The following is a 54,990-nucleotide window of genomic DNA, read 5'->3' as shown; positions in this document are numbered from 1 at the left end:
GTGGTCATCGAGCGTCCGCACAAGAAGTGCCGCGTCACGATCCACTCGGCTCGTCCGGGCCTGATCATCGGCAAGAAAGGCGCTGACATCGACAAGCTCCGCAAGAAGCTGTCGGACATGACGAATTCCGAAACGCACCTCAACATCGTTGAAGTTCGCAAGCCGGAAATCGACGCGACGCTGGTTGCCCAGTCGATCGCTCAGCAGCTCGAGCGTCGTGTTGCTTTCCGTCGCGCCATGAAGCGCGCCGTTCAGTCCGCGATGCGTCTTGGCGCTGAAGGCATCAAGATCACCTGCGCCGGCCGTCTCGGCGGTGCGGAAATCGCTCGTACGGAATGGTACCGTGAAGGTCGCGTGCCGCTGCATACGCTGCGCGCCGACATCGACTACGGTACGGCTGAAGCAGAAACCGCTTTCGGCATCTGCGGCATCAAGGTCTGGATCTTCAAGGGCGAAATCCTTGAGCACGATCCGATGGCCTCCGAACGCCGCGCGCTCGAGGGCGACGCCCAGGGTCCGGCTAGCCGCGATCGCGATAGAGACCGCCGCCGCGAAAACGCTTGATAGCGTTCGTGGCAGATAAGTTCGGAGAATAAGAAAATGTTGCAGCCAAAGCGTACTAAGTACCGCAAGCAATTTAAGGGCCGCATCAAGGGCGTTGCCAAGGGTGGTTCTGACCTCGCATTCGGCGAATTCGGTCTGAAGTCGCAGGAGCCTAACCGCGTCAACGCTCGTGAGATCGAAGCGGCTCGCCGCGCGATCACGCGCTACATGAAGCGCGCCGGCCGTGTATGGATCCGCGTGTTCCCGGATGTTCCGGTAACCGCAAAGCCAACCGAAGTCCGTATGGGTAAAGGTAAAGGCTCTGTCGAATACTGGGCATGCAAGGTCAAGCCCGGCCGTATGATGTTCGAGATCGATGGTGTGAGCGAAGAAATCGCTCGTGAGGCTCTGCGCCTCGGCGCCGCCAAGCTCTCGGTCAAGACGCGCTTCGTGCAGCGCATTGCAGAGTAAGGAAGAAGCTCATGAAAGCCGCAGATGTTCGCGCCCTGAGCGCCGACCAACTCAAGGATGAGCTTGCCAAGCTGAAGAAGGAGCAGTTCAATCTGCGCTTTCAGAAGGCGACCGGCCAGCTTGAAAAGTCCTCGCGCATCAACGAAGTTCGCAAGGACATCGCTCGCGTGAAAACCATTGCCCGCCAGAAGGCGGCAGAAGCAAAGGCCTAAAGGAAGAATAACATGCCGAAGCGCATTCTGCAGGGCGTCGTGGTCAGCGACAAGAACGAGAAGACGGTAGTTGTCCGCGTTGAGCGTCGTTTCGCTCACCCGCTGCTCCAGAAGACCGTTCGTCGTTCCAAGAAGTACAAGGCTCACGACGAAAACAATCAGTACAAGGTCGGCGACGTCGTTTCCATCGAGGAATGCGCGCCGATCTCCAAGGACAAGACCTGGACGGTCGTTTCCGCCCAGGCCAAGTAATAGAATTTCGCTCAGGCCCTTGCGCTTGGGCGAAATATCTGTATGAAGCACGAGCTTGGAAGCAGGACGCTCGAGAACGGGCGTTCTTTTGCTTTATTGATGACCGGTGAAGGTGACCCAGGTGGTCCCGAATGCCGGAGAAATCAGACAAGACACTAGTCCATAAGCCGGGGTAGGGGGCCGTTTGGCCCAACCATTCCGGTAACAACAAGAAGGCGACCTGACATGATTCAGATGCAAACAAACCTCGACGTGGCGGATAATTCCGGCGCACGTCGTGTCATGTGCATCAAGGTGCTGGGCGGCTCGAAGCGCAAGTATGCCTCGATCGGCGACGTTATCGTCGTTTCGATCAAGGAAGCCATTCCGCGCGGCCGTGTGAAGAAGGGTGACGTGATGAAGGCGGTTGTTGTTCGTACCGCCAAGGACATCCGTCGTCCGGATGGCAGCGTCATCCGCTTCGATACCAACGCAGCAGTCCTCATCGACAACAAGAAAGAGCCGATCGGCACCCGTATCTTCGGACCGGTTCCGCGCGAACTTCGCGCCAAGAACCACATGAAGATCATCTCGCTGGCTCCAGAAGTACTGTAAGGAGCGGAGCGATGCAAAAGATCCGTAAAGGCGACAAGGTCGTCGTATTGACCGGCAAGGACAAGGGCCGTACCGGCGAAGTTATTCAAGTGCTGCCGAAGGAAGACCGCGCGGTCGTCCGTGGCGTCAACGTCGTCAAGCGCCATCAGCGCCAGACGCAGACCCAGGAAGCCGGCATCATCAGCAAGGAAGCCCCGCTTCACCTGTCCAACATTGCGATCGTCGACAAGGACGGCAAGCCGACCCGCGTCGGTTTCAAGGTTGTAGACGGCAAGAAGGTCCGTGTGGCCAAGACCTCGGGAGAAGTGATCGATGGCTGAGGCAAAGTACGAGCCGCGGCTCAAGAAGGAATACGTTGCTCGCATCCGTGCAGCCATGCAGGAGAAGTTCTCCTACGCTAACGAGATGCAGATCCCGAAGCTGGACAAGATCGTGATCAACATGGGCGTTGGCGAAGCGACGGCTGATTCGAAGAAGCCGACCGTTGCTGCTGCCGACCTGGCGGCCATCGCTGGCCAAAAGCCGGTCATCACCCGTGCACGCAACTCCATCGCTGGCTTCAAGGTCCGCGAAAACATGCCGATCGGCGCCAAAGTGACGCTGCGCGGCGCCCGCATGTATGAGTTCCTGGATCGTCTGGTCAACATCGCGCTCCCGCGCGTTCGCGACTTCCGCGGCCTGAACCCGAAAAGCTTTGACGGTCGTGGCAACTTCGCCATGGGCATCAAGGAGCACATTGTGTTCCCTGAGATCAACTACGACAAGGTTGATCAGATGTGGGGCATGGACATCATCGTTTGCACGACGGCGACGACCGACGACGAAGCTCGGGCTCTTCTGAAAGAGTTCAACTTCCCGTTCCGTCAATAACCGTAACGACGAGCGTAGAAAAGGAACCCTGATATGGCGAAGACAAGCGCAGTCGAAAAGAACAAGCGCCGCCGCAATACGGTTGCCAACCAGTCCGCGAAGCGGGCTGCCCTGAAGGCAATCATCATGAACCAGTCTCTTCCGATCGAAGACCGGTTCAAGGCCACTCTGAAGCTGGCATCGCTCCCACGCGATGGATCGAAGACCCGTATTCGCAACCGTTGCGAAGTGTCGGGCCGCCCGCGTGCCTATTACCGCAAACTGCGCATGTCGCGTATCGCGCTGCGTGAACTCGGCAATCTCGGCAAGGTGCCGGGCATCGTCAAGTCGAGCTGGTAAGGAGCAGATTAGATGACTATGACTGATCCTTTGGGCGATATGCTCACCCGTATCCGCAACGGTGCTTCGCGCCGCAAGTCGTCGGTTTCGACGCCTTCGTCCAAGCTCCGTGCGCGTGTTCTCGATGTTCTGCAGGCTGAAGGCTACATCCGTGGCTACTCCGTCGTCGATTTCGGCAACGGCAAGTCTGAGATCAACATCGAACTCAAGTACTACGAAGGCGCATCGGTGATCCGTGAGATCGGCCGTGTGTCCAAGCCGGGCCGCCGAGTTTATGTCTCGGTCAAGTCCATTCCGCAGGTCGCGAACGGTCTCGGCATCATCATCCTTTCGACTCCGAAGGGTGTGATGGCCGATCACCAGGCTCGTGAACAGAATGTTGGTGGCGAGGTTCTCTGCTCGGTCTTCTAAGATCGAACAGAGATCTCCTTCGAAACAGACAGGTTTGAAAAATGTCTCGTATCGGTAAAAAGCCCGTTCAGGTGCCTGCAGGAATCACGGCCTCGATTGATGGCCAGAAGGTGACTGCTAAGGGCCCCAAGGGCGAGCTGGTTTTCGTCGCTAACGACGAAATCGGTCTCAAGCTGGAAGATAATGCAATCGTCGTAACGCCGCTCAGCGACTCCAAGGACGCTCGTGCAAAGTGGGGCATGTCCCGCACGATGATCGAGAACATCCTGAAGGGTGTCAAGGACGGCTACGAGCGCAAGCTCGAAATCAACGGCGTCGGCTACCGTGCCGCCATGCAGGGCAAGAACCTGCAGCTCGCGCTCGGCTTCAGCCACGACGTGATCTATGAGCCGCCGCAGGGCATCACGATCGCTGTGCCGAAGCCGACGGAAATCGTCGTCACCGGCATCAACAAGCAGCAGGTCGGCCAGGTTGCCGCTGAAATCCGCGAATACCGCGGTCCTGAGCCCTACAAGGGCAAGGGCGTTAAGTATGCCGGCGAGCGGATCGTCCGCAAAGAAGGCAAGAAGAAGTAAGGATCACGCGAAATGGCTAGCAGGAAAGAAGCACTTGCACGTCGTGCCAACCGCGTGCGTCGTCAACTCAAGTCGGTGGCCAATGGCCGTCCGCGCCTGTCGGTTCATCGCTCGTCGAAGAACATCTACGCCCAGGTCATCGATGATGTGGCCGGCAAGACGCTCGCGTCTGCCTCCACCCTCGACAAGGATCTGCGCGGTTCTCTGAAGACCGGTGCCGACACCGCAGCCGCTGCCCTCGTTGGCAAGCTCGTTGCTGAGCGCGCCTCCAAGGCCGGCGTCAAGGAAGTCGTGTTCGACCGCGGCGCCTTCATCTACCACGGCCGCATCAAGGCTCTGGCCGATGCAGCCCGCGAAGGCGGCCTGACCTTCTGATCAAGTTTCCGGCCGGTGGCTTTAGAGCGCCGGCCGGATATCACCGGACCGCTGATCTCCTTTGGGAGGTCGATGCGGTCTTCGTTTTGTTTGCCGATTGCACCCGGAAAAGAAAAAGGAAGAGGACAATGGCACAGGAAAAGAGGGCTCCGCGGGAAGACCGCCAGAGCCGTGAAGAGCGCGATAGCGAATTCGTCGACAAGCTGGTCGCGATCAATCGCGTCGCCAAGGTTGTTAAGGGTGGCCGCCGTTTCGGTTTCGCCGCTCTCGTCGTCGTCGGTGACCAGAAGGGCCGCGTAGGCTTCGGTCACGGCAAGGCACGCGAAGTGCCGGAAGCGATCCGTAAGGCCACTGAAAGCGCCAAGCGCGACATGATCTTCGTACCGCTGCGTGACGGCCGTACCCTGCATCACGACGTCCATGGCCGCCATGGCGCCGGTAAGGTTCTGCTGCGCTCGGCCAAGGTCGGTACCGGTATCATCGCCGGCGGCCCGATGCGCGCCGTTTTCGAAACGCTCGGCGTTCATGACGTCGTTGCCAAGTCGACCGGTTCGTCGAACCCGTACAACATGGTTCGCGCCACGTTCGACGCCCTGAAGCACCAGGTTCACCCGAAGGACATCGCAGCTCAGCGCGGCATCAAGTATGCCACCCTGCAGGCTCGCCGTACCTCCTCGGGCAACGCCTCCGAAGAATAAGGGAGTTTGACCTATGGCCAAGACGACCAAGAAGGCTGAAGCCAAGGCGACCGTTACGGTCGAGCAGATTGGCAGCCCGATCCGCCGTCCGGATGTTCAGCAGAAGACGCTGATCGGTCTCGGACTGAACAAGATGCACCGTCGCCGCACGCTGGAAGATACTCCGGCCGTTCGTGGCATGATCCGTGCTGTCCAGCATCTCGTTCGCGTTGTCGACGAGAAGTGAGCCGGAGGTATTCGCTATGAAACTGAATGAGATCAAGGATAACGAAGGCTCGACCCATAGCCGCAAGCGCCTCGGCCGCGGCATCGGCTCCGGCTCCGGCAAGACCGGCGGCCGTGGTGTGAAGGGTCAGAAGTCCCGTTCGGGCGTTGCCATCAACGGCTTCGAAGGCGGTCAGATGCCCATCTACCGTCGTCTGCCGAAGCGCGGCTTCACCAACATCTTCGCTGCCGATTATGTTGTCGTGTCGCTCGCTCGCATCCAGGCTGCCGTCGATGCCGGCAAGCTCGATGCCAAGGCAACCGTCGATGCTGCAGCTCTGAAGGCTGCAGGCGTGATTCGCCGCGTCAAGGACGGCGTTCGCGTTCTCTCGGACGGCGAACTGAAGGCGAAGCTTTCGCTGGAAGTTGCTGGTGCCTCCAAGTCGGCGGTCGAAAAGATCGAAAAGGCTGGCGGTTCCGTCAAGCTGCTCGCTTCTGTCGCAGAATAATCTTATCAATAAATCGCCCGGGGTGCTTCACACCGGGCGATTTTGCTCCCATATGTGAGCCTCACGAACCTGGACGATGCAGCAGTGTCTTTTCAGGAAATAACGGGAACCAAGGGTGAGGCATCCGATTGCAGTGCAATCCGTCCAAAGCCCGGCTTTTGAACAATTAAAGACTGATTCCGGACCCGGCCGATTATGCCGGAATTGGTAATGCGGAGATTTGCATGGCTTCTGCAGCGGAACAATTGGCATCCAATCTCAATTTTTCGACCTTTGCCAAAGCCGAGGATCTCAAGAAGCGACTGTGGTTCACGCTCGGCGCTCTCCTCGTCTACCGTCTGGGTACCCACATCCCGATTCCGGGCCTCAATCCGGGTGCCTATGCCCAAGCCTTTCACAATCAGTCCGGCGGCATCCTCGGCCTTTTCAACATGTTTTCCGGCGGCGCCGTGCAGCGCATGGCGATCTTCGCCCTCGGAATCATGCCCTATATTTCCGCTTCGATCATCGTGCAGCTCATGACCTCGGTCGTGCCGGCGCTCGAAAACCTGAAGAAGGAAGGCGAGCAGGGCCGCAAGATCATCAACCAGTACACCCGCTACGGCACGGTGCTGCTCGGCGCCTTGCAGGCCTACGGCATTGCGATCGGCCTAGAGCACGGGAATGGCGTGGTCCTCGACCCAGGCTGGTTCTTCCGCCTTTCGACGGTCGTTACGCTGCTCGGCGGCACGATGTTCCTGATGTGGCTTGGTGAACAGGTTACGTCGCGCGGCATCGGCAACGGTATTTCGCTGATCATCTTCGCAGGTATTGCAGCCGGTCTCCCGACCGCAGTTGGCGGTACGCTGGAACTTGGCCGCACGGGCGCTTTGTCGACCGGCCTCATTCTGGCCGTACTGGTCGTGGCTGTCCTGGTCATCGGGCTTATCGTCTTCGTGGAGCGCGCTCAGCGCCGCCTGTTGATCCAGTATCCGAAGCGCCAGGTTGGCACGCGGATGTTCCAGGGCGACACCTCGCACCTGCCGCTGAAGCTCAACACCTCTGGTGTTATTCCGGCCATCTTCGCATCGTCGCTGCTGCTGCTGCCGGCGACAGTCGCCGGCCTTGGCAACAACACCGCCCTGCCGACATGGGTCACCTCGATCATCGCGGCCCTTGGTCATGGCCAGCCGATCTACATGGTGCTCTACGCCGCCTTGATCGCCTTCTTCGCCTTCTTCTACACCGCGCTGGTCTTCAATCCGAAGGATACGGCCGACAATCTGAAGAAGCATGGCGGCTTCATTCCGGGCATCCGTCCGGGTGAGCGCACTGCCGAATATATCGATTATGTGCTGACCCGAATCACGGTGATTGGCGCGATCTATCTCGTCTTCGTCTGCATTCTCCCCGAAATTCTTGTGTCCCAGACCGGTATTCCGTTGTCCCTGGGTGGCACTTCGCTTCTGATCGTGGTTAGCGTAACGCTGGATACGGTGGCGCAGATTCAGGGTCACCTGATTGCACAGCAATATGAAGGCCTGATCAAGAAATCGAAGTTGCGTGGAGGAAAGAGGGGGCGATGAGATTGATACTTTTGGGGCCGCCGGGAGCAGGTAAGGGGACCCAGGCCCAGCGTATCGTGGAAAAGTACGGTATTCCCCAGCTTTCCACGGGCGATATGCTGAGAGCTGCGGTGGCGGCCGGGACTGAAGTAGGCAAGCGCGCAAAGGCAGTCATGGACTCCGGCAAGCTTGTTTCAGACGAAATCGTCAACGCCATCGTATCGGAGCGAATCGATCAACCGGATTGCGCCAGGGGTTTCATTCTTGACGGCTATCCGCGCACGCTCGTTCAGGCCGATGCGACCGAGGAGATGTTGAAGGCGAAGGGTATCAACCTTTCCGTCGTCATCGAGATCAAGGTCGATGATGCCGTGCTCGCCGATCGTATTTCGGGCCGTTATACCTGCGCCAACTGCGGCGCCGGCTATCACGACGAAAACCTGAAGCCGAAGGTGGAGGGGGTGTGTGACCGTTGCGGTTCCACGCATTTCAAGCGCCGCGCCGACGATAACAGAGAGACGGTCGTCGAGCGCCTGCAGGTCTACTACAAGGAAACGTCACCGCTCATCGGCTACTACTACGCCAAGGGCAAGCTGCAGTCGGTAGACGGCATGGCCGATATCGAGCATGTGACGGCCAATATCGAGGCCATCCTGTCCAAGCTCTAGGTGGTCTAAAATAAACTTGCCGGAGCGGTTGCTTTTTTGCGCTGATTCCGCTAAACACCGCGCCAACTCGCGACATGCCATGCGATCGGCGCGGATTTCCGTAGGGAAGTCCGGGTACGGTCGTTTTGACGTGTTGCGGACCCAAGTTTGAACAAGCAGCTCCAGGGCTGCATAACAAAGACCTTCGCTCAGGCGGGGGGAATGCAAGGAGAACAGGCGTGGCTCGTATCGCTGGCGTCAACATCCCGACTGCAAAGCGCGTAGTAATTGCGCTTCGTTACATTCACGGGATCGGACCGAAGTTTGCACAGGAAATCTGCGAGAAGGTCGGTATTCCGGCCGAGCGTCGCGTCAATCAGTTGACGGATGCTGAAGTTCTGCAGATCCGCGAAACCATCGACCGTGACTATCAGGTCGAAGGTGACCTTCGTCGCGAAACCGCGATGAACATCAAGCGTCTGATGGACCTCGGCAGCTACCGCGGCCTGCGTCATCGTCGCGGCCTACCGGTTCGCGGTCAGCGCACCCATACCAATGCTCGCACCCGCAAGGGTCCGGCAAAGGCTATTGCTGGTAAGAAGAAGTAATTTCCGGGAAGCCGGATGTGGGAGGCTGGCGGTCTGCGCCGGCCTCTTTTGAGTTTGGAGCGAGGCCGCATAGGCGTCGCTCCGGTGTAGCCGCTGGCATTACGGCGGTGAAGAGATCCAAGAAAGGACTACCATGGCCAAGGAAGCCGTCCGCGTTCGCCGTCGCGAGCGCAAGAATATCACTTCGGGCGTTGCGCACGTCAATTCGACCTTCAACAACACGATGATCACCATCACCGACGCACAGGGCAACGCTATTGCCTGGTCGTCCGCTGGTGCCAAGGGCTTCAAGGGTTCGCGCAAGTCGACCCCGTTCGCTGCTCAGATCGCTGCTGAAGACTGCGCCAAGAAGGCCCAGGAACATGGCATGAAGTCGCTGGAAGTTGAAGTTTGCGGTCCGGGCTCCGGCCGTGAATCTGCTCTGCGCGCGCTCCAGGCTGCCGGTTTCATGATCACGTCCATCCGCGACGTGACCCCGATCCCGCACAATGGTTGCCGCCCGCGCAAGAAGCGCCGCGTCTGATCATCGCCACTCACGACACCAGCCGGCGCGTTTGTGTCCGGCTCGGTGCTTCTCAAGCTCGGTTGCCACGATTGGATGGTGGCAACGAACGGAAGGCAAGAACATGATTCAGAAAAACTGGCAGGAACTGATCAAGCCGAACAAGGTCGAGTTCTCCTCGAGCGGCCGCACCAAGGCAACGCTCGTGGCCGAACCGCTGGAGCGTGGCTTCGGTCTCACCCTCGGCAACGCGCTGCGTCGCGTTCTGCTGTCCTCTCTGCGCGGCGCCGCTGTGACGGCCGTGCAGATCGACGGCGTGCTGCATGAGTTCTCCTCTATCCCGGGTGTGCGGGAAGACGTGACGGACATCGTGCTGAACATCAAGGAAATCGCCATCAAGATGGACGGCGATGACAGCAAGCGCATGGTCGTGCGTAAGCAGGGCCCAGGCGTAGTAACGGCTGGCGACATCCAGACGGTCGGCGATATCGAAATCCTCAACCCCGAGCATGTCATCTGCACGCTCGACGAGGGCGCCGAAATCCGCATGGAATTCACCGTCAACAACGGCAAGGGCTATGTCCCGGCCGAGCGCAATCGTGCGGAAGATGCTCCGATCGGCCTTATCCCGGTCGACAGCCTCTATTCGCCGGTCAAGAAGGTGTCCTACAAGGTTGAAAACACCCGCGAAGGACAGGTTCTCGACTACGACAAGCTGAGCATGTCGATCGAAACCGATGGCTCGATCACCGGCGAAGATGCCGTCGCTTTCGCGGCTCGCATCCTCCAGGATCAGCTTGGCGTCTTCGTCAACTTCGACGAGCCGCAGAAGGAAGCCGAAGAAGAAGCAGTTACCGAACTTGCTTTCAACCCGGCGCTCCTCAAGAAGGTGGACGAACTGGAACTGTCTGTTCGCTCGGCAAACTGCCTGAAGAACGACAACATCGTCTATATCGGCGACCTCATTCAGAAGACCGAAGCAGAAATGCTCCGCACGCCGAATTTTGGTCGCAAGTCGCTGAACGAAATCAAGGAAGTTCTCGCTTCCATGGGCCTGCACCTCGGCATGGAAGTGCCGGCATGGCCGCCCGAGAACATCGAAGATCTCGCCAAGCGTTACGAAGACCAATACTAACCAATCAAACTGCGGGCGAATGTCTGCAAGTGAAGGAGAATAGCCATGCGCCACGGTAAAGCCGGCCGCAAGCTGAATAGAACCGCTAGCCACCGCAAGGCGATGTTCGCCAACATGGCGGCTTCGCTCATCACCCATGAGCAGATCGTCACCACGCTCCCGAAGGCGAAGGAAATTCGTCCGATCGTCGAGAAGCTGGTCACCCTCGGCAAGCGCGGCGACCTGCACGCTCGTCGTCAGGCCATCTCGCAGATCCGCGACGCAGCCGTCGTTTCGAAGCTGTTCGACACGATCGCTTCGCGCTACGCCACCCGCAACGGCGGCTACCTGCGCATCATGAAGGCCGGCTTCCGCCAGGGCGACAATGCCGCTCTCGCTGTTGTTGAGTTCGTCGATCGCGACACCCTCGCCAAGGGCGCAGCCGACAAGGCTCGCGTTGCTGCCGAAGAAGAAGCCGCAGCCGCTTAATCGGCTCGCTTCGAATACAAGATTAAGAGGCCGGATGATCGATCATCCGGCCTCTTTGCGTTTACGATCCGCCGGGGCGGACTTTCATCCGACTGATCGCTATGGAATAGCGACGCTGCATTGCTGAGTCGCACACTGGCCTACGCGCATTTACCTGTGAGGAGCGCCGCTGGACATGCAGCGAAAAATGACACGCAGAAGAGTGTTCCTATTCTCGGCGCTGCTGCTGACCATAGTCGGCGGTCTGGCGCTGCGCCGATATGGCTATGCGATGCATCTGCCCTTTGTGGCCGTCAAATATGGCGGCTCACTATTGTGGGGAGCGATGGTCTATTGGCTCCTCGCGACGATCTTCGTTTCGACAAGGCGTTTCAGGGTCGCTTCGGCGGCGGCGATTGTCGCTGTGTTCGTCGAACTTTTCAGGCTTTGGCATACGCCGGCGCTGGATGCATTTCGATTGACCACCGCCGGGGCTCTGTTGCTGGGCCGGGTGTTTTCCCCTTGGAATATCTTGGCCTACGCCACCGGTATCGCGATGGCGCTGGTCCTTGATCGTGCGCTGTCGGGGCCCAAACCTTCTGTCTGAATGCCGGCACGCCTCATTCGGCGGCGGCAGTCAGCCGGCGCGAGGGTTCGCTGCGGTGAAGATGAACCGCAAGCGTGTCCCAGGGCGGCGTGATGGAGAGTTGTGTCAGGAGGCGGCCAATCTCGCCCCTGTGATAGCCTCCATGCGTGACGACGTGGAGGAGCATTTCCTGGCGCGTCATGCAGCCTCTGTCTCCGTCCGTGAAGACAAATGGCAAAGCTTCGGATAGAAGCTCGGGGCTGATGGTTTCGAGGTATTTCAGGTACCATTGATCCGAGGCGGTCAGCGCCGCATGAAGATCCAGAAGGGAAGGCGTCTCGGGTGTGTTGTCGTCTGCGTAGCCATGCTCCTGCCCGGTCAGATGCGCCGCAAATATCCGGGCGACGACCAGCGAATGATTCATCAGGCGTATCGAGAGATGGCGCTCCTTGCCATGCTGTGTCGGATCGAGGTGGCCGATGCTGTCGAGCAGTTCCTTATTCGCCCAGGCCTGATAGTTGAAAAGAGTCTGCAGCAATGACAATTCGCTCATGATGATATTGCCCTTTCGGCGGCCGGAAAAATGCGAGTAGAGTGTTCACATTTTTACGAAGCGGGGAGCGCATGTCTACTCGCATTAAAAAGCCGCGGTCGCCGATGCGGAAAGAGCCGAGCCAGGCGCGTTCGCGGGCAACGGTGGACGCGATCATCGAGGCCGGTGCTCGCATTTTGGGCGACCACGGATGGGCCTGCTTCACGACGAATACCGTCGCGGCCGTAGCTGGCATAAGTATCGGTTCGCTCTATCAGTATTTTCCAGACAAGCTCTCTCTGGTCGAAGCCATAAGACGCCGCCATTTCGACGAAGTCCTAACCGTCCTGCGTCAGGCGACTGCATCCGACTTGCCGCTGCAACGGAGTGTCGAGGCCCTTGTACAAGGGATGATCGATGCTCACAGTGTGAACCCGGAGCTTCACAGGGTGCTTCTGGACGAGGTGCCTGGGCTTGAAGGTTCGAGATCTGCCATGATGCGTTTTTGGCAGACTATCAAAATCATTACAGGCGTTTTGTGGCTGCGAATCGGAGCGGCAACGCTGGTCCTTCGAACGACATTCTCGCTCAACTCATCTCCGGCGTGGTGGAAGGCGTCATCCATAACGGGGCTCGAAAGGGCACCGTGGATTCGCCAGAGCTGAAGCAGGAACTGGTGAGAATGATCTGCTCCTATCTTGGCAGCGTCGATAGACAAGAGATGATGTGAGCAGCGAGCTCGGCTTTGCGGCCTCAGTCGGCTTGTCGCGCCTCCCACCCCCGAGCGCATAGCTGCATTTCACATTTTCGATAGAGCTTAGGGCTAAAATAATTTGAATACTAACTAATTTAATGCTAATAGATTGCTATGAAATCTTTTGGCGCCCTGCAACGCATATTCACTGCCAATCTCCTTTCGACCGGCCGCCAATGGCGCCGGGCCGTCGATCTTGCGCTTAGCTCCCATGGCATCTCGGAGGCTGCCGCCGCGCCGCTCATATGGATCGGCCGTCTTGGCGGCGGTGTGCGGCAGGTGGCCCTTGCCAATTATGTCGGCATCGAAGGGCCGTCGCTGGTGAGGTTGCTCGACCAGCTTGAAGCTCTGGGGCTTGTCCTGCGCAAGGACGATCCGACGGATCGCCGGGCAAAGGGCCTATGGCTGACGGCCAAGGGCGAGATGCTCGCCGCCCGCATGGAAGAGACGCTTGACGAATTGCGCGGCAGGATCCTTGCCAATGTCGACAAGGCCGATCTCGAAGCCGCGATCCGTGTGTTGCAGGCCTTCGATGATTTCGAGGAGCCGAAGCCTTCCGAATCCAATCCGCAGCGCGAAGCCGTGTCATGAACCTTCCGTCCTGGCGCGACTGGCTGTTTTCGGCCAAGGCCTTTCTCGCATCCATGCTTGCGCTGTTCATCGCGCTGTCGCTGGATCTCCCGCGGCCCTATTGGGCCATGGCGGCCGTTTATGTCGTAGCCAATCCGCTCGCAGGGGCAACGAGTTCGAAAGCGCTTTATCGCGCGCTCGGAACTCTCCTGGGAGCCTCCGCCGCGGTCTTCTTCGTTCCGCTCTTCGTCGATGCTCCCGAACTTCTTTCCATTGTCGTCGCGCTATGGACTGGGACGCTGCTGTTCATTTCGATGCTCGACCGGACGTCGCGCAGCTACGTTTTCATGCTCGCTGGCTATTCGCTGCCATTGATCGCCTTGCCGACCGTCGGCTCGCCTCAAACGATCTTCGACGTCGCACTCGCCCGCTCGGAAGAGATCATCATCGGCATCGTTTGCGCCAGCATTGTCAGCGCCACCGTTTTTCCGACCAGCGTCAGCACCGTTCTCGGTCAACGCATCACGACATGGCTCGATGACGCCGGCAGTTGGGCGGATGAAATTCTGCGCGGGGAGGGCGCGTCACCCGCGACACCGCTGAAACGGCAGAAACTCGCGGCCGATGTCACGGGGCTTGATCTCATCATCAGCCAGCTCGGCTATGATGCCGGCAGCCGGGACATCGTCCGTCATTCGCGTGAACTGCGCGGCCGCCTGTTGATGCTGCTGCCGCTCTTCTCTTCCCTTGCCGATCGTCTACACGCCTTGAAGGCAGGGGAGAACCCCTTGCCTCAGAGCCTCGTCGCGGTCTTGAACGACGTGGCGGATTGGTTGGGGCAAGGCGGCGGCAGCAAGGCCGGCGATACCGTCGACATTCTGTCGCGAAAGATTGAGGACTTGCAGCAAAGCGATCCCGATTTCGGCTGGAATGATCTCGTTCTGTCGAGTGCTCTCGCGCGGCTGAAGGAAATCGTCGATCTCTGGCAGGATTGCCTGACGCTGCGCGATCAGATCATCGCCGGCGGTAAGGGCGGCGTGTGGCGGCCGACTTTCCGGCACCGCAACGTCGTCGGACCTAACCGGCATTATGACTATGCGCTGCTCGCCTTTTCCGCCGGCTCCGTAGTCGTCGGAACGGCGATCGCTTGCTTCTTCTGGATTTTCACCGGTTGGCAGAATGGCGCCGGCTTCGTCACCATGGCGGCGGTCGCCTGTTCCTTCTTTGCCGCGCTCGATCGCCCCGCACCCTTCATCACATCCATGTTCATCTGGTGCGCCGTCAGCCTGGTCATTGCCTTCACCTACATCTTCGCCATCCTGCCCGCCATCAACAGCTATGAGATGCTGGTCGTCGCCTTCGCGCCTCCGTTCCTGTTGCTCGGCCTGCTCATTCCGAGGCCGCAGTCCAATATGCTGGCCATGCTGCTGACGGTGAACAGCGCCTCTTTCATCGCATTGCAGGACCGCTATACGTCGGATTTCACCACCTTCACCAACGAAGCCATCGCCGCCTTGGCGGGCATCGGTTTCGCGCTCCTCTGGACGCTGATTGCTCGCCCCTTCGGTGCCGAAATTGCAGCCCGGCGACTGGTGCATGCCGGCTGGGCGGATCTGGCGGAGACGGCCGCCGGCGCCCGCAGTGCCGACTACGAGCGACTGTCTGGCCGTATTCTCGATCGTTTGGGCCAGCTCGTGCCGCGTCTTGCCGCGGTCGAGGATCGCGAGCTCAAGAAGGTTGACGGGTTTGCAGAGGTTCGCCTCGGCTTCAATGTGCTGATGCTGCAGAAGGAGCGGGCGCGTCTCGGCGCGTCGAGCGCATCCTCTATCGGGGCCGTTCTATCCGGCATTTCGCATTTCTACCGTACAAGGCTGAAGGCCGGCCAGGCGCTCGACGCTCCCGACGATCTTCGTCAGTCGATCGACGAAAGCCTGCGAGTGATCGCCGAGGAGAATGCCGGCAGCGGCCGCGACAGCCTCGATGCTTTGGTTGGCCTGCGCCGCGCACTTTATCCCCAGGCGCCGCCTCCAGAAAGCTGGCGATCAAAGCAATCCGTCTTCTTACCTCTTTCCCTTGCCGCAGAATAAAGCCATGCCCGCAGAATTCGATCTTTACGGCGTCTATGTGCCGCGCCTCCTCGTTCTGATGCTTCTGAGCCTCGGGCTGAGCATCGTCTTCCGCCGTGTCCTGGCCCGGCTCGGTGCCTACTCCCTCGTCTGGCACCGCGGGCTCTTCGACCTTGCCCTCTATGTGCTGTTTCTTGGGGCCGTTTCCTCTTTCACCCGTTGGTACTTCATATGAACGCGTTCAAACTTATCGGCCGGATCGCCGTCACCCTCGTCTTCGTCGCCGCAGCCGTTTTTGTCGGCCGTCAGCTTTGGGGCCACTATATGGACGAGCCGTGGACGCGAGACGCGCGGCTGCGCGCCGATGTCGTCGGCATTGCGCCCGATGTTTCCGGCCTGGTGAGTGAAGTCCTGGTAAAGGACAATCAGATCGTCAAGAAAGGCGATGTCCTCTTCCGTGTCGATCGCGACCGCTTCAGCATTGCGCTGGCTCAAGCCGACGCCGCGCTCGAAGGGGCCAAAGCGACACTCGATCAGGCGCAGCGCGAAAGCGCGCGACAGCAGCGCCTCGGCGATGCCGCCTCGGTCCAGCAGAAGGAGCAGGCGCAAACCGCGGAAGAACAGGCTCAGGCCGCTCTTGGCCAGGCCACGGCCAATCGCGCTCTCGCCCAGCTCAACCTCGACCGCTCCGAGGTCAAGGCGACGGTGAACGGCAGCGTTTCCAATCTTAGTCTCCGTCCGGGCGATTACGTCACCGCGGGCACGGCGAAGGTTGCGCTGATCGACGCCGACTCCCTACGCGTGGAAGGCTATTTCGAGGAAACCAAGCTGCCGCGTATCCAGATCGGCGATGAGGTATCGATCCATCTGATGGGCCAGACGGAGAAGCTGACGGGCCATGTGGAGAGCATCGCCACCGGCATAGAGGACCGCGAGCGCACCTCGGGCAGCTTGCTCGCCAATATCACGCCAACCTTCAGTTGGGTTCGTCTGGCGCAGCGTGTTCCCGTGCGTATTGCTCTCGACAAGGTGCCTGACGACACCAAGCTGATCGCCGGCCTGACCGCGACCGTGGAGGTTTCGCAGCAGCAAAGCAAAGTCGCTCTCCAATGACGAACTGAAGCCCGAGAACGACGGGCTTCAGTTCCGATCCTAAGCGGCTTTGGAGCGGGAAACCGCAGCCGGTTTCCGCACCGCCCTGCGTTTCTCCATCATGATCGGACGGTACGATCGATAAAGGATCATGGCCATCAGCAGGCCGATATAGATGAATTGCTCCAGCGACAGCACCTTGGTCGACAGCGCGAAATGCAGCGCGCCGCAGGCGGCGATGATGTAGACCAGCCGATGCAGCCAGATCCATTTCTTGCCGAGACGTTTGATCGAAAAATTGTTGGAGGTCACGGCCAGCGCGAGCAGCATCACAAGCCCCGCCATGCCGAACATGATGAAGGGCCGCTTCAGCACATCGCCGATGAGGGCCTGCACGTCCAGCGCCTGGTCGAGGATCATATAGACTGCCAGATGCATCAGCGCGTAGTAGAAGCAGAGCAGGCCAAGCGCCCGGCGGTAGCGCAGGTAGTTCCAGCCAAAGAGATCGCGCGCCGGGGTGACGGCGAGCGTCAAGAGCAGGAAGCGGATCGCCCAGAGCCCGAGGAATAGCTCGAAGGTCTTCACCGCATCGGCGCCGAGCTGGTCCGTGGTGCCGAGATAGAATTCCCATGCGGCCGGTATCAGGCCGACGACGTAAAGCGTCCAGACGGAAGCAGGCTGCCAGCGTTTGGGCAGGGCGAGGGAAAGAGTCATCAGAAATTCGCCCGCAGGTCCATGCCGGCATAAAGACTTGCGACCTGATCGGCATAGCCGTTGAAGGGTAGGGTGGGGTGACGATTGGCGCCGAAGAAGCCGCCTTCGCCGATGCGGCGCTCGGTCGCCTGGCTCCAGCGCGGGTGATCGACCGCGGGATTGACGTTGGCATAGAAGCCGTATTCCTGGCTGTTGGTCGCTTGCCAGGTGTTCACTGGCTGCTTGTCGGTGAGCGTGATGCGGACAATCGACTTGATGCCCTTGAAGCCATATTTCCAAGGCACGACAAGGCGGATCGGCGCGCCGTTCGCATTCGGCAACATCTCGCCATAGAGACCGACGGCCAAAAGTGTCAGCGGATTGCGCGCTTCATCGAGCCGCAGGCCTTCGACATAGGGCCAGTTCAGCGACTGGAAAACGCCTGACTGCCCGGGCATCTCCTCCGGCCGTACGACCGTTTCGAAGGCGACGAATTTGGCGCTGCCAAGCGGCTCGACCTTGTCGAGCAGGGCAGAGAGCGGAAAGCCGTCCCAGGGAATGACCATCGACCATGCCTCGACGCAGCGCATGCGATAGACGCGCTCTTCCGGCGGAAAGTCCTTGATCAGCGCATCGATGTCGAATGTGCCGGGTTTGCCGACCATGCCATCGACCTTGACGGTCCAGGGCCGCGGCTTGAAATTGCCCGAAAGCTTCGCCGGATCGGCCTTGTCGAGACCGAATTCATAGAAATTGTTGTAAGTGGTGACGTCCTTGAGCGGCGTCAGTTTCTCGTCGACCGTATAGTTGCTCTTCGTCGCGTTCAACGTATCGGCAAAAGCGCTTTTCCCGCTAGCAATCGCGAGGCCGGCGCCGGCCGCAGCCGTCAGGAATTCCCGGCGCCTCAGATAGACCGAGCGCGGCGTGATCTCGGAAGAAGCGATCTTCGGCGGGCGATAGGAAGGCATTACAATATTCCTTTCTACGATCGTAGAGATGATACGGCCTCTACGGAGGAGAAGCACGATTTGTTACCGTCTTACGACGTTATTTCTTTTCAACGGAAACCAACTTTTTGTGTGCTTCCGTGAGGGAATAAATCGTCTTCTGCGGTGTCCATGTCATTTGGCCGATGACTGAGCCCGAGACTTGCTTTGCCCTTGCGGCGTACCGGATTCGGTCTAGTTGATAGTGACAGTCCGGTGCGATTGGATTAGGACAATTCCAAAAAGCAGGATTGTCGGCGCTCCCTTCGGCGCAAAGCCTTGGCCGGCCGGCGCCTCACAATTTCCAAGACGACGAGGAAGACACCATGCCAGCTTATCGTTCCAGAACCACGACCCATGGCCGCAACATGGCGGGCGCGCGCGGCCTTTGGCGCGCGACGGGTATGAAGGATAGCGATTTCGGCAAGCCCATCATCGCAGTGGTCAACTCCTTCACCCAGTTCGTGCCGGGCCACGTTCACCTCAAGGATCTCGGCCAGCTCGTAGCGCGCGAAATCGAAGCCGCCGGCGGCGTCGCCAAGGAATTCAACACCATCGCCGTCGATGACGGTATCGCCATGGGCCATGACGGCATGCTCTATTCGCTGCCCTCGCGCGAGCTGATCGCCGACAGCGTTGAATACATGGTCAATGCCCATTGCGCAGACGCCATGGTCTGCATCTCCAACTGCGACAAGATCACCCCCGGCATGCTGATGGCCTCGCTGCGCCTGAACATCCCGACGGTCTTCGTATCCGGCGGCCCGATGGAGGCCGGTAAGGTTGTCCTGCACGGCAAGAAGCATGCACTCGATCTGGTCGACGCCATGGTTGCCGCTGCCGACGACAAGATCAGCGACGAGGACGTTCAGGTCATCGAACGCTCGGCCTGTCCGACCTGCGGCTCCTGCTCGGGCATGTTCACGGCCAATTCGATGAACTGCTTGACCGAAGCTCTCGGCCTGTCGCTGCCGGGCAATGGCTCTACGCTCGCCACCCATGCGGACCGCAAGCGCCTCTTCGTCGAAGCCGGCCATCTGATCGTCGATCTCGCCCGCCGCTATTACGAGCAGGAGGATGGCTCCGTCCTGCCGCGCACCGTTGCTTCAAAGCAGGCTTTCGAGAACGCCATGGCGCTCGATATTGCCATGGGCGGCTCCACCAACACGGTTCTGCATATTCTCGCTGCCGCCCATGAAGGCGAAGTCGATTTCACCATGGCTGATATCGACGCCCTTTCGCGCCGCGTGCCGTGCCTGTCGAAGGTCGCGCCGGCCAAGAGCGATGTGCATATGGAAGACGTGCATCGCGCCGGCGGCATCATGTCGATCCTCGGCGAGCTCGACAAGGGCGGCCTGATCAACCGCGATTGCCCGACCGTTCATGCCGAAACCCTTGGCGATGCCATCGACCGCTGGGACATTACCCGCACCAACAGCGAGACGGTGCGCGAATTCTTCCGTGCGGCTCCCGGCGGCATTCCGACCCAGGTCGCTTTCAGCCAGAACGCCCGTTGGGAAGAACTCGACACCGACCGCCAGAACGGCGTCATCCGCTCCGTCGAGCATCCCTTCTCCAAGGATGGCGGTCTCGCTGTTCTCAAGGGCAATCTGGCGTTGGACGGCTGCATCGTGAAGACGGCCGGCGTCGATGAATCGATCCTGAAATTCTCCGGCCCAGCCAGGGTCTTCGAAAGCCAGGACGCATCCGTCAAGGCTATCCTCAGCAACGAGATCAAGGCCGGCGACGTCGTCGTCATCCGCTATGAAGGCCCGAAGGGCGGCCCGGGCATGCAGGAAATGCTCTATCCGACGAGCTATCTGAAGTCGAAGGGCCTCGGCAAGGCCTGCGCGCTGATCACCGACGGCCGTTTCTCCGGCGGCACCTCGGGCCTCTCGATCGGCCACGTTTCGCCCGAAGCGGCCAATGGCGGCACGATCGGCCTGGTGCGTGAAGGCGACATGATCGACATCGACATCCCGAATCGCACCATCAGCCTGCGCGTTGACGAAAAAGAACTCGCCGTCCGCCGCGAAGCTCAGAACGCCAGCGGTTGGCATCCGGCAGAACAGCGCAAGCGCAACGTCACGACGGCGCTGAAGGCTTATGCGGCCTTTGCGACGAGTGCTGACCGGGGTGCGGTCCGCGATTTGGGTGGTAAATGACTAAATTCCTTCGCCCCGTCCTGAGCTTGTCGAAGGGGCGGGGAGAACGTGGGCTGGCACAATTGAGCACAGCGAAATTGTACCAGGTCGGATGAGGGGCCTTCTGGAAATCAACCGCGACGGCAGAGTTTGCCGGACCCGCGGTAGCCCCTCACCCTAGCCCTCTCCCCGTTTACACGGGGCGAGGGGACGATCGTGCAAGAGGCCTGCTCACAACGGCCGATTGATCCGCTTATACGTCTCATCCAACGCTTTCAGCCGTTCGTCATAAGCCTCTTTGATGCAAGCGGCATCGGCGCCACAGGCCTGTCGCTTCTTCAGCCAGGCCGTCTGTTCGTCTTGCAGCGTCCCGCGTGAGCCCATGGCGAGCAGGCCGGAGAGCAGGTCGAAGGTCGTCACCATTTTCACGTCGGCATCGTTGAGCGCTCTGTTGTCGCAGATCATCTTCTCGTCCGGCTGAAGGGTCTGCGAATCGCAATTGAAGCTCGCAGCCTCCGATGTGTTGGCCGTCGTCAGGAGGGTAACGAGAAAGACTGCTGCAAGGCTGGTTGATCGCATGATTTTGCTCCATCTGCCGGTTTCCGAAACGAAATGCGCGATCACGCGTTTTTGTTCATCACACCTGTTCTTCCCGTGTGTGAACGACCAATTATACTTCATGCTTCCGCCCTCTTTCCTTTCTAGCGTCGGACGCTACAACGTTGTTTCAAGAGCATTAAAGAAGGAAAATTCCATGCAGGTCCTGCTGAAGCGCACCGCCGTTTCGATGATCGCCCTCATCATGACGATGCCGCTTTCCGCCGAGGCACAGACAGCAAAGTCCGTGCCGCAGAGCCAGATGCAAATGCAGCTTTCGTTTGCGCCGCTGGTCAAACAGACGGCCGGCGCCGTGGTCAATGTCTATGCCGAGCGGATGGTACAACGGCAGTCGCCCTTTGCCGGCGATCCCTTCTTCGAACAGTTCTTCGGCCAGCGCATGCCGAATCGCACCGAGAAGCAGTCTTCGCTCGGCTCCGGCGTCATTGTCGAAGCCAACGGCACGGTCATCACCAACAACCATGTCATCGACGGTGCCGACGATATCAAGATCGCACTCTCCGACGGCCGCGAATTTCCCTGCGATGTCGTGCTGAAGGATGATCGGGTCGATCTCGCCGTTCTGAAGATCAAATCCAAGAACCAGAGCTTCCCCATCCTGCCGCTTGGCAATTCTGATGCCGTCGAAGTTGGCGATCTCGTGCTGGCGATCGGCAATCCCTTCGGCGTTGGCCAGACGGTGACGAGCGGCATCGTATCGGCGCTGGCCCGCAACCAGGTGAAGAACCAGGTCGGCTTCTTCATCCAGACCGATGCCTCGATCAATCCCGGCAATTCCGGCGGTGCTTTGGCGAATATGTCGGGCGAACTGATCGGCCTCAACACGGCCATCTTTTCCCAGGGCGGCGGCTCGAACGGCATTGGCTTCGCCATCCCCGCCAATCTGGTCAAGGTGTTTCTCGCGGCGGCCGATCGCGGCGACAAGACCTTCGATCGCCCCTATATCGGCGCTTCCTTTGAACCGGTGACATCTGATGTTGCCGAGGCGCTGGGCCTTGACAAGGTGCGCGGTGCGCTGGTGACCAAGGTGATCGATGGCGGGCCGGCGGCGAAGGCTGGTCTGAAGGCTGGCGAGGTCGTCACGGCCATCAACAATATCCCGGTCGAGCATCCGGACGCGCTTGGTTATCGTCTGACGACGGCTGGCCTCGGTGCTACCGTTGATTTGACCGTTCTGGACAACGGCAAAGAAATGCACGACAGCATGACGCTCGCCGCCGCGCCGGAATCCACGCCGCGGGATGAGAAACTGATCCAGGGCAACAATCCCTTCTCAGGTGCGACCGTTGCCAACCTCTCGCCGCGCGTCGCCGATGAACTGCATCTGCCTCCAGATGCGAACGGCGTCGTCGTCGAGAACCTGAAGGCGGATTCGCAGGCAGAGCGCCTTGGCTTTGCGCCGAAGGATATCGTCGTTTCCGTCAACGGCGTCGCGATCACCTCGACGGACGTGCTGCAGCAGGCCGTTACGGGCAATCCAAGCTTCTGGCGCGTCGAAATCGAGCGCGACGGTCAACGCATCCGGCAGTTCTTCCGATGAGTGACGATCTGTTTGCACCGCGGATACCGGAGGAGGTCGCCAAGAGGCGGCCTCTCGCCGATCGTCTGCGGCCGCAAACCTTGAGCGATGTCACCGGCCAGCCACATCTGGCCGGTGAGGATGGCGCGCTGCGGCGAATGATCGACTCCGGCTCGCTCGGCTCCATGATCTTCTGGGGGCCGCCAGGCACCGGCAAGACGACGGTGGCACGGTTGCTGTCGGGCGAGGCGGGCTTGGCCTTCGAGCAGATCTCGGCAATCTTCTCCGGCGTCGCAGATCTGAAGAAGGTGTTCGAAGCCGCGCGTCTGCGCCGCATGGATGGCCGCCAGACGCTGCTTTTCGTCGACGAGATCCATCGCTTCAACCGCGCCCAGCAGGATAGCTTCCTGCCGGTCATGGAGGATGGCACCGTCATTCTGGTCGGCGCCACCACTGAAAACCCGTCTTTCGAGCTCAACGCCGCTCTCCTATCCCGTGCGCGTGTCCTGACGTTTCGCTCGCATGACGAGGAAAGCCTGGAGGAATTGCTGCGCCGCGCCGAGGCGGCTGAAGGCCGGCCGTTGCCGTTGACCGAGGATGCCCGCGCCAGCCTGATCCGCATGGCCGATGGCGATGGCCGCTCAGTGCTGACTCTGGCCGAAGAAGCCTGGCGCGCCGCGCGCAAGGACGAGCTTTTCGATCCTGATGCGCTGGTCAAGATCGTGCAGCGCCGGGCGCCGGTCTACGACAAGGCTCAGGACGGCCATTACAATCTGATTTCGGCTCTGCATAAGTCGGTGCGCGGCTCCGACCCTGACGCGGCGCTCTACTATCTCGCCCGCATGTTCGATGCCGGCGAAGACCCGCTTTATCTCGGAAGGCGGCTGGTGCGCATGGCGGTGGAGGATATCGGCCTTGCCGATCCGCAGGCGCTGGTCATCTGTAACGCCGCCAAGGATGCTTATGATTATCTGGGGTCACCGGAAGGTGAATTGGCCTTGGCCGAGGCCTGTGTCTATCTCGCTACCGCTCCAAAGTCGAACGCCGTCTATACTGCCTTCAAGGCTGCCACGCAGGCCGCCAAACAGAACGGCTCGCTGCTGCCGCCCAAGCATATCCTCAATGCGCCGACGAAGCTGATGCGCACGGAAGGATATGGCGACGGTTACCGTTATGATCACGACGAGCCCGACGCGTTTTCGGGCCAGAATTATTTTCCGGAAAAGATGGGCCGCCAGACCTTCTACGATCCGCCGGAGCGTGGTTTCGAGCGCGAAATCCGCAAACGGCTGGACTGGTGGGCGAAGCTGCGCAAGGAGCGCGGCGAACCATAGGTTGGACGTCACCTAGCGGTGACGACTTCCGCTGCCTTTTGCATGCGCGGTGCGGGAGCCTTGTCGATCATCTTGACGCTCGATTCCGCCATGCCGTTGTGGCCTTCCATATCCACGACCAGATGCCAATGGCCGGTCTCCGGAATGGACAGCCGGATCGGCGATTTCTTGGCGACGCCGCCGAGGAACTGGTGCTTCAGAGTTTCCGTAAAGCGCTCGAAATTCGAGCTGTTCATCAACCGGACATTGGCGATGGCCGACAGTGTGATCTCGATCACGGTGCCGGCGCGCTGCTCGTTGAGATCATAGTGGCTGTAACGGAAGGCAGGCTTCGACATTGCTCTTTTACTCTGGTGACACCCGGCCGCTATTTTACGCAAGTGCCGGTTAAGGAAGAGTTGGGTCGGGTGCCGTGAGGCGATCGAAGCTGTTTCGAATTGCTACATCTAATGCAGATTTGGAGACGGCATCGCGAAGCCGTCGAGTTCGAGCACCGAGCCCTCTGGGGCGCGGCATATATCGGCCGGATTATAGTTGCACTCTTCCGCTGCAAAATGCAGCGCCGCCTTCTCGGTGGCGAACAGGCCGCCGACAAGACCCTGCCGATCCCAGACGATCCAGGCGCCACGGCGGTCGCGGCCGACCGTGAAGCGGGCGGGTGCCGGCGAGACGGCAATGTGAGCCGAGCGGCGCTGAATATGCTGTGCATCTGCCATGTGTTTTCCCTCGTAAATCGCTTCGCTACACTCAGTTGCCAGCCCAGTGCATCAGCGCCTGGATGATGCCGGCGCCGAGGAAGACGAGCGCCAGGCGTGGCGCTATGGCGCGAAGTCCGTTTAGCAGTGTATGAAACGGGGTCGGCCGCTTGGTCCCCACGAGAGCGGTGGGGCGAGGGCGTTGGAGCGGATCAGCAGCGCCATATTGCATGTAACGTGACATCATAGTTCCTTTCCAAGTGTCACCGGCGCTGCGGTCGATTTTGGGCGACGCAAGCGCCATGCAAATAAATCTATGAGTGATCCGATATGTTTTCCATTTGGCAGAAAACGCTAAAATATAAAAATCTCATAGGGATAGGTTGCTTTCATAATCCTGTTCGGAAAGTCCTCGGCGAGGATGCGTCGCTTTGGTAGGCGAGTTGAAGCGAAGCCATCGCCGTCCTGATCGCCGCATCCGTCTCGGCTTCGACGCCGGTTAGCGGCAGGCGTACATCCGGGCTGATGTCCCTTATCGGAGACAAGGCATGCTTCACCGTTGCCGGTTCGGGTTCACGCGCAAGCGCCTTGAGCAGCGGCCGCAGCCGATCGTCGATCAGCAGCGCCGTCGCCATATGGTCGCACGCCGCCGATAGCTGCATGGAGCGGAAAAGCCGCGGTGCGATGTTGGCCGCACTTGAAAACGAACCCCGTCCGCCAGCCATGGTGAAGGCGAGCGCGGTTGCATCATGGGTCGAATAGAGCCCGATCCTTTCCGGCAGCAGAGGACGCCAGGTGCTGATGCGGCCGATATCGCCGCTGCCATCGGCGATGCCGATGATGGTCGGGATTTCCGCCAGCCGCGCGACCGTCGCGGGCGTCAGGTCGATGGCGGTATGGGCGGGCAGGTTATGGATGATCAGCGGCAGATCGGTGCTGGCGGCCAGCCGCTCGAAATGATGGACAAGACCTTTCTGGCTCGGCTTGGAATAATAGGGAAGCGTAACGAAGGCCGCATCGGCGCCGAGTGCCTGGGCCTGCCGTGTCTCCTCGATCGTCGTTGCCGTGTTATTGGTGCCGGTAGCGACGATAACGGGGACCCGGCCCTCCGCCAATTCGGCGCAGATCTCGATGATCCGCACTCGCTCAGCCGCAGTGAGCACAGGTCCTTCGCCGGTCAAGGAGCAGGCGAGCAAGCCGTCGATGCCGCTCAGCAATTGCCATTCCACATGCGCCATCAGACCGACGGTATCGATCGTATCGTCCCGAAACGGCGTGACGAGCGAGGTGATCGCACCGCCCACACGCAAGGCCGGTTTCATCATGATCTTCTGGCCGCTCAGAGAGCATGCAGCACTATGAAAAGCTCAAGGCCGCCGAGCAGCAGCCCGAAGGCGAACATGGCGTAGAAGGTACGTCTTTCGCGGACACGCCGGTCGCGAAGCCGTCGCTTCGGTGGGGCTTTGGCCGTGGGGGTAGAAGCGACAATGCGTTGGCGTCTTTCGTCGCTGCCCCGCACAAGAAAACGGATGGACTCTGCAAGGTTGGTGGAGTGTGTCTCAAGCATGGCGTCTACCTCTGCATCTGATCCCCACGGTAGCGCCGACCCGCATAGGAAATCCATTCGAGGCAGAGGGCAAAGAAATAGGGGAGATATAAAGATGCAGAGGTTCACCGAACCGGGCGGGGCAGGCGGGGAAGTCGGCGGATGACAGGCTTATCCCGCCACCCGCAAGTTCTCCCGGTCCAACTGCGTCACCAGCGCCAGGATTGTCGCCGAAGTCGGCGTCGCGACACCGGCGAGCTTGCCGAGCGAGACGACCATGCCGACCAGCGGCGTGATTTCCAGCGCCTTGCCGGCTAGCAGATCCTGCAGCATCGAGGTGCGTACCGGACCGATCTGGAGGGAGCGTTCGAGGCGTTCTTCGACGGAAATCGCCAGGCGTGCACCCAAGGCTTCCGCAACGGTCTTCACCTCGTTCATCACCTGGCCGACCATGGCCGACAGGGCCGGGTTGTCCATGATGTCGGACATCAGTGCTCGCGTCAGGGCGCTGATCGGATTGAAGGCGGCATTGCCCATCAGCTTGCTCCAGATTTCGTCGCGAATGCGCGGTGAGATCGAGACGTTGACCCCGCCGCGCTTCAAGAGAGCTGCGATCGCTTCGATGTCGGCGGTCGTTTCGCCGGAGGGTTCTCCGAGGACGAAATGACCGTTGTTGCTGAGCTTGATCTCGCCGGGATTGATGACCTCGGCGCCCTGATAGGCGACGCAGCCGACAACGCGCTGAGGCCCGATCAGCCGCCACAGATTGCCGTTCGGATCGAGCTCCTCCATCTGGCGCTCGGCATGGCCGCTTTGCTCATCCCGATGAAAATACCACCAGGGTATGCCGTTCAGGACCATCATGACACGCGTCCGATCATGCAGGAGCCTGGCGATGCCGGGGGCTGCCGCATCGAGCTGGTGGCCCTTAAGTCCCGTGATTACCAAGTCCTGTGGCGGAAGCTCCGCGGTGTTGTCCGTTGCAGTCACCTGCGCCACGAGCGGGCTGTCCGCTTGAGCCTCCCAGACCCGCAAGCCATCCGCGCGAATGCCTTCCAGATGCCCGCCACGCGCCACGACGGAAACGGTCGCTTGCTCCCTCAGTCCCAAAGCCAGTTTCGCCGCGATGGCGCCGCCGAGCGCGCCCGCGCCGTAGACGCAGATGGTTTTGAGCGAGGGGGATGCCATAGCCTTGATCTCCAGGTCCGTAGCGATCGGAAGAAGTTAGGTCGTCTCCATGATTTGGCGAGACCCGGCGGGCAGAGTTGGCGCGCAATTCCGCCGTTTCATCGAAACTATGGTCGAACTCGAACCGGCATCGTCCGCTCGGGCTATTCTTTACCACAATCACATTTTAACGTCGGCGGCGGTGCTGGACCAGAAACAACCAGTGCGGTATCGGTTTGTCGCTGGTCCTTTTAAAGTTGATCGTGTCGCCGAGGAAGATCTTTGCGTTTCGAAGCCTTAAACCGCCTCTGGGAGACCGTTCGGGAGACTAGCCATGATTTTCAGGCCTCTACCGACGTGTTTCCTGTTGTCGATATTGAGAAGCTGAGTACGACGCTCAGCCTGAAGGAGAAGGGCGCCGCCAACGGCGGGCTCAACCGGCCAGGGCAAAGCGCTCAGTCTTTCGATGAGACCGAGCAGCGTGTCATCGCTTGGGTCGAGGCGGAAAAGAAAAGCTCCTATCAGGTGCTGGAAGACCAGTTCCAGACTTTCGACAGCCGCTTGCGCAATCTCGATTTCGAAGGTCAGTTCGGGCTGATACGGCAGGCGAATGCGTCCAGCGTTTCGGATTTCAAGGCAGAGGTTGCAAGCGGCGTCGACGAGCTGCACGGCCTGCGTCGCAATCTGAAGACTGCCGAGGACGAGATGGTCGACTTCAAGTCCCGGCACAGGCTGCAGCGCGCGGCGAAGGTCTCCAGCGAGGCCGCCTGGGCCTTCAAGGTTGCGCTGATCATCTTTCTCATCCTCATCGAGATGGTGATGAACGGCAGCTTCCTTGCCAAGGGGAGCGCACAGGGCATGGTCGGCGGTGTTACGGAGGCGGCGGCCTTCGCCTTCCTGAACATCGGCGCGGCGCTGATGTTTTCCTTCTTCTGCGTGCGCTTCCTTGTGCACAGGTCGTTCTTCCTGAAGCTGCTTGGTCTGCTCGGCCTGGTCGCCTATGTCGCCGTGGCGCTCGCGATCAACATCGCGCTGGCGCACTACCGCGAAGTGTCGGCAACCATTCTCTCCGGCGCCGGCACGGAGGTCATGCAGCGGCTGAAGACTGCGCCGCTGGGTCTGCAGGAGCTGAATTCCTGGATGCTTTTTGCCGTCGGCCTGATGTTCTCGCTCATCGCCTTCATCGACGGCTGTTATCTGACCGATCCCTATCCGGGGTTTGCCGGCGTGCAGAAACGCCTCGATGCGGCGCGAAGCAACTACATCGACCGCAAGCTCGATCTGATCGACGATCTCCGGGATATCCGCGACGAACACAATGGCAAGATCGAAGAGATCATCCGCGATCTCAGCATGCGCCGGCAGGAGACCGCCGCCATCATCGCCCATCGCGCCAGAACGGCGGGCCTCTTCCTCGAACATCAAAATCATCTCGAGCGCACGGCCAATACGCTTCTCACCATCTATCGCGAGGCCAACAGAGGTGCGCGGACGGAGCCGGAGCCAGCTTATTTCACATCCCGCTATCAGTTGGAGCGTCTGACGCCGGTTCTGCACACCGATGAGGAATGGGACGACAAGGTGCTCGGCGAGCGCATTCAGAGCGCGCAGGCCGAGTTGACCCAGCAGATCAAGCGGATCGGCGACGAGTTCGAAAGCGCCATCGAGAAATATCACAAGCTCGATAATCTTTTCCCGGAGGGCATCATTGGCACGACGCAAGCGGCGTAGCCGAGCCGGCAGTTCGGCCGGCCTTATCATCGCGACGGTTTGCCTCGCCGTTCTGTCCCTCGGTATTGTCGGCGCCTATGGCTGGCTTCGCTACAAGGCGAGCGGCAATGTCGCGGTCGACCAGGCCTCGCTCTGCCCGGTGGATGGCCCGAAGGCAGAAACGGCGATCCTGCTCGATGTCACCGATCCGATCTCGGACACGACGGCGCTCGACCTGCGCAATCAGTTCCAGAAAATCGTCGCCGATGTGCCCGTCGGCGGCGCGATCGACATCTATGCTTTGACGGAGAAAGAGGGCGAACTGATCCAGACCTTCCATGGCTGCAATCCGGGAAGCGGTGCCAGTGTCGACGAATGGACCAGCAATCCCCGCCTGGCGCAGGCGCGCTGGGAAAAAGGCTTCGCAAAGCCGCTTGCCGATATCGCCGGTAAGCTGAGCGTCGGGGAGGCGGGCAAGCAATCGCCGATCATGGCTGCCATCCAGAAGATCAATCTGGAAGTCTTTGCGAGCACTGCCGGTGGCATACCGAAACATCTCTACATCGCGTCCGACATGATTGAACATACCGACGCCTTCTCGAACTATCGCGACGGTGCCTCCTATCAGAAATTCCAGCAGAGCCCCGCGCGTGATAAATTCCGGACGTCACTGGATGGTGTCATGATCAGGATACTCGCCTTTCAAAGGCCGAACATGAAGTTCACTATGGAGGAGCTCGCAAATTTCTGGGCGCAGTGGATCAAGAGCAATAATGGCTATTTCGACGGCTTCGTCCGATTGGAGGGGATACGCTGATGGCCGATGTTGAGGCGAGGCTGGCCATACGCGACTATGGGCCGATGGTCCTCTTCGGGCTGGTCACCGTCGGCGGCATGATTTTCATCTGGACGTCGAAGCTGCTCGGTTGGCCGCTGCCGATCGTGACCGGCGTGCCGCTGCTGCTGATGGCAGTCTATTTCGTGATCTCGGTGGCTTTCGCCGGATTTCGCCTGCACAACGAGCAGGCGGGCGACAATCTCTACTACATGGGATTTCTGTTCACCCTGTCGAGCCTCGGCGTCTCCCTCTACCTCTTTGCCGGCGAGACCTCGATCGAGACGATCGTCCGCAATTTCGGCATTGCCGTCACCTCCACCATCGCCGGCGTGACGCTCCGCATTCTCTTCAACCAGATGCGCCGTGATCCGATCGATATCGAGCGCAGCGTCCGCCACGAGCTGGCGGAGATGACACGCCGCGTGCGCTCGGAACTCGACTCTTCGTCGCGCGAATTCTCCCACTACCGGCGCGTCAGCAACCAGATGCTGTCGGAGGGTTTCGAGGAGATCGGGCGCCAGGCGGAACGCAGCGGCGAGGAAATTCAGAAGATCCTGGAAGTCCTGGCGAAGCAGGCGGTCACGCCGATCAACGAGGCGGCTGCGCAACTGACGGAAACGACATCGCAGCTTTCCGACATCATCGGCAAATTCGGCACGGCCGTTGAAACTGTCGGCAAGAAGCTCGAGGAAATCCGCTCGCCCGAAGACGTCGTCCGCGCCGAGCTGGCGCCGGCCATTGCCGCCATCAAGGAAATGGCCGAGGCGCAGTTGCAGCCATTGAAGAATATCGAGCAGACATTGAGCCGCATGGCGGATTTGCCGGGACGATCGTTTCCGCCGGAACTCAAGCCGATCGATCCCCATGTTGCACCCATGGGCGATGAGACGCTCTCCGGAGCGATAACGGCGGTCACGGCCAATGAAAACGAACCGCCAAGGCGTAAGCGACGGTGGCATCTATGGTGATGCGCGTCTCGGACACTGCGCCAAAGCTAGAACACAAGGGCTATAATCGCGGGCTCATTCTCGGCCTGACCATGGCCGAATCCATGCTGCTGCTGGTCTTCTGCCTGCTTCTGGTCGCTGCCGCCATGATTTCCGCGGAGAGGAACCATCGTTATGAGGCCGAGCGGAAATTGAAAGATGCCGAGCAACGGCTTGTGCTCCTGGAAAAGAAACAATCCGAGCAGGCGGCGCGCATCGTGCAACTGCAATTGAAGCTGATTTCCGGCGACCTATCGGCGGACGACCGCGCGACGCTAGAAAAGGAATGGCGTGAACTGGTCCAGGCGCGCGAGACGCTGGACAGCATGAGCGCCGATGGTACGAAGCCGGAGGATCTGCAGGAGCTCGCCAAAATCGCTGACGTGCTGAAGCAGCATGGCGTCGATCTCGCCAAGGCGCCCGACGAGGTGAGCAAGCTGCTGGCGGGAGAGGGCGGCGGAAAAGGCGCTCATGATTGGCCGCCGATCATCAATCTTGACGACGCCAAGAAGAATTATTTCCAGTCGGGCAGCGCCGAATTGACCAAGACTTTTGAACGCATGCTCGACACCACAATCTCGAATGAGATTGCCAGCAATCTCAGCCTCTACGATGCCGATATTGTCGAGGTGATCGGCCACACGGACGAGCAGCGCGTATCGCGGCCAAGCTCGAACCTCGACGATACGCTGATCGGGGCAATGGATGGCAAACTGCCGATATCGGCTGTCGAGCCTGCTGATAATGCCGGGCTGGGGTTGGCGCGCGCCGTCGCGGTCGCCAATGTCCTCAAGGCCAATCCGAAGCTGAAGAACGTCACCATCTTGCCGATGTCGGCCGCCCAACTGATCCTGCCGGGCGATACGATCACGGCAGGGCAGGCGGGTGCCGTAGAATCCCGCCGGCGCATCGAAATCCGGGTCCGCGGCAGGACCACGCCCGTTGCCGTGATCAACGATGCAACGGCGTCCCCCGTCAGCGTACGCTGAGGCTCAGCTCCGAAGACCCGGAGCCTCATGGCCGGTGCGTGCCACATATTCGGTGTAGCCGCCGCCATATTGGTGAATACCCTCGGGCGTCAATTCCAGCACGCGGTTGGACAAAGCGGCCAGGAAATGCCGGTCGTGCGAAACGAACAGCATGGTGCCCTCATATTGCGACAGGGCCTTGATCAACATTTCCTTGGTGTCGAGGTCCAAATGGTTCGTCGGCTCGTCCAGCACGAGGAGATTTGGCGGATCGAAAAGCATCATCGCCATGACGAGCCGCGCCTTCTCGCCGCCTGACAGTACCCGGCACTTCTTCTCGACATCATCGCCGGAGAAACCGAAACATCCCGCCAGTGCGCGCAATGAGCCCTGTCCCGCCTGGGGAAACTCGTGTTCCAGCGACTGGAAGACGGTGCGCTCGCCGTCAAGGAGGTCCATGGCGTGCTGAGCGAAATATCCCATCTTCACGCTGGCGCCCAGAGCGACGCTGCCGCCATCCGGCTGCGTCGAGCCCGCCACCAGCTTCAGCAAGGTGGACTTGCCGGCGCCGTTGATGCCCATGATGCACCAGCGCTCCCTTCGCCGCACCATGAAGTCCAGTCCTTCATAAATGATGCGGCTGCCATACTTCTTGTGAACGCTCTTCAGGTTGACCACGTCTTCGCCAGAGCGCGGCGCCGGCTGGAATTCGAAGGCGACGGTCTGGCGCCGTTTCGGCGGCTCCACCCGATCGATCTTCTCCAGCTTCTTCACGCGGCTCTGCACCTGCGAGGCATGCGAGGCACGCGCCTTGAAGCGTTCGATGAATTTGATTTCCTTGGCAAGCATTGCCTGCTGGCGTTCGAACTGGGCCTGCTGTTGCTTTTCGTTCTGCGCCCGCTGCTGTTCGTAGAATGCATAGTCGCCGGAATAACTGCTCAACGAGCCGCCATCGATCTCGATGATCTTGGTGACGATGCGGTTCATGAACTCGCGGTCGTGCGAGGTCATCAGCAAGGCGCCTTCATAACCTTTCAGGAATTCTTCCAGCCAGATGAGGCTTTCCAGATCCAGATGGTTGCTCGGCTCGTCGAGGAGCATGACATCGGGGCGCATGAGGAGAATGCGGGCAAGCGCCACGCGCATTTTCCAGCCGCCCGACAGTGCGCCGACGTCGCCGTCCATCATCTCCTGGCTGAAGCTCAGGCCCGCCAGCACTTCGCGCGCACGCCCTTCGAGGGCGTAACCGTCCAGTTCCTCATAACGAGCCTGCACTTCGCCATAGCGCTCGATAATCTCGTCCATCTTATCGGCCTGATCTGGATCGATCATCGCGGCTTCCAGCTCGCGCAGCTCGGCGGCAACCGCACTGACGGGGCCGGCGCCTTCCATCACTTCGGAGACGGCGCTGCGGCCAGCCATTTCGCCGACATCCTGATTGAAGTAGCCGATGGTCACGCCCTTATCGACGGAAACCTGCCCTTCATCGGGCTGCTCCTGTCCCGTGATCATCCGGAACAGCGTCGTCTTGCCCGCGCCGTTCGGGCCGACGAGCCCGACGCTGTCGCCCCTGTTGAGCGCAGCGGATGCCTCGATGAAGAGGATGCGATGGCTGTTCTGCTTGCTGATATTCTCGATACGAATCATGTCTACGCGAGGCCCGAAGAAAGTTTTGGCGCCTTATGCCACGGGTCGTGCGCTCTGTCGCAGCTTTTCGGGTGGGAGAATGAGCGATTTCTGAGAAGCCTATGTAACATAGAGTGGCTATTCTAGTTGCGCGCTGTTCGAGGTGCATGAGGAGATGCGGAGCAACGCTTCCAGGTCAACAGAGCAGAAGGAGTGACGATGACCGTGTTGATGGGCGAAGGTGTGAAGCGCGTGGTAAGGCAGGTGGCCCTCCTGAACCTCGGTTATTTCGGGATTGAGTTTCTGGTCGCGCTGTCGATCGGTTCGGTGTCCCTGTTTGCCGACAGCGTCGACTTCCTTGAGGACGCTTCCATCAACCTGCTGATCGCCGTTGCGCTCGGCTGGAGTGCACGCAACCGTGCTCGCGTAGGCATGGCGCTGGCCGGCATATTGCTCGTGCCCGGTCTCGCCACGGTGTGGACTGCCTGGCAGAAGTTCATGACCCCTGTCGCACCCGATCCGCTGCCGCTGACGTTGACGGGCCTGGGTGCGCTTGTCGTCAACCTTTCCTGCGCGTTGATGCTCACCCGCTACCGTCACCATAGCGGCAGCCTTACACGCGCGGCGTTTCTGTCCGCCCGCAATGATGCTCTCGCAAACATCGCCATCATCGCAGCCGGTCTTATGACCGCCTTCGTCTGGCATTCGGCTTGGCCCGACCTCATCGTGGGGTTGGCGATCGCCGCGATGAATGCGGACGCTGCACGCGAGGTGTGGAGTGCCGCGCGCAACGAGCACCGCACGGCCCAACCATAAGCGTTCACTCCTATGTTTCGCGCGCTTGATACGCCTCAGACAGCCCCGATCCGGCCCTATGCGTCAGCCGCGATATGCCGGCTGCGGGCGTGACGGTCGCATCTTTCGGAGTATCGGACGCTCTATGAACAGGTAGCAAACGATCGCAAAGGCCAGCGAACCCAATGCAAGGAATACAGGCTGTGCGGCGTGTCGCACCCCGATGCGCAACAGCAGCGCCGTGACCAGGACGCCGGTAAGTACGTGCCAAATGTAGATGGAATAAGAGGCGTCCCCCAGGAAATGCAGGAACGAAAGTTTGGGAACACCGCGCTCCCGTTCGGCGAAAACAGCGCCCGACAACAGCAGCACCGCCGGTATGCCCCAGCGAACCGCGCGGTCGACATGGGGCATCAGGTCACTTGCCAGCAGCAATACGAATCCGACGACCATCAAGCCGATAGAGGCGTGAAAAGACAGGCGAAAGCCCTGCTTCCACAGGCGCCCAATGACGATGCCGGCCGCAAATTCGAGGATGACCGGCTCTGTGAAAACACTGAGATAGCCGAGCGGCAGCAGGTAATGCGCCATGACGACGGTCACCAGAGCCGCCATGAGGAACCATGGCCGCCTGAACTCCGGCAGAAGTAGCGAAATGGAAAAGATGAGATAGAAGAACATCTCGTAGGATAGGGTCCATCCTTGCTCGACGATCGGATGCATTGCTTCGCCCTTCATGACGGGCAGGAAAAGCAGCGAGCCGATCAAATTCCCGACCGTCGTGTCCATGTTGAAGAAGAACTGCGGTTTCAACACGGCCATGACGAATGTCGCCACCGTCGCAATCCAGTAAAGCGGCACTATTCTGAATAGCCGGCGCACCATGAACTCTTGCGGACCGACCGGTTTTCCCTCGGTCGTGACCCACATGATAAAGCCGCTGATGACGAAGAATATATCGACCCCCGCCGCTCCGACCCTGAATTCCAGTCCATATGCGTCGCTGACATGGAAGCAGAGAACGGAGATCGCTGCGATGGCGCGCAGATATTGAATGCTTTTGATGTCGCTGCTGATTTTCAAGACGGTGCCCCCGCGCGACTGGATTGCTATCGCCAAGGCCTGCCGGCCGGTTTGGCGAGAGAATGAGTCGAAAGGCCGGACACTCACGCAGAACAACTTGGAGGGCACGGCGGACCTGATGTCACCGTGGCAACAATTTCAGTGAAAACGGATGATTTCCCGCCGGTTTCGTGACGGAAATCGGGCATTTCGGCGCAGAACGCCTGCCTGTCGCTTCCGCCGCCCCTCGGTAAGTACATACCTCTTCGAAGGTAACGCCGCATCTCAGGTATTACCTAGCCCAAAGATGGTACGTCTTGGGTGATATCAATGCCACGGCATGTTGGGTACACTTTTTTAGGGTACTCAGCGTCCGGCGCTCTTAATCTCATCCGTATCTGGATTCTCGGAAAAGCAAGTATGTGCATTTTGCATATACCCTTCTGAAAAGGCCAGCGACATGAACATAGGCGAGTTGGGGCACGCGTCCCGAGCGATTCTATTCATTGATGTCGTCGATTCCGTTCGTCTCATTGAACATGATGAAGAAGGGACCATCGTGCGTTGGCTCGGCATGGTGGACAGCATCGAGAACTCCATTCTGCCTGGATCGGGGGGGCGCGTCGTCAAGCATCTCGGCGACGGAATGCTTCTTGAATTCGAAAATATGCAGGCGGCAGCGTCGGCAGCATTCGAGATCCAGAACGCAAGTGCTCGCGACAACGCCGAACAGCCGCCCGATTCCCAGATACTGCTGCGCGCCGGCATCGACGTCGGCGATGTGATCATATCGCACCAAGATCTCTACGGGCGCGGCGTGAACCTCGCCGCCAGGCTCATGGGCCTCGCCGGTCCGGGCGAAATCGTCATCTCTGAGCGTGCGCGGGGACAATTGACGCCTCTCCTCGATGCCGACATTGAGGACCTGGGCGAGTGCTATCTCAAGAACATCGAAGCCCCCGTACGCGCCTTTAGAATTGGACAGCCGGGAGCCCATCCCGTGGTCCAGTCCCATTGGTCGTTGGGCGAATTGCGCCCAACCCTCGCTGTCATCCCTTTCGCCGTCCGGGGCGAAGCCGAGGAACACGGGATTCTGGGGGAGGTCTTGGCCGACGAGATCATCCGGGCGTTGTGTCGTATGCAAGAGCTCAACGTTATTTCACGGCTCTCAACGACCGCTTTCGCCGGACGCAAACTGGATCTCGATGAGGTGAGACTGCACCTGCACGCCAACTATGCCGTCTCCGGCGTCTGCCGGGTGACCGGCGACAGCGTATGCCTGGATGCAGAGCTGGCAGACACAAAGACAGGGCAAATCGTTTGGGAGAACCGCCTGACGGAGCGGATCATAGGAATTCTCGAGGGCGATCAGGAAATCGTTGGTCACACGGTTGCCGAGATCAGCAATGCGATCATGGCACGCGAACTGCGGCGTACACGCTCGCAGCCGCTTCCGACGCTTGAGAGCTACGCCCTTCTTATGGGCGCCATTGTGTCAATGCATCGCCTGAGGTTTGGCGACTTCAACGATGCCCGCAAAATGCTGGAAGCGATCTTGGAACGTGGATCGTATCAACCACTCGCGCAAGCATGGTTGGCGAAGTGGCATGTGCTGCGCGTGCAGCAAGGCTGGTCCGACAACGTCATGGATGATGCGCACCGAGCGCTCGAGCTGACAAAACGGGCTCTCGATTCCGATCCCGATTTTTCGCTCGCCCTCGCGGTCGATGGCTTTGTGCACACGAATCTCCTTAGGCGTTTCGATATTGCGCGGGAACGTTACAACCTTGCGATCCAGGCCAATCCGAGTGACTCGCTGGCCCTCTTGCTAAGAGGAATGATGCACGCCTTTTGCGACGAGGGAGACCAAGCCGTGAGGGATACCGAGCTCGCGCTGCTGCTGTCCCCTCTCGATCTGCACCGGTTTTTCTACGATTCGCTGGTCGCGTCAGCGAATCTCACGGCGGGCAATTACGCTCGCGCCTTGAATCTTGCGCAGCGGTCTCTGCGCGCGAACCGGATGCACACCTCGACTTGGCGGGTTCTCATCGTCGCACAGTGGCAGCTCGGCATGCACGAGGACGCGCGCGAATCCGCGCGACAGCTCCTAACTCTGGAGCCCGGTTTTACGGTTGGCGGATACCTGAGGCGTACGCCAAGCGCAGCTTTCTCAATCGGCAAGTTGATCGCCGATGTGCTGCTGAAAGCTGGAGTGCCGCAATAGGGGATGCATCAATAGGGGGATAGGCAAATGAGCAACATATCACCGCAGGCATCGCAGGGGGGGCATGGTGGCCATGGCGGGCACGGCACAGAGGACGATGTCTTCTTTGGAACGGACGCGCCGCTGGTCGCTGACGCGCTGATAAACAATCGCGACGGAATTGTCGGCAATTTTCGCCGGCCTGAAGCGGTGCCCCAGGAACTGGATCTTGATGACGTTGCCAACATGACCAGATGGGCTCAGGAACGGCGAGAACAGGTCGTCGACTTCGAGCTTCATTCCCGCATTGGCTTCTCTCAAGGGATGGGTGATCCTGCGGGAAGCATGAATGTCTGGCATTTGGAGGTTGCACATGACCCGGACGACGCCGTGCCAAACGTTCGCTATCGCCCGCTCGTCAGAATGGTCCGACCTACTGAGAAAGTTTTCCTTGGCCAACTTCAGCTTGTTGCGAACTATGCCGATTTACGGGCAGATCGGGTTACTGAAATTCTGGCGCAGCGCGATGGGCCGACCGCCTTCCTGGCTTCCGTCGCATATATGGCCCCAAACCGTGCGCGTTGGACGCTTGAACTTCTAGGCGCCGTCTTCCGGCTCGCTCAGTTTGTCGAATTTCGCATGAAGCACGCACTCGCTTGCCGACGGCCAATGGAATACTCGCCACAGATACAGCCAATGATTCTTACGCCGGAACACGGCAGTCTGCCCAGCGGCCACTCAACTGAGTCCTTTGCAATGGCCATTGTACTGGTGCAGCTTCTCCGGGCTTCGCCCAATCCCGTCTACGAGCAGGACATTTATGCCGTTCAACTGCTTCGGCAGGCGGCACGGGTCGCTGTTAATCGGCAGGTAGCCGGCGTGCACTTTCCAGTCGACAGTGCGGCGGGTGCGCTCCTGGGTTTGACCTTAGGCGAATATTTCTGCCGCCGGTTTAGCGGGGAGGCCGACTTCTATGCCTGGTCCTTCGACGGCGAAGCCTATCCGGAAGATGCCGATTTCAATTGGGCGGGATGGTACGACGTTCAGCGGCAGCGGCAAATTGCTCCGGATGCGAGGTCTCCATGCGCCGCGGAGCTGGGCCGTCACAAACTTGGTGCCGTCTCTCCTATCCTCACTTGGCTGTGGGAAAAGGCGCTGGCCGAGTGGTCTTGATTGCCCTTGACCCAACCCAGCAGTGAGGGAGAAGCGATCATGGAATGGCGAAAAACTGACCTTGAACACAGCTATTGCCGAATCGAAGGGATAGATCCCAGCGCCGATTGGGTTCTCGGGCCTGGCTTCCGTGATTTTTCGCGGGGCGACGATAACGTCTTGATCCCCTGTACGATCGGTCCGCTCGACACATCCATGGTCGAAATGATGAAGTCCTTTCATAGGGTCGATGCTCAGCAAGGCGGGTGGGAAAGTGGAGTCTTCGTACCGTCTCTCTATCATGATGCGAAAGAGGACCAACACATGGTCGCGTTCGTGAGAAAAGCTGTGTTCGAAGACCTAGCACGGGGGGAGGGGCCATTCGGCCAAATTCGCAAGACTGCGAAACAGATCGACTTTAGCCTGCCTCTCAATCGGAAATCGCTGCCCAATCATTGGAAGCGCCGCGTTCCGGCATCGAAACCTGTTCGTCTACCGGTCGTCTCCCCTGGCCACTGGCCGGAGGGCACAGTTGTTATTGGTATCATCGATGATGGGATCGCTTTTGCCCATGAGCGGTTTCGCCTCGCTGACGGCAGCTCGCGTGTTCAATATGTCTGGCGTCAGGACGGCATTTTTGACAATGACGGTTCAACCGTCGATTTCGGAAGCGAGATATGTAAACTCGATCGGCCGCCGCACAGGGGTATCGACAAACTCTTGGAGGCTTACGACCAAGCTGGGCTGGTTGACGAGGAGGGGCTCTATCGAGAGGCAGGTCTAATCGACTTTCGCGATCCCGACCACAAGGCTGCCGCCTGGCAATTGTCGCACGGCACCCATGTACTCGATCAGGCGGCCGGCTACGACCCAGTCGACGCGCCCATGAACCGCCCGATCATCGCCGTTCAGCTTCCGGTTTCGGTGACAGCGGATACCTCCGGTTCCAACCTCAAAACATTTGCGACGGCCGCGATCAGATACATCCTCGATCGAGCGGATCGCCTGGCAGGAAAGGGGCTGTTGCCCGACGGCTCATGGCGGCCGTTGCCGGTTGTCATCAATTTCAGCTATGGCATGCTCGCGGGACCGCACGACGGTACTCTCGATCTCGAGCAAGCTCTCGACGACTTTGTTACTAAGCGGGACGCACCGCTGCGCATTGTTTTGCCCGCTGGCAATGCAAATCTTTCGCGATGCCACGTCGCGGTTAAATTCAATGGAACCCGCGAACCGGTGACTCTCAAGTGGCACGTTCAGCCCGATGATAGTACGCCAACGCAGATGGAAATCTGGTTGCCGCATGATCCACGAAAGCAGCGGGACCCGAGCCGGGTGACGATATCCGTCGAAACACCGTCTGGGCTGCGGAGTCCGCCCCTCAAGGAAGAGGTGGGCTCGGGAGTCCAGCTAGTCTCGAACGGCGAGGTCGTCGGGTGCGCGCACTACGCCTTTCGTTCGTCTCCCACGGAACGGGGTGTTTTTATTATCTCGCTGCAACCCACGGCGCGCTTGCGACCCCTCGACAACCCCGCGACAAGCGGCGCAACGGCGCCGGCAGGGGCTTGGAAGGTCATCATCACGAACTCCAGCCTGCGCCCGGGACAGGAGCTGGAAGCATGGATTCAATGGGACGACGTGATCTACGGATATTCGCGCCGTGGTCGGCAATCCTACTTCGAGGCAGACTGCTATCGTCGGTTCAATCCTGTCACTGGCGACGTGGTAGACGTGGATGACGAGCGCAATCCCTGTATCGTCAGGCGAGGCGGCCTCATAAACGCCATCGCTACCGGACAGGAAACAATCGTGGTCGGCGGGGTCCAGCAGAAGGACCTCAGACCGCCAAAATATGCAGCCGGCGGTCCAGTCGCACCAACCCGCCATAAGCACACTCATCGGGTCGGGCCTGATGCGGCGTGCGTCAGCGACGATTCACGGGTTCACAACGGCATTCTCGGGGCCGGCTCGAGAAGCGGGTCTGCGGTCGCCATGAGCGGAACGAGCGTTGCCGTCCCGCAAATCGTCAGATTGGTAGCGGACATGCTGGCAGACGGCGGGCCTGGCAATCGCGAGGCGATTTCCCAATTTGCGGCGGCCGAAGAATACGCCCGAAGGCAATCGTCAGAAGACACTGGCGAGTCGCGGGAGCATGACAACCAGCAAGGCCATTTTAGCAGAGAACGATGCGGCGCCGGCCGGATCGTAAGGCCGCGACCAGGTCGGCCAAAGCGCTACGATGTCGATACCTGACGAAAGACCAGTTTCAGAGCTCTCGAGGCTCACCTAACGGTAAGCCGATTTCATCTTGAGCTGCATTGCTCTAAGCTCTCGGCTGAACACTCCGTCGGGTCAGTGCATCATGGTTGGCCAGCTCACCATCAAGGTATTGGGCGAACTCAATGTCACGCGGCAGGGACAGCTTCTGCCTCTGCCGCAGTCGAAGAAAACCCGCGCTCTTCTTGCCTATTTGGCCGTTGTCGGAAGACCTCAGCGCCGCGAGCATCTTTGCAAGATGTTCTGGGAAGTTCCAGACGACCCTCGTGCTTCGCTGAGGTGGAGCCTCCACAAACTCAGGCCAATCGTGAATACGGAAGGTCATGTGCGTCTGCATGCGGACCACAATTCCGTTCTCCTCAGCCCCCAGACGGTCGAGGTGGACTTCAATGGCCTAGCTTGCCTTCGACCCGCTGACCTCGACGTCTTGGATACGGAGACATTGGAATCGCTTGCCACGACATTTCGCGGTGAATTCCTCGAAGGCCTCTGCCTGCAGCATTGCCCAAACTTTGAAGCGTGGCGGCTGTACCACCGAGATAGGGCGCTTCGGGCACACATGGCAATTCTGCGCGCCCTCATTCGACGCCTTCAAGACAGCCCCGAGCGAGCAAATGCTTATTCCCTGGTGCTCGATCGCCTTACCGAAGAGATTGCCGCCGTCGGTCTTCCTGGGCGGTGGTCAGAGCCTTCGGTCTCTGCGACTTTTGAAACGGCTGTCCCGTCGCCACCGGTGACCCCCAGCAAGAGATCGCAGGAAATTCGCTTCTGCAAAACCACCGACGGGGTAACAATTGCCTACGCGGTGTGTGGGCAGGGATCGCCGATCGTGCGAGCCGCACACTGGATGTCACATCTGCAATATGATTGGGAAAGTCCGGTGTGGAGGCATTGGATCGACGCCCTTTCGGAGAAAACGAAGCTCATACGCTATGACGAACGCGGTAACGGTCTTTCGGACTGGGTTGCCGAGGAAATTTCGTTCAAGGCGATGATTGCGGACTTGGAGAGCGTGGTCGATGCGGCGGGCCTCGACCGGTTCACGCTTCTCGGTGTATCGCAAAGCTGCGCTGTCTCCGTTGCCTACGCCGTCCGCCATCCTGAACGAGTTTCGGGGCTCATCCTATACGGAGGATTTGTAAAAGGCTGGCGCAAACGAAGTGACAGCCATGAGGTCGCCACCCATGAGGCAATGACAGCATTGATCCGGGAAGGATGGGGGCAGAATAATCCGGTTTTCCGGCATCTGTTCACCGCAATGTTCATTCCAGGGGCGGATCAGGTGCAAATGGATTGGTTTGACGAACTGCAGCGCATTTCGGTGTCGCCCATCAACGCAGGTCGCCTGCACGAGGCATTCGGAGAGATCGACGTTTCGGATGTCCTGTCGCAGGTGACGATTCCGACGCTCGTCTTGCACGCAAGAAAAGACGCCGTCGTTCCCTTTCAGTCCGGAAGGGAGTTCGCAACCGGCATCCCTGGAGCTCGATTTGTCGATCTCGACAGCGCCAATCACATTCTCCTCGCCAACGAACCCGCCTTTGAGCAGTTTATTCGTGAGGTAACGCGCTTCGTCGCCGAAACAGCGTAGCTGCTGCTGCGCGCTTTCAACGATTGGCCCCGCATTTTCAACGGTTCCTTCCACATTCTTTCTCACGCGCGCAGAATAGAATGCTTCCGACAGTTTGCGATGCTGACAAGGAGGGACGACGATGAAGGTTCACAATGTAACGGGCGGCGCCGGATTGCGACTGCATGTTCGCGAGTGGGGAAAAGAAGATGCGCCGTCGATCCTCTTCATCCACGGGTGGTCACAAAACCATCTCTGCTGGAAAAACCAGTATGAAAGTACGCTTGCGGAGGATTTTCGCCTGGTAGCCTTGGACCTCCGCGGTCACGGCATGTCGGACGCTCCCCTTGAGGCCGAGCATTATACTGAACCGCAGCTTTGGGCAGACGATATCGCCGCCGTCATAGATCAACTCGACCTTGGCAGTCCGGTTCTTGTGGGCTGGTCCTACGCCGGCTTCATTATTTGCGACTATCTCCGCGCCCACGGTATTGCCCATGTTGCGGGCATCAACTTCGTCGGCGCGGCAACGACGATGAATAAGGCGGCGCTCGGCACCTTGATCGGCCCGGGCTTCCTCGACCACGTCATCGGTGCCACCGGCGAAGACCTGCCCGGCAATATCGAAGCAATCCGCAATTTCGTGCGCGGGTGCACTTATTCGCAACTGCCTTCCGAGGTCTTCGAAACGGCAATTTGCTGGAACATGGCCGTGCCAGCGAAGATTCGGGCTGCCCTGCTGGCCCGGGAGGTCGATTCCGATGATGTACTGACAGCACTTGCCGTGCCTGTCCTTGTAACCCATGGCCAAGAAGACACCGTGATCCTGCCGGCGATGGGGCGGCACCTTCTGGCATTGTACCCTCAAGCGACAGCATCGTGGTATGCCGCGACGGGACATGCACCTTTTCTGGAGTATCCTGGTAGGTTCAACAGCGAGCTATATCGTTTTGCATGTGACGCGGTAGAACTATCAATTAGACGTATGTCTATTGGTCAGGTTACGCACAAATCATTGTTCTGAATGGAAGGTAAAATGGGGACACAAATCGTTCGAGTTCCACCCGGATTTAGGCACCCAGTCGATGAGGATGGCGAGTTGATGGTCGGTGGCCACCTGGAGCCGCTCTATTATGCCGATCCTGCCTCTCTCACCTCGTATCAAGTCTATGAAAACGTTAGTGAGGGCAGCCCCATCAGTCCTGTTTTTGATACCGTAGACGAACTGAATGAGTGGCTGAAGCAAGAAGGCTGGGATCAGGAAACCATAGATTGCCTGTTAAACCTTGGGCATGCTCCGTCCCTAATTGTATAGGTCGATTTGGTGGCGATTTACGGTCGCCGACCCGCCGAGCATCTCGGAGTGGCGGCGCTATTGTTCGTAGCCATAATATCCTCTTATTATTGGCTGCCTATCGCGCGCGTAAATACAGGTGAAATTTTTTCACCGCTTCCCAAAATACAAATATGGATATCGTCAGAAATACAGTGGGAGCGAAGTATCCTATGTACAGTGAGGAAAATATCTTATCATTTCTTCCAAATAAGTACTCAAACGCATAGCATCTTTGGCCGTTACACTTATTACCAGACAGCAAAAAATAAACTATGTTAAACAGAAAAAAAGTAATAGCGCCAACAAGTATAACCTTTATGGACGTCATCCATGATAAATCCTTTCGCGGAAAATCCGCGTCATCGTTGCTGAAATAATTTACAGTATTTGTAATAATACAGCAGAATACTGACGAGAAAAGCTGGCTAAGTATGAATACTATAAACCCACCTTCAGGATATAACCTCTGGAAAATGATTGAAGACAATCCCAAAGATAGTACGAATGAAGAGGCGATATTTCCGCTCCCGATCTTGAGCGCACGCCTAGAGCTTACAGTTCTTCCGAAAACAATGGCGGACCATGCCGTCAGCATAATCGGCACCGGCCCGACGATCCAAGGAAGACTGAGCGAATTCATCCGCAATCCTTGGTGGCGGTGCAAAATTGAAATGCACCCCGATTTTGGGCCATCGGGAGCTGGGACTTTCCGGGGTTTGACGCGAAGGACAACCATCCTTAGCTGCATTTGACCAAATAGCTCCCACCAATACATATCCCACCGCCTGCGCGGATCAGCCGATCTGTTTGCTTGAGAGCGTAGCCAGTACTCACATGAACGAGGATTTGGCGAGCGCCACGCGCCTTCGACCATGCCGCTACTCCACGCAGCAATTTCACAGAAACTTTCGCCGAGCGGAAAGGCCCGCAAAATTCGGTATCGACGCCTATGAGATGCGTGGTCGTCATCACACCGCCTTCTCCGAACCATGACCGGAGAAGGCGATCACCACCGTGTCGTCCGCGTCGCATTGGGAGAGCGTTTCGAGTTCTGTCTCGATCCTGGAGAGGGTGGCCTCCTGATCAGTCACGAGAACGGTCGGGCCGCCGAGGGTATCGGCGAACATCGCTTCGAGCGCGGTCGCGTCGCGGGCCGCGCATGACAAGTCACGGATCTTGGGCGACTGATAACGGTTGACACCAACAAACAAACCCCTGAAAGCCATCGCATTCACTTTTTGTTCCTTAAAGCCTTTCCGGGCACTTTTCAGCGCCCGGAAATAGTCGAATGTGGTGTTGGCCAGTTTTAGGTTCCAAAATGGCCAGTTCTAACGCCTTTTGGCCAATACTTGGTTCGGTTTCTCACGTCACTACAGCTTAGGCGAATGCTTAGCTGCACCCGCTCGTCGCGCCGCAAGTGTCGCACTTCTCGCAAGTTCCATTCCGAACCATCGTGAAGTTCTGGCACTCCGTGCACATGTTGCCGGTGTAGCCCTGCATGATGGAGCGGGCGCGGCGTTCGGATTCCAGTTTCTTGGCTTCCGTCTTTGCCGTTGCCGCTTCATCTGCCGCCTTGTCGGTGAAGAGGGCGGTGGAGGCTTCGGCGGTTTCGTTTGCCAGTTCCTCGGCGATCTCTTCGGCCAGCTCCTTGGCGCGTTCCTCATAGTCGCGCTTGAAGGCAACGACTTCCGAGGTGGAGATGGCGCCGGCGGGTTCGAGCTTGCGCGCGGTATTGCCGGCGATGGAGGTGATCGTCGCACCCGAAGAGGCGCGGGCAGGAGCGGCCGTGGCCGAACCCTTGACTTCGCCTGCCTGGCGCTCGCCCGATGTCGGCACCAGCGTCGGCTTGTAGCCGCGGGTCAGGCCCTTGGAGACGACATCCGCCTTGCCTTCCGATACGCCGCGTCCAAGGGCGGTGTTGCTGAAGTCCGAGGTGTCGACATGAGCAAGATCGTGGCGGCCGAGATAGGAGATGGCAAGCTCACGGAACACGTAGTCGAGGATCGACGTGGCGTTCTTGATCGCGTCGTTGCCAGTGACGATGCCGGCCGGCTCGAACTTGGTGAAGGTGAAGGCATCGACATACTCTTCGAGCGGCACGCCGTATTGCAGGCCGAGCGAGACCGAGATGGCGAAGTTGTTGATGAAGGCGCGCAGCGCCGAACCTTCCTTGTTCATGTCGAGGAAGATTTCGCCGAGACGGCCATCATCATATTCGCCGGTGCGCAGGAAGATGGTGTGTCCGCCGATCTTGGCCTTCTGGGTGTAGCCCTTGCGGCGACCCGGAAGCTTTTCCTGGCTGCGGACAACCTTTTCGATGACGCGTTCGATGATCTTTTCGGTGACGGTGACGGCCTGAGCAGCAGCCGGGGCCTGCAGCAGTTCTTCGATTGCATCCTCGTTATCGTCGTCGTCGATCAGCGAGGCGTTCAGCGGCTGGCTGAGCTTGGAGCCGTCACGATAAAGCGCATTCGCCTTCAGGCCGAGCTTCCAGGAGAGCATGTAGGCGTTCTTGCAATCCTCAACGGTTGCTTCGTTGGCCATGTTGATCGTCTTGGAAATGGCGCCCGAGATGAAGGGCTGGGCGGCGGCCATCATGCGGATGTGGCTTTCGACCGAGAGGTAGCGCTTGCCGATCTTGCCGCAGGGATTGGCGCAATCGAAGACGGCGAGATGCTCGTTCTTGAGGAACGGCGCGCCTTCCAGCGTCATCGCACCGCAGACATGGATGTTGGCTGCTTCGATATCCTTCTTGGAGAAGCCGAGATGGTCGAGCAGGTTGAAGCTGATGTCAGCCAGTTGCTCGTCGGAAACCTTCAGCGTGCCCTTCAGGAAGTCGGCACCGAGCGTCCACTGGTTGAAGACGAACTTGATGTCGAAGGCGCTTTTCAGCGCGGCGTTGACAGCCTCCACCTTCTCATTGGTGAAGCCCTTGGCCTTCAGCGTCGAAGGATTGATGGCCGGCGCCTGGTTCAGGTTACCGTGACCGACGGCATAGGCCTCGATCTCGGCAATCTGGCTTTCGGAGTAGCCGAGTGCACGCAGTGCTTCCGGAACGGCGCGGTTGATGATCTTGAAGTAGCCGCCGCCGGCGAGCTTCTTGAACTTCACCAGGGCGAAGTCCGGTTCGATGCCGGTGGTGTCGCAATCCATGACGAGGCCGATCGTGCCGGTCGGCGCGATAACGGTTGCCTGGGCATTGCGGTAGCCGTGCTGTTCGCCGAGGCTCAGAGCCTGGTCCCAGGCAGCCTTGGCGTGGGCGACGAGGTCCTGGTCCGGATTGTGGCTATGGATCAGCGCCACCGGATTGACCGACAGGCTCTCATAGCCCGAGGTCTCGCCGTAAGCAGCGCGACGATGGTTGCGGATGACGCGCAGCATGTTTTCGCGGTTCGGCTTGAACATCGGGAAGGTCCCGAGTTCGGATGCCATTTCGGCCGAGGTCGCATAGGCGATGCCGGTCATGATCGCGGTCAGCGAGCCGGCGATGGCGCGGGCTTCGTCGCTGTCATAGGGGATGCCGGAGGACATCAGCAGGCCGCCGATATTGGCATAGCCGAGGCCGAGCGTACGGTATTCGTAAGAGAGTTCTGCGATGCGGCGCGACGGGAACTGCGCCATCATGACCGAGATTTCGAGAACGACGGTCCAAAGGCGGACGGCATGCTCGTAGTCGCCGATGTTGATGCGCTTCGTCGCCGCATCCTTGAAGGTCATCAGGTTCAGCGAAGCGAGGTTGCAGGCCGTATCGTCGAGGAACATATATTCCGAGCACGGATTGGACGCGCGGATCGGGCCGGCGGCCGGGCTGGTGTGCCAGTCGTTCATCGTCGTGTTGAAGTGCAGGCCCGGATCGGCCGATGCCCAAGCGGCATAGGAGATGGATTCCCACAGCTCGCGCGCCTTCACGGTCTTGACGACCTTGCCGTCCTTGCGGGCGGTCAGGTTCCAGTCGCCATCGTTTTCGACAGCGCGCAGGAAGTCGTCCTTGATGGAGACGGAATTGTTGGAGTTCTGGCCGGAAACGGTGAGGTAGGCTTCCGAGTCCCAGTCCGTGTCATAGGTCTTGAACTCGAGATCCTTGTAGCCCTGGCGAGCGAACTGGATGACGCGCTGGACGTAGTTTTCCGGAACCTGATCCTTCTTGGCAGCGCGGATTTCGCGCTTCAGGGCAGGGTTCTTAGCCGGGTCAAAGCAATCGTCATTGTCGCCGTCGCAATTGACGGCGGCCTTCATGATTGCCTTCAGATGCTTGGCAACGATCTTCGAACCGGTGACGAGGGCAGCAACCTTCTGCTCTTCCTTGACCTTCCAGTTGATATATTCCTCGATATCCGGATGGTCGATGTCGACGACAACCATCTTGGCGGCGCGGCGCGTCGTGCCGCCCGACTTGATGGCGCCGGCAGCGCGGTCGCCGATCTTCAGGAAGCTCATCAGGCCGGAAGAACGGCCGCCGCCGGACAGCTTTTCGCCTTCGCCGCGCAGCAGCGAGAAGTTGGAGCCCGTACCGGAGCCATATTTGAAGAGACGCGCTTCACGTACCCAGAGGTCCATGATGCCGCCTTCGTTGACGAGATCGTCTTCGACGGACTGGATGAAGCAGGCATGCGGCTGCGGATGTTCGTAGGCCGACTTGGACTTGGTGATCTTGCCCGTGAAGGGATCGACATAGAAATGGCCCTGGCCGGGGCCGTCGATGCCATAGGCCCAATGCATGCCGGTGTTGAACCACTGCGGCGAATTCGGAGCAACGCGCTGGGTGGCGAGCATGTAGGCAAGCTCATCGCGGAAGGCGGAAGCGTCTTCTTCGGAGGAGAAATAGCCACCCTTCCAGCCCCAATAGGTCCAGGTACCGGCGAGACGATCGAAGACCTGGCGCGCATCGGTTTCGGAGCCGGTCTGGCTTTCCTTCGGCAGATCCTTCAGGGCCGCATCATCGGGCACGGAGCGCCACAGGAAGGAAGGAACGTCGTTTTCCTCGACCTTCTTCAGCTTGGCAGGCACGCCGGCCTTGCGGAAATACTTCTGCGCCAGAATGTCGGCGGCAACCTGCGAGAACTGCGCCGGCACGTCGATGTTTTCGAGGCGGAAAACGATCGAACCGTCAGGGTTCTTGATCTCGCTCGTCGCCTTGCGGAATTCGATCTCCGCATAGGGTGACTGGCCGGCCTTCGTAAATCGACGTTCGATGCGCATGATCCCATACCTCAATTCGTTGGCGCCCGTCCTCGTAACGAGGCGCAAAAATCCTGATCTGGCTTCGCGGTTTCAGCGCGCAGCCAGTGTTCAATCCGCTTCTGACAGGAGGTGTCATCCGGAGATGTCTTGCCTGTATCTTGTGGTGATGGTGGCTGCAAACACTAAATATAGTATTAACAGCTTATTGCCGCCAGTCCCCGCATGTCTTTTTTTGGCAGCATCGACATCGGCACAAAAAGCCTCCATGGCGCCATCGATCATGATGCATCGCCCTGAATCCAAATCCGATTTCGAGTTAAGGACCAGCCCCCGTAATTCTGCCCGGTCCAGTTGCCGCCGCAACGTCAGTCATTAACTTTGAAAGACCCGATTCCGTCAAGGCGTGGTTTGCGACGGATTTTTAACCACAATATCTTGTGGGCTTGCCTGTGGAAATTGGGGAAACGCCAGGAGTCTCTAAGATTCAAGCGCTTGGCCGAAATTGTTCGCTCTTCGCGCGACCGCTTATGAGGCGAACGCTACCCGCAACGGAAATAAACACGACAATATTGTGACCGTGACTTCCAAGCCATTGGCAGAGGGGCAAAAGCATGCAGCAACCCCTCATGATTCGCGCGGAAGGCCTTGAATCCCACGAAATCTTGGTATCTCGCCAACTACTAAATATAGTGGGCGCCGGAGCGCCCACCTCTATTGCTGATGCCTGTGTCCAGTTTTGGCACACCCAGCAGAATCACAACTGATTCGCGTGAAGCCCTATGACGGGTCAGCCGCGATGACCCTTGGCGATCGGCTCCTGATAGGTGAAGCCCATGTCCCAGGGGAAATAGATCCAGGTGTCCTGGCTAACCTCAGTGATGAAGGTGTCGATGGTCGGCACGCCCTTCGGCTTGGCGTAGAGACAGGCGAAATGCGCCTTCGGCAGCAAGGTGCGCACTTCAGCGGCAGTCTTGCCGGTATCCGTCAGGTCGTCGACGACAAGCACACCTTCGCCGCCATCGACCGTCAATTCCGGCGTGATGCCTTTGAGCAGGTTCATTTCGCCCTGGTTGGCATAGTCGTGGTAGGAGGCGACGCAGACGGTATCGATCAGGCGAATATTGAGTTCGCGCGAGATAATGGCAGCGGGGACGAGGCCGCCGCGCGTGATGCAGACGATTGCCTTGAACTCGCTGTCGAGTCCGGCAAGTCGCCAGGCAAGGGCGCGGGCATCGCGATGGAACTGATCCCAGGATACGGGAAAGGCTTTATCGGGGAGGGACATGGCTCAAAGGCTCCGGGACGCAGAAGATAACAACGCACCGGCGCAGCCGGCGACCCTGAGCAGACCCCGCGACGGGCGCGGACCATGGACCAAATCCTGAAACGCGATTCGCCGGCTCTCCGATCGAACATGCCCCGCCAAAAAAAGCTTTGGACTTTAGGGACAATGCTTCACGAACCACGCGAATGGGTTCCCTGGCGGGAATTCTCTCATCGGTCGCTGCTTTCTGCTGGATTTGCGGCCAAAAGGCAAGAGCCGCCTATCCCGCAAGGCTGCGTGTCAGCGCGCCAGCAGCGTCAGCGCCGTCATCGATTGCAACAGCGTCCGCGTCGTGCCGCCGAAGATCAACTGCCAGAGCCAGGAATGTGTATAGGCACCCATGACGAGCAAATCGATGCTGTCGTCGGCGAGGCGGTTTTCGATGACCTGCGATGGCGTCTTGCCGCCGCACATCGCCGTTTCCAGTCTGGCGCGAATGCCATGCCGGACGAGCGTGGCCGTGATCTCGACGCCGGTCTCCTTGGGCGAATGCGTGGAACTGTCAGACGTGTCGACTGAAAAAACCTCGACGGAATCGGCAGTCCTCAGAAACGGCAGAGCATCGAAGGTTGCGCGGGCCGCTTCTTTCGATCCATTCCACGCAATCAACACGCGATGGATCGGTTTCGGCTCGGTAAAGATGTAGGGAATGAGCAGCACGGGACGACCGCTTTCGAACAGGAAGCTTTCGACATCGACATGCGAGTCCGAAGATCTGGCTGGATCGGGTTGCACGGCAACCAGCAGATCCGCGCTGCGCGCAGTTTCCATCAGCGGCTCCGAACCATAGCCGACAGTGCTTGCGAAGTTGCGCCATTCATAGGCGAGGCCTTCGCGCTCCATTTTGGCACGGAACAGCCGCTCGACTTCGACGGCCTGGCTGTGCGCCATGTCCTGCAGAGCCTGCACGGCGACCGGATCGGGGATTTCCATCGGCGCAACCAGCGGCACGGCCGAGACGATTTCCGCATGCAGACCCACAATATGAGCGCCATGTTCTTGAGCGAACGCGGCGGCGAAATCGACCGCCACACGCGTATTGTCGGGGGTATCGAGTATGACCAGAATAGTCTTATAGGGCATGACGTGATCTCCCATGAGGAAAGGTCCTTATCGCTCCATTATATCAGTGTTCCGCCTGATAATAATGCGCCGATATGACCACGGTTCCCTCACGGGCTAAAAGCACTTGCTGAACGTCATGCCTCAGCGGACTGATTTTCCTTTGCTTTCGCCTGCCTTATCGTTTCGATCATGGCGCGCACCTCCGCCGCGACACTTTCAACCAGTTCGACGGTGCGAGCCCGCACGACGATTTCGGTCGAGAAGAATTGGCCGACATAGCGGGGGTAGGATCCGATGCTGGTATCCGGATGAGCTTTCTGGATGGCGCCGAGCGGCGTGCCGATCTCGCCTTCGCCGTAAGGGCAGGAAATCGCCGCCGAAAGCATGCGGGTGCCGGTGCGCAGGGTCGGGACGACATTGTCAAGCATCGCCTGAAAAACCTGCGGCACACCGGCCATGACATAGACGTTGCCGATGTTGAAGCCCGGCGCGGTCGAAACAGGATTGGCAATATGCTTGGAGCCGACCGGCATGCGCGCCATCCGCTGGCGGGCCTCGGTGAACTCCATCTCGCGCCGCGCATACATCTCCGCCATCAGCCGCATCGCTTCTGCATCGTGTTCGCAGGGCACGCCGAAGGCCTTGGCGATCGCATCGGCGGTGATGTCGTCATGCGTCGGGCCGATGCCGCCGGAGGTGAAGACGTAATCATATTGGCCGCGCAGGGCGTTCAGCGCGGTGACGATGGCGTCTTCGTCGTCGGCGACGATACGGACTTCCTTCAGATCGATGCCGGCCAGCAGCATGACATCGGCGAGATGGCCGATATTCTTGTCTTTCGTCCGGCCGGAGAGCAGTTCGTCGCCGATGGCCAGCATGGCGGCGGTGACAATGGTTTCATTGGTCATCGAAATTATCCGTGGAATTGCGCAGTGGCGCGTTCGAAAAAGCGTTTCAAATAGGTAGCGCCGTTTGCGGCGAATGCAAACTGACGTTTTCGTTGCTTGGCCGCCATGGAAAAAGCAACCGCAAGTGAATTTTCGTCTTCATCGCGTGAACAGTGCGTTCCAGTTGCAGGGGCTGCGCCTTCGTGTGCCTGCTGGTACAAATCACCCCGAAAATCAACGCGTCCAACAATTGGAGATATTCATGACTAAGGTTCTGGTTCTCTATTATTCATCCTATGGTCACATTGAGAAGATGGCCTATGCAGTCGCTGAAGGCGCGAAATCCACCGGCGCCGAGGTGACCGTCAAGCGCGTAGCGGAACTGGTACCGGAAGAAGTGGCCAAGGCTTCTTACTTCAAGCTCAATCAGGAAGCGCCGATCGCATCGCCGGAAGAACTGGCAGAATATGACGCCATCATCGTCGGCTCGGGCACGCGGTTCGGCACGGTTACGTCGCAGATGCGCAATTTCTGGGATCAGACCGGCGGCCTGTGGTTTGCCGGCAAACTGGTTGGCAAAGTCGGCTCGGTATTCACCTCTTCGGCGACCCAGCACGGCGGCCAGGAATCAACCATCCTCGGCTTCATCCCGACCCTTCTGCACCACGGCATGGCCGTCGTCGGCCTTCCCTATGCTTTCCAGGGCCAGATGGGCACGGAAGAAGTCAAGGGCGGCTCGCCCTACGGCGCATCCACGATCACCAACGGCGACGGCTCCCGCCAGCCCTCGGAAATCGAACTGGAAGCCGCAAAGTACCAGGGCGCCCACGTCGCCAAGATCGCGGCCAAGCTAGTCGCCTAATTCGATCTTCGTCTATCGTTGGGGAGAGGCGCGGTGAAAGCTGCGCCTTTTTTCGTCGGAGCGTATTGGAATTTTGTCTTTGGTGCGGACGACGGGGGTCGAACCCGTATAGCCTAAGGCCGAGGGATTTTAAGTCCCTTGCGTCTACCAGTTTCGCCACGTCCGCGTGCCTTTCCCCTTCAAGCACTTGAACGATTCAGTCAAGGGAATGTTTTAAAACGAACTGGCACAACCGGCTTGGCAAAGGGCGGCGAAGGCTGATGGGGAATGGCGTGAGGCCATAAGGAAAGAAGCTCTGCGCAAGCTCCCGGAGCAATCCAGCAGTCGTCTGGCTGGATTAACATTTGATAAATCTAAGGCTGGAGCAGAAGGGCAAATCTTCTTCTCCGGCCGCAACGGATTTTGACCGTACGCCGGCATGTTGGTAAGAATATGCGAAAACTACCTCAATGGGGAAAGTGATGGCCGTTGTACACATTAGTATGGACACCAAGAAATCAGCGGCAGGGGCGTTACTCCCTCAAGATATTGAGCTGAATATATTGGCTTTGGAGCTTTTTTATTATGCCTGCGAGGCAACCCATAATCTTCAAATACCATATATGAAAGATATCGGCACGTCAGTCGTCGTTGATCAGATAACGTTCTCCAATCCATTCGACATTTGGGCTGTCTTGAAGAGCATTCCCGTAGGGATCGGAAGGGCAGTACTTGACCGTACTTTGTATTTTCGGCCAGAATTTGCGAAACGCACAGCAGAGGCTGGTAAAGCTAGGCAAAGTGAGATTTCAGCGAAGCTCGACAACATCCGGAAGGCAAACAAGCTTCGGGATGAGCTTCTTAACTCTGGCGGCGATGCCGACGAAATCACGAAGCTGCTTGCAAAAATACTCTTCGATCAAGACGCGAAGCTTGAAGTGCATGACGCGAACCAAAGAAAAGAGCCGTCTAGCCTTCCATATCTCTAGGTGGTGTGCCAAGTCCGGCTTTGCCCATGACGACCGGCTGGACGCTCTTGCGATGGCCGCTGCCTACTGGGTCGAGAGCATGGCTATCCTGCAACGTTCGGATGGTTCTGGCTCGATCGACTCGTCGCCCTCTGAGAAGGTTCACAAGTGCATGTGGATTATACGGGGTCCGTATAATCAGGCGAAGCCCGCTGGCACCGGGTGAACGGGGCTAGAGCGGGCCTCTAACCATCATCATGATGGCTGTCTCCATTGGAGGCAGGCAAGGCGGCGCTGTCAATTCGCAGAATTGGGGGATGTGCGATCAGGTGCCGCAATCCCGCGATTGCTGGAATATCGTTCAGACAGGTCAGAAACCGCGCTAAACAGGCTTTCTTTACTCATCTTTCCTGTGTCATAGCGAAGACGGATTGAACAAGAACGGACCAAGACCGTGGACAAGCAGGATGTTCTCGATGCCACCGAGGCCATGCGTGGCCTTTTTTTCGCAACGCCTCTGCAACTGAACGAGCATCTTTCCGCTCGCTACGGTGCGGATATTTGGCTGAAGCGCGAGGACCTGACGCCGGTGCGCTCCTACAAGATCCGCGGCGCCTTCAATTTCTTCCGCAAGGTGATTGCCGCGGGCGGTACCGGCAAGACATTCGTCTGCGCTTCGGCCGGCAATCATGCGCAGGGCTTCGCTTTCGTCTGCCGTCATTTCGGGGTGCCGGGCGTGGTCTACATGCCGGTCACGACGCCACAGCAGAAGATCGACAAAACCCGCATGTTCGGCGGGGAGTTCATCACCATTAAGCTGTTCGGCGATTTCTTCGACCAGTGCTACCAGGCGGCGCGCGAACATGTGCAGCATATTGACGGCGTCATGGTGCCGCCTTTCGATCACGCCGATATCATCGAGGGGCAGGCGACGGTCGCGGCCGAAATCGCCGAGCAACTGCC

The 54,990-nt window shown here is 59.1% G+C and carries 61 protein-coding genes and 1 tRNA gene (2 of these 62 only partly in view); 43 read left to right on the top strand and 19 right to left on the bottom strand.

Translation table 11 applies throughout. From position 1 onward, the window contains the following. The 21 genes from rpsC to QD357_RS02475 all read left to right on the top strand — a co-directional run. Window positions 1–564: the 3' portion of a 30S ribosomal protein S3 gene (gene rpsC / locus QD357_RS02575; RefSeq protein ID WP_104822786.1), read on the top strand. It extends 162 nt beyond the left edge of the window; only the last 564 of its 726 coding nucleotides appear in the window; the start codon falls outside the window, past its left edge; it ends in the stop codon at window positions 562–564. A 36-nt stretch (window positions 565–600) separates the two neighbouring features. Next, window positions 601–1,014 carry a 50S ribosomal protein L16 gene (rplP, locus tag QD357_RS02570; RefSeq protein ID WP_004118395.1) on the top strand — a complete coding sequence of 138 codons (414 nt, stop codon included), beginning with the start codon at window positions 601–603 and terminating at the stop codon, window positions 1,012–1,014. A gap of 11 nt (window positions 1,015–1,025) precedes the next feature. Further along, entirely contained in the window at window positions 1,026–1,226 is a 201-nt protein-coding gene (gene rpmC, locus QD357_RS02565) for a 50S ribosomal protein L29 (protein WP_007690763.1), read from the top strand. Between the two features lie 12 nt (window positions 1,227–1,238). Then, complete coding sequence (gene rpsQ / locus QD357_RS02560; RefSeq protein ID WP_028753969.1) at window positions 1,239–1,478, top strand: 30S ribosomal protein S17; 240 nt, start codon at window positions 1,239–1,241, stop codon at window positions 1,476–1,478. Between the two features lie 225 nt (window positions 1,479–1,703). Beyond that, window positions 1,704–2,072, top strand: coding sequence for a 50S ribosomal protein L14 (gene rplN, locus QD357_RS02555; RefSeq protein WP_003573790.1), 369 nt, complete (start codon window positions 1,704–1,706; stop codon window positions 2,070–2,072). 11 nt (window positions 2,073–2,083) lie between these two features. Next, window positions 2,084–2,392 (top strand): 50S ribosomal protein L24, encoded by a 309-nt coding sequence (gene rplX, locus QD357_RS02550; protein ID WP_107107811.1) that lies wholly within the window; start codon window positions 2,084–2,086, stop codon window positions 2,390–2,392. After that, on the top strand, window positions 2,385–2,942 hold the full coding sequence (gene rplE / locus QD357_RS02545; RefSeq protein WP_004118404.1) for a 50S ribosomal protein L5: 558 nt from the start codon (window positions 2,385–2,387) through the stop codon (window positions 2,940–2,942). The genes rplX and rplE overlap by 8 nt, the downstream gene beginning before the upstream one ends. Before the next feature lie 33 nt (window positions 2,943–2,975). Beyond that, window positions 2,976–3,281: a 30S ribosomal protein S14 gene (gene rpsN, locus QD357_RS02540; protein ID WP_028753966.1), complete on the top strand. Its 306-nt coding sequence runs from the start codon at window positions 2,976–2,978 to the stop codon at window positions 3,279–3,281. 12 nt (window positions 3,282–3,293) lie between these two features. Continuing rightward, on the top strand, window positions 3,294–3,692 hold the full coding sequence (gene rpsH, locus QD357_RS02535; RefSeq protein ID WP_028753965.1) for a 30S ribosomal protein S8: 399 nt from the start codon (window positions 3,294–3,296) through the stop codon (window positions 3,690–3,692). 41 nt (window positions 3,693–3,733) lie between these two features. Continuing rightward, window positions 3,734–4,267 (top strand): 50S ribosomal protein L6, encoded by a 534-nt coding sequence (gene rplF, locus QD357_RS02530; protein WP_028753964.1) that lies wholly within the window; start codon window positions 3,734–3,736, stop codon window positions 4,265–4,267. Window positions 4,268–4,279: 12 nt separating this feature from the next. Continuing rightward, entirely contained in the window at window positions 4,280–4,642 is a 363-nt protein-coding gene (rplR, locus tag QD357_RS02525; protein ID WP_028753963.1) for a 50S ribosomal protein L18, read from the top strand. A gap of 128 nt (window positions 4,643–4,770) precedes the next feature. Beyond that, window positions 4,771–5,340: a 30S ribosomal protein S5 gene (gene rpsE, locus QD357_RS02520; RefSeq protein ID WP_028753962.1), complete on the top strand. Its 570-nt coding sequence runs from the start codon at window positions 4,771–4,773 to the stop codon at window positions 5,338–5,340. A gap of 13 nt (window positions 5,341–5,353) precedes the next feature. Further along, window positions 5,354–5,566, top strand: coding sequence for a 50S ribosomal protein L30 (rpmD, locus tag QD357_RS02515; RefSeq protein ID WP_007690786.1), 213 nt, complete (start codon window positions 5,354–5,356; stop codon window positions 5,564–5,566). Window positions 5,567–5,582: 16 nt separating this feature from the next. Further along, window positions 5,583–6,053 carry a 50S ribosomal protein L15 gene (gene rplO / locus QD357_RS02510; protein WP_107107812.1) on the top strand — a complete coding sequence of 157 codons (471 nt, stop codon included), beginning with the start codon at window positions 5,583–5,585 and terminating at the stop codon, window positions 6,051–6,053. Window positions 6,054–6,277: 224 nt separating this feature from the next. Continuing rightward, window positions 6,278–7,618, top strand: coding sequence for a preprotein translocase subunit SecY (gene secY / locus QD357_RS02505; protein WP_107107813.1), 1,341 nt, complete (start codon window positions 6,278–6,280; stop codon window positions 7,616–7,618). Beyond that, window positions 7,615–8,265: an adenylate kinase gene (locus QD357_RS02500; protein ID WP_107107814.1), complete on the top strand. Its 651-nt coding sequence runs from the start codon at window positions 7,615–7,617 to the stop codon at window positions 8,263–8,265. The genes secY and QD357_RS02500 overlap by 4 nt, the downstream gene beginning before the upstream one ends. Window positions 8,266–8,483: 218 nt before the next feature. Further along, window positions 8,484–8,852 carry a 30S ribosomal protein S13 gene (gene rpsM, locus QD357_RS02495; RefSeq protein ID WP_004118424.1) on the top strand — a complete coding sequence of 123 codons (369 nt, stop codon included), beginning with the start codon at window positions 8,484–8,486 and terminating at the stop codon, window positions 8,850–8,852. Between the two features lie 133 nt (window positions 8,853–8,985). Beyond that, window positions 8,986–9,375, top strand: coding sequence for a 30S ribosomal protein S11 (rpsK, locus tag QD357_RS02490; RefSeq protein ID WP_004118426.1), 390 nt, complete (start codon window positions 8,986–8,988; stop codon window positions 9,373–9,375). A gap of 103 nt (window positions 9,376–9,478) precedes the next feature. Continuing rightward, complete coding sequence (locus QD357_RS02485) at window positions 9,479–10,489, top strand: DNA-directed RNA polymerase subunit alpha (RefSeq protein WP_028753958.1); 1,011 nt, start codon at window positions 9,479–9,481, stop codon at window positions 10,487–10,489. 45 nt (window positions 10,490–10,534) lie between these two features. Then, a complete protein-coding gene (rplQ, locus tag QD357_RS02480; RefSeq protein ID WP_107107815.1) occupies window positions 10,535–10,957 on the top strand; it encodes a 50S ribosomal protein L17 in 423 nt (140 codons plus the stop codon). 175 nt (window positions 10,958–11,132) lie between these two features. Further along, window positions 11,133–11,543 carry a DUF2809 domain-containing protein gene (locus QD357_RS02475; protein ID WP_181316038.1) on the top strand — a complete coding sequence of 137 codons (411 nt, stop codon included), beginning with the start codon at window positions 11,133–11,135 and terminating at the stop codon, window positions 11,541–11,543. A 13-nt stretch (window positions 11,544–11,556) separates the two neighbouring features. Here the strand turns inward: QD357_RS02475 and QD357_RS02470 are convergent, their stop codons facing one another. Further along, window positions 11,557–12,075, bottom strand: a complete 519-nt coding sequence (locus tag QD357_RS02470) for a DinB family protein (RefSeq protein ID WP_107107817.1) — start codon at window positions 12,073–12,075, stop codon at window positions 11,557–11,559. Window positions 12,076–12,146: 71 nt separating this feature from the next. On the opposite strand from QD357_RS02470, the gene QD357_RS02465 reads away from it, so the two are divergent. From QD357_RS02465 to QD357_RS02445, 5 genes are all read left to right on the top strand, one after another. After that, on the top strand, window positions 12,147–12,719 hold the full coding sequence (locus QD357_RS02465; protein WP_245407448.1) for a TetR/AcrR family transcriptional regulator: 573 nt from the start codon (window positions 12,147–12,149) through the stop codon (window positions 12,717–12,719). A 203-nt stretch (window positions 12,720–12,922) separates the two neighbouring features. After that, window positions 12,923–13,399 (top strand): MarR family winged helix-turn-helix transcriptional regulator, encoded by a 477-nt coding sequence (locus QD357_RS02460; protein ID WP_183937665.1) that lies wholly within the window; start codon window positions 12,923–12,925, stop codon window positions 13,397–13,399. Continuing rightward, the gene (locus QD357_RS02455) at window positions 13,396–15,465 is read left to right on the top strand and encodes an FUSC family protein (protein ID WP_107107819.1); all 2,070 of its coding nucleotides are present in this window, start codon (window positions 13,396–13,398) and stop codon (window positions 15,463–15,465) included. The genes QD357_RS02460 and QD357_RS02455 overlap by 4 nt, the downstream gene beginning before the upstream one ends. 4 nt (window positions 15,466–15,469) lie before the next feature. Continuing rightward, window positions 15,470–15,679, top strand: coding sequence for a DUF1656 domain-containing protein (locus tag QD357_RS02450; RefSeq protein ID WP_107107820.1), 210 nt, complete (start codon window positions 15,470–15,472; stop codon window positions 15,677–15,679). After that, complete coding sequence (locus QD357_RS02445; protein WP_414124011.1) at window positions 15,676–16,557, top strand: efflux RND transporter periplasmic adaptor subunit; 882 nt, start codon at window positions 15,676–15,678, stop codon at window positions 16,555–16,557. The genes QD357_RS02450 and QD357_RS02445 overlap by 4 nt, the downstream gene beginning before the upstream one ends. A 39-nt stretch (window positions 16,558–16,596) precedes the next feature. On the opposite strand, the gene msrQ is transcribed toward QD357_RS02445, so the two are convergent. After that, a complete protein-coding gene (gene msrQ, locus QD357_RS02440; protein ID WP_414124010.1) occupies window positions 16,597–17,250 on the bottom strand; it encodes a protein-methionine-sulfoxide reductase heme-binding subunit MsrQ in 654 nt (217 codons plus the stop codon). Then, the gene (msrP, locus tag QD357_RS02435) at window positions 17,250–18,197 is read right to left on the bottom strand and encodes a protein-methionine-sulfoxide reductase catalytic subunit MsrP (protein ID WP_107107822.1); all 948 of its coding nucleotides are present in this window, start codon (window positions 18,195–18,197) and stop codon (window positions 17,250–17,252) included. Before msrP ends, msrQ begins: the two co-directional genes overlap by 1 nt. A 344-nt stretch (window positions 18,198–18,541) precedes the next feature. Between msrP and ilvD the strand changes: the two genes are divergently transcribed. Further along, the gene (gene ilvD, locus QD357_RS02430; protein WP_107107823.1) at window positions 18,542–20,380 is read left to right on the top strand and encodes a dihydroxy-acid dehydratase; all 1,839 of its coding nucleotides are present in this window, start codon (window positions 18,542–18,544) and stop codon (window positions 20,378–20,380) included. Between the two features lie 210 nt (window positions 20,381–20,590). Here the strand turns inward: ilvD and QD357_RS02425 are convergent, their stop codons facing one another. Next, window positions 20,591–20,938 carry a lysozyme inhibitor LprI family protein gene (locus QD357_RS02425; protein WP_107108126.1) on the bottom strand — a complete coding sequence of 116 codons (348 nt, stop codon included), beginning with the start codon at window positions 20,936–20,938 and terminating at the stop codon, window positions 20,591–20,593. Between the two features lie 175 nt (window positions 20,939–21,113). Here QD357_RS02425 and QD357_RS02420 point away from each other — a divergent pair, with 175 nt between their 5' ends. Next, the gene (locus tag QD357_RS02420) at window positions 21,114–22,517 is read left to right on the top strand and encodes a DegQ family serine endoprotease (protein ID WP_107107824.1); all 1,404 of its coding nucleotides are present in this window, start codon (window positions 21,114–21,116) and stop codon (window positions 22,515–22,517) included. Further along, the gene (locus tag QD357_RS02415; protein WP_107107825.1) at window positions 22,514–23,830 is read left to right on the top strand and encodes a replication-associated recombination protein A; all 1,317 of its coding nucleotides are present in this window, start codon (window positions 22,514–22,516) and stop codon (window positions 23,828–23,830) included. Before QD357_RS02420 ends, QD357_RS02415 begins: the two co-directional genes overlap by 4 nt. 8 nt (window positions 23,831–23,838) lie before the next feature. Here QD357_RS02415 and QD357_RS02410 read toward each other — a convergent pair whose 3' ends face one another. From QD357_RS02410 to QD357_RS02385, 6 genes are all read right to left on the bottom strand, one after another. After that, the gene (locus tag QD357_RS02410) at window positions 23,839–24,168 is read right to left on the bottom strand and encodes a DUF1883 domain-containing protein (protein WP_107107826.1); all 330 of its coding nucleotides are present in this window, start codon (window positions 24,166–24,168) and stop codon (window positions 23,839–23,841) included. 108 nt (window positions 24,169–24,276) lie between these two features. Then, complete coding sequence (locus QD357_RS02405; protein ID WP_107107827.1) at window positions 24,277–24,546, bottom strand: hypothetical protein; 270 nt, start codon at window positions 24,544–24,546, stop codon at window positions 24,277–24,279. A 31-nt stretch (window positions 24,547–24,577) separates the two neighbouring features. Then, window positions 24,578–24,772 carry a hypothetical protein gene (locus tag QD357_RS02400; RefSeq protein ID WP_107108127.1) on the bottom strand — a complete coding sequence of 65 codons (195 nt, stop codon included), beginning with the start codon at window positions 24,770–24,772 and terminating at the stop codon, window positions 24,578–24,580. A gap of 142 nt (window positions 24,773–24,914) precedes the next feature. Continuing rightward, window positions 24,915–25,850, bottom strand: coding sequence for a 4-hydroxy-tetrahydrodipicolinate synthase (dapA, locus tag QD357_RS02395; RefSeq protein WP_107107828.1), 936 nt, complete (start codon window positions 25,848–25,850; stop codon window positions 24,915–24,917). Between the two features lie 14 nt (window positions 25,851–25,864). Beyond that, entirely contained in the window at window positions 25,865–26,092 is a 228-nt protein-coding gene (locus QD357_RS02390; RefSeq protein ID WP_146143988.1) for a hypothetical protein, read from the bottom strand. A gap of 150 nt (window positions 26,093–26,242) precedes the next feature. Further along, entirely contained in the window at window positions 26,243–27,259 is a 1,017-nt protein-coding gene (locus tag QD357_RS02385; protein WP_107107830.1) for a ketopantoate reductase family protein, read from the bottom strand. Window positions 27,260–27,520: 261 nt separating this feature from the next. Between QD357_RS02385 and QD357_RS02380 the strand changes: the two genes are divergently transcribed. The 4 genes from QD357_RS02380 to QD357_RS02365 are packed head-to-tail and all read left to right on the top strand — an operon-like array spanning window position 27,521 to window position 31,761. After that, complete coding sequence (locus tag QD357_RS02380) at window positions 27,521–28,969, top strand: hypothetical protein (RefSeq protein ID WP_414124009.1); 1,449 nt, start codon at window positions 27,521–27,523, stop codon at window positions 28,967–28,969. Beyond that, entirely contained in the window at window positions 28,947–29,765 is an 819-nt protein-coding gene (locus tag QD357_RS02375; protein ID WP_107107832.1) for a hypothetical protein, read from the top strand. The genes QD357_RS02380 and QD357_RS02375 overlap by 23 nt, the downstream gene beginning before the upstream one ends. Then, window positions 29,765–30,754: a hypothetical protein gene (locus QD357_RS02370; RefSeq protein WP_245407450.1), complete on the top strand. Its 990-nt coding sequence runs from the start codon at window positions 29,765–29,767 to the stop codon at window positions 30,752–30,754. The genes QD357_RS02375 and QD357_RS02370 overlap by 1 nt, the downstream gene beginning before the upstream one ends. Then, window positions 30,748–31,761: an OmpA family protein gene (locus QD357_RS02365; protein WP_107107833.1), complete on the top strand. Its 1,014-nt coding sequence runs from the start codon at window positions 30,748–30,750 to the stop codon at window positions 31,759–31,761. The genes QD357_RS02370 and QD357_RS02365 overlap by 7 nt, the downstream gene beginning before the upstream one ends. Window positions 31,762–31,764: 3 nt before the next feature. Here the strand turns inward: QD357_RS02365 and QD357_RS02360 are convergent, their stop codons facing one another. Then, on the bottom strand, window positions 31,765–33,387 hold the full coding sequence (locus QD357_RS02360) for an ABC-F family ATP-binding cassette domain-containing protein (protein WP_414124008.1): 1,623 nt from the start codon (window positions 33,385–33,387) through the stop codon (window positions 31,765–31,767). A gap of 198 nt (window positions 33,388–33,585) precedes the next feature. Here QD357_RS02360 and QD357_RS02355 point away from each other — a divergent pair, with 198 nt between their 5' ends. Further along, window positions 33,586–34,182, top strand: coding sequence for a cation transporter (locus QD357_RS02355; protein ID WP_245407451.1), 597 nt, complete (start codon window positions 33,586–33,588; stop codon window positions 34,180–34,182). A 63-nt stretch (window positions 34,183–34,245) separates the two neighbouring features. On the opposite strand, the gene QD357_RS02350 is transcribed toward QD357_RS02355, so the two are convergent. Next, entirely contained in the window at window positions 34,246–35,244 is a 999-nt protein-coding gene (locus tag QD357_RS02350; protein ID WP_245407452.1) for an acyltransferase family protein, read from the bottom strand. A 439-nt stretch (window positions 35,245–35,683) separates the two neighbouring features. Here QD357_RS02350 and QD357_RS02345 point away from each other — a divergent pair, with 439 nt between their 5' ends. The 6 genes from QD357_RS02345 to QD357_RS02320 all read left to right on the top strand — a co-directional run bounded on the left by QD357_RS02345 (window position 35,684) and on the right by QD357_RS02320 (window position 43,740). Further along, window positions 35,684–37,447, top strand: a complete 1,764-nt coding sequence (locus QD357_RS02345) for an adenylate/guanylate cyclase domain-containing protein (RefSeq protein WP_107107835.1) — start codon at window positions 35,684–35,686, stop codon at window positions 37,445–37,447. A 27-nt stretch (window positions 37,448–37,474) separates the two neighbouring features. Next, entirely contained in the window at window positions 37,475–38,599 is a 1,125-nt protein-coding gene (locus QD357_RS02340; protein ID WP_414124007.1) for a phosphatase PAP2 family protein, read from the top strand. A 39-nt stretch (window positions 38,600–38,638) separates the two neighbouring features. Beyond that, on the top strand, window positions 38,639–40,831 hold the full coding sequence (locus QD357_RS02335) for a hypothetical protein (protein WP_146143989.1): 2,193 nt from the start codon (window positions 38,639–38,641) through the stop codon (window positions 40,829–40,831). A gap of 109 nt (window positions 40,832–40,940) precedes the next feature. Continuing rightward, window positions 40,941–42,446: an alpha/beta hydrolase gene (locus QD357_RS02330; protein WP_245407453.1), complete on the top strand. Its 1,506-nt coding sequence runs from the start codon at window positions 40,941–40,943 to the stop codon at window positions 42,444–42,446. 121 nt (window positions 42,447–42,567) lie between these two features. After that, entirely contained in the window at window positions 42,568–43,449 is an 882-nt protein-coding gene (locus QD357_RS02325; RefSeq protein WP_107107839.1) for an alpha/beta fold hydrolase, read from the top strand. A gap of 12 nt (window positions 43,450–43,461) precedes the next feature. Continuing rightward, window positions 43,462–43,740, top strand: coding sequence for a hypothetical protein (locus QD357_RS02320; RefSeq protein WP_107107840.1), 279 nt, complete (start codon window positions 43,462–43,464; stop codon window positions 43,738–43,740). Window positions 43,741–44,729: 989 nt separating this feature from the next. Here the strand turns inward: QD357_RS02320 and QD357_RS02315 are convergent. The 6 genes from QD357_RS02315 to QD357_RS02290 form a co-directional block, all read right to left on the bottom strand. Then, window positions 44,730–44,987 carry a caspase family protein gene (locus tag QD357_RS02315; RefSeq protein ID WP_245407465.1) on the bottom strand — a complete coding sequence of 86 codons (258 nt, stop codon included), beginning with the start codon at window positions 44,985–44,987 and terminating at the stop codon, window positions 44,730–44,732. Window positions 44,988–45,150: 163 nt separating this feature from the next. Then, the gene (locus QD357_RS02310) at window positions 45,151–48,960 is read right to left on the bottom strand and encodes a vitamin B12-dependent ribonucleotide reductase (RefSeq protein WP_107107842.1); all 3,810 of its coding nucleotides are present in this window, start codon (window positions 48,958–48,960) and stop codon (window positions 45,151–45,153) included. A 114-nt stretch (window positions 48,961–49,074) separates the two neighbouring features. Next, entirely contained in the window at window positions 49,075–49,224 is a 150-nt protein-coding gene (locus QD357_RS02305; RefSeq protein WP_181316039.1) for a hypothetical protein, read from the bottom strand. A gap of 505 nt (window positions 49,225–49,729) precedes the next feature. Beyond that, on the bottom strand, window positions 49,730–50,227 hold the full coding sequence (gene gpt, locus QD357_RS02300; protein WP_107107843.1) for a xanthine phosphoribosyltransferase: 498 nt from the start codon (window positions 50,225–50,227) through the stop codon (window positions 49,730–49,732). A gap of 279 nt (window positions 50,228–50,506) precedes the next feature. Next, complete coding sequence (locus QD357_RS02295) at window positions 50,507–51,349, bottom strand: universal stress protein (protein WP_107107844.1); 843 nt, start codon at window positions 51,347–51,349, stop codon at window positions 50,507–50,509. Window positions 51,350–51,465: 116 nt separating this feature from the next. Beyond that, complete coding sequence (locus QD357_RS02290) at window positions 51,466–52,239, bottom strand: competence/damage-inducible protein A (protein WP_107107845.1); 774 nt, start codon at window positions 52,237–52,239, stop codon at window positions 51,466–51,468. Window positions 52,240–52,480: 241 nt separating this feature from the next. Between QD357_RS02290 and wrbA the strand changes: the two genes are divergently transcribed. After that, window positions 52,481–53,080 carry an NAD(P)H:quinone oxidoreductase type IV gene (gene wrbA / locus QD357_RS02285; protein WP_107107846.1) on the top strand — a complete coding sequence of 200 codons (600 nt, stop codon included), beginning with the start codon at window positions 52,481–52,483 and terminating at the stop codon, window positions 53,078–53,080. 80 nt (window positions 53,081–53,160) lie between these two features. Here wrbA and QD357_RS02280 read toward each other — a convergent pair. Continuing rightward, a tRNA-Leu gene (locus tag QD357_RS02280) sits at window positions 53,161–53,246 on the bottom strand. A 295-nt stretch (window positions 53,247–53,541) separates the two neighbouring features. Here QD357_RS02280 and QD357_RS02275 point away from each other — a divergent pair. Continuing rightward, a complete protein-coding gene (locus QD357_RS02275) occupies window positions 53,542–54,048 on the top strand; it encodes a hypothetical protein (protein ID WP_107107847.1) in 507 nt (168 codons plus the stop codon). A 433-nt stretch (window positions 54,049–54,481) separates the two neighbouring features. Continuing rightward, window positions 54,482–54,990: the 5' portion of a threonine ammonia-lyase gene (gene ilvA / locus QD357_RS02270; RefSeq protein ID WP_107107848.1), read on the top strand. It continues 742 nt past the right edge of the window; only the first 509 of its 1,251 coding nucleotides appear in the window; its start codon is at window positions 54,482–54,484; its stop codon lies off the right edge, out of view.

Origin of the sequence: Rhizobium sp. BR 317, from assembly GCF_047445835.1 — a bacterium.
GTDB classification, from domain to species: Bacteria; Pseudomonadota; Alphaproteobacteria; order Rhizobiales; family Rhizobiaceae; genus Rhizobium; species Rhizobium paranaense.
This window is presented reverse-complemented; position numbering and strand designations above follow the sequence as displayed.

Coding starts and splice junctions, on each gene's coding strand:
- rplP (WP_004118395.1), top strand. CDS start 601: ATGTTGCAGCCAAAGCGTACTAAGTACCGCAAGCAATTTAAGGGCCGC.
- rpmC (WP_007690763.1), top strand. CDS start 1,026: ATGAAAGCCGCAGATGTTCGCGCCCTGAGCGCCGACCAACTCAAGGAT.
- rpsQ (WP_028753969.1), top strand. CDS start 1,239: ATGCCGAAGCGCATTCTGCAGGGCGTCGTGGTCAGCGACAAGAACGAG.
- rplN (WP_003573790.1), top strand. CDS start 1,704: ATGATTCAGATGCAAACAAACCTCGACGTGGCGGATAATTCCGGCGCA.
- rplX (WP_107107811.1), top strand. CDS start 2,084: ATGCAAAAGATCCGTAAAGGCGACAAGGTCGTCGTATTGACCGGCAAG.
- rplE (WP_004118404.1), top strand. CDS start 2,385: ATGGCTGAGGCAAAGTACGAGCCGCGGCTCAAGAAGGAATACGTTGCT.
- rpsN (WP_028753966.1), top strand. CDS start 2,976: ATGGCGAAGACAAGCGCAGTCGAAAAGAACAAGCGCCGCCGCAATACG.
- rpsH (WP_028753965.1), top strand. CDS start 3,294: ATGACTATGACTGATCCTTTGGGCGATATGCTCACCCGTATCCGCAAC.
- rplF (WP_028753964.1), top strand. CDS start 3,734: ATGTCTCGTATCGGTAAAAAGCCCGTTCAGGTGCCTGCAGGAATCACG.
- rplR (WP_028753963.1), top strand. CDS start 4,280: ATGGCTAGCAGGAAAGAAGCACTTGCACGTCGTGCCAACCGCGTGCGT.
- rpsE (WP_028753962.1), top strand. CDS start 4,771: ATGGCACAGGAAAAGAGGGCTCCGCGGGAAGACCGCCAGAGCCGTGAA.
- rpmD (WP_007690786.1), top strand. CDS start 5,354: ATGGCCAAGACGACCAAGAAGGCTGAAGCCAAGGCGACCGTTACGGTC.
- rplO (WP_107107812.1), top strand. CDS start 5,583: ATGAAACTGAATGAGATCAAGGATAACGAAGGCTCGACCCATAGCCGC.
- secY (WP_107107813.1), top strand. CDS start 6,278: ATGGCTTCTGCAGCGGAACAATTGGCATCCAATCTCAATTTTTCGACC.
- QD357_RS02500 (WP_107107814.1), top strand. CDS start 7,615: ATGAGATTGATACTTTTGGGGCCGCCGGGAGCAGGTAAGGGGACCCAG.
- rpsK (WP_004118426.1), top strand. CDS start 8,986: ATGGCCAAGGAAGCCGTCCGCGTTCGCCGTCGCGAGCGCAAGAATATC.
- QD357_RS02485 (WP_028753958.1), top strand. CDS start 9,479: ATGATTCAGAAAAACTGGCAGGAACTGATCAAGCCGAACAAGGTCGAG.
- rplQ (WP_107107815.1), top strand. CDS start 10,535: ATGCGCCACGGTAAAGCCGGCCGCAAGCTGAATAGAACCGCTAGCCAC.
- QD357_RS02475 (WP_181316038.1), top strand. CDS start 11,133: ATGCAGCGAAAAATGACACGCAGAAGAGTGTTCCTATTCTCGGCGCTG.
- QD357_RS02470 (WP_107107817.1), bottom strand. CDS start 12,075: ATGAGCGAATTGTCATTGCTGCAGACTCTTTTCAACTATCAGGCCTGG.
- QD357_RS02465 (WP_245407448.1), top strand. CDS start 12,147: ATGTCTACTCGCATTAAAAAGCCGCGGTCGCCGATGCGGAAAGAGCCG.
- QD357_RS02460 (WP_183937665.1), top strand. CDS start 12,923: ATGAAATCTTTTGGCGCCCTGCAACGCATATTCACTGCCAATCTCCTT.
- QD357_RS02455 (WP_107107819.1), top strand. CDS start 13,396: ATGAACCTTCCGTCCTGGCGCGACTGGCTGTTTTCGGCCAAGGCCTTT.
- QD357_RS02450 (WP_107107820.1), top strand. CDS start 15,470: ATGCCCGCAGAATTCGATCTTTACGGCGTCTATGTGCCGCGCCTCCTC.
- QD357_RS02445 (WP_414124011.1), top strand. CDS start 15,676: ATGAACGCGTTCAAACTTATCGGCCGGATCGCCGTCACCCTCGTCTTC.
- msrQ (WP_414124010.1), bottom strand. CDS start 17,250: ATGACTCTTTCCCTCGCCCTGCCCAAACGCTGGCAGCCTGCTTCCGTC.
- msrP (WP_107107822.1), bottom strand. CDS start 18,197: ATGCCTTCCTATCGCCCGCCGAAGATCGCTTCTTCCGAGATCACGCCG.
- ilvD (WP_107107823.1), top strand. CDS start 18,542: ATGCCAGCTTATCGTTCCAGAACCACGACCCATGGCCGCAACATGGCG.
- QD357_RS02425 (WP_107108126.1), bottom strand. CDS start 20,938: ATGCGATCAACCAGCCTTGCAGCAGTCTTTCTCGTTACCCTCCTGACG.
- QD357_RS02420 (WP_107107824.1), top strand. CDS start 21,114: ATGCAGGTCCTGCTGAAGCGCACCGCCGTTTCGATGATCGCCCTCATC.
- QD357_RS02415 (WP_107107825.1), top strand. CDS start 22,514: ATGAGTGACGATCTGTTTGCACCGCGGATACCGGAGGAGGTCGCCAAG.
- QD357_RS02410 (WP_107107826.1), bottom strand. CDS start 24,168: ATGTCGAAGCCTGCCTTCCGTTACAGCCACTATGATCTCAACGAGCAG.
- QD357_RS02405 (WP_107107827.1), bottom strand. CDS start 24,546: ATGGCAGATGCACAGCATATTCAGCGCCGCTCGGCTCACATTGCCGTC.
- QD357_RS02400 (WP_107108127.1), bottom strand. CDS start 24,772: ATGATGTCACGTTACATGCAATATGGCGCTGCTGATCCGCTCCAACGC.
- dapA (WP_107107828.1), bottom strand. CDS start 25,850: ATGATGAAACCGGCCTTGCGTGTGGGCGGTGCGATCACCTCGCTCGTC.
- QD357_RS02390 (WP_146143988.1), bottom strand. CDS start 26,092: ATGCTTGAGACACACTCCACCAACCTTGCAGAGTCCATCCGTTTTCTT.
- QD357_RS02385 (WP_107107830.1), bottom strand. CDS start 27,259: ATGGCATCCCCCTCGCTCAAAACCATCTGCGTCTACGGCGCGGGCGCG.
- QD357_RS02370 (WP_245407450.1), top strand. CDS start 29,765: ATGGCCGATGTTGAGGCGAGGCTGGCCATACGCGACTATGGGCCGATG.
- QD357_RS02365 (WP_107107833.1), top strand. CDS start 30,748: ATGGTGATGCGCGTCTCGGACACTGCGCCAAAGCTAGAACACAAGGGC.
- QD357_RS02360 (WP_414124008.1), bottom strand. CDS start 33,387: ATGATTCGTATCGAGAATATCAGCAAGCAGAACAGCCATCGCATCCTC.
- QD357_RS02355 (WP_245407451.1), top strand. CDS start 33,586: ATGACCGTGTTGATGGGCGAAGGTGTGAAGCGCGTGGTAAGGCAGGTG.
- QD357_RS02345 (WP_107107835.1), top strand. CDS start 35,684: ATGAACATAGGCGAGTTGGGGCACGCGTCCCGAGCGATTCTATTCATT.
- QD357_RS02340 (WP_414124007.1), top strand. CDS start 37,475: ATGAGCAACATATCACCGCAGGCATCGCAGGGGGGGCATGGTGGCCAT.
- QD357_RS02335 (WP_146143989.1), top strand. CDS start 38,639: ATGGAATGGCGAAAAACTGACCTTGAACACAGCTATTGCCGAATCGAA.
- QD357_RS02330 (WP_245407453.1), top strand. CDS start 40,941: ATGGTTGGCCAGCTCACCATCAAGGTATTGGGCGAACTCAATGTCACG.
- QD357_RS02325 (WP_107107839.1), top strand. CDS start 42,568: ATGAAGGTTCACAATGTAACGGGCGGCGCCGGATTGCGACTGCATGTT.
- QD357_RS02320 (WP_107107840.1), top strand. CDS start 43,462: ATGGGGACACAAATCGTTCGAGTTCCACCCGGATTTAGGCACCCAGTC.
- QD357_RS02315 (WP_245407465.1), bottom strand. CDS start 44,987: ATGGCTTTCAGGGGTTTGTTTGTTGGTGTCAACCGTTATCAGTCGCCC.
- QD357_RS02310 (WP_107107842.1), bottom strand. CDS start 48,960: ATGCGCATCGAACGTCGATTTACGAAGGCCGGCCAGTCACCCTATGCG.
- QD357_RS02305 (WP_181316039.1), bottom strand. CDS start 49,224: ATGATCGATGGCGCCATGGAGGCTTTTTGTGCCGATGTCGATGCTGCC.
- gpt (WP_107107843.1), bottom strand. CDS start 50,227: ATGTCCCTCCCCGATAAAGCCTTTCCCGTATCCTGGGATCAGTTCCAT.
- QD357_RS02295 (WP_107107844.1), bottom strand. CDS start 51,349: ATGCCCTATAAGACTATTCTGGTCATACTCGATACCCCCGACAATACG.
- QD357_RS02290 (WP_107107845.1), bottom strand. CDS start 52,239: ATGACCAATGAAACCATTGTCACCGCCGCCATGCTGGCCATCGGCGAC.
- wrbA (WP_107107846.1), top strand. CDS start 52,481: ATGACTAAGGTTCTGGTTCTCTATTATTCATCCTATGGTCACATTGAG.
- QD357_RS02275 (WP_107107847.1), top strand. CDS start 53,542: ATGGCCGTTGTACACATTAGTATGGACACCAAGAAATCAGCGGCAGGG.